The 56,947-nt window shown below is 63.5% G+C and carries 53 protein-coding genes (1 of these 53 cut by a window edge); 24 read left to right on the forward strand and 29 right to left on the reverse strand.

The genetic code is table 11. The features are described 5' to 3' along the window. On the forward strand, positions 1-797 hold a 797-nt coding region (locus VF769_RS14200), incomplete at its 5' end, for a DUF2125 domain-containing protein (RefSeq protein WP_331009079.1). Here the strand turns inward: VF769_RS14200 and VF769_RS14205 are convergent. Both VF769_RS14205 and VF769_RS14210 read right to left on the reverse strand, forming a co-directional pair. Further along, a complete protein-coding gene (locus tag VF769_RS14205) occupies positions 794-1,711 on the reverse strand; it encodes a prephenate/arogenate dehydrogenase family protein (RefSeq protein WP_331009080.1) in 918 nt (305 codons plus the stop codon). The genes VF769_RS14200 and VF769_RS14205 overlap by 4 nt on opposite strands. A gap of 2 nt (positions 1,712-1,713) precedes the next feature. Beyond that, positions 1,714-2,526 (reverse strand): chorismate mutase, encoded by an 813-nt coding sequence (locus VF769_RS14210; protein ID WP_331009081.1) that lies wholly within the window; start codon positions 2,524-2,526, stop codon positions 1,714-1,716. 173 nt (positions 2,527-2,699) lie between these two features. Here VF769_RS14210 and metX point away from each other — a divergent pair, with 173 nt between their 5' ends. From metX to VF769_RS14225, 3 genes are read left to right on the forward strand one after another with little or no spacing between them, the layout of a single operon-like run. Continuing rightward, complete coding sequence (gene metX, locus VF769_RS14215) at positions 2,700-3,815, forward strand: homoserine O-acetyltransferase MetX (RefSeq protein WP_331009082.1); 1,116 nt, start codon at positions 2,700-2,702, stop codon at positions 3,813-3,815. Then, the gene (locus tag VF769_RS14220) at positions 3,815-4,450 is read left to right on the forward strand and encodes a methionine biosynthesis protein MetW (protein WP_331009083.1); all 636 of its coding nucleotides are present in this window, start codon (positions 3,815-3,817) and stop codon (positions 4,448-4,450) included. Before metX ends, VF769_RS14220 begins: the two co-directional genes overlap by 1 nt. Before the next feature lie 7 nt (positions 4,451-4,457). Beyond that, complete coding sequence (locus VF769_RS14225) at positions 4,458-5,552, forward strand: DUF2235 domain-containing protein (RefSeq protein WP_331009084.1); 1,095 nt, start codon at positions 4,458-4,460, stop codon at positions 5,550-5,552. On the opposite strand, the gene VF769_RS14230 is transcribed toward VF769_RS14225, so the two are convergent. The 3 genes from VF769_RS14230 to VF769_RS14240 all read right to left on the reverse strand — a co-directional run bounded on the left by VF769_RS14230 (position 5,549) and on the right by VF769_RS14240 (position 8,071). Beyond that, the gene (locus VF769_RS14230) at positions 5,549-6,814 is read right to left on the reverse strand and encodes a DUF1624 domain-containing protein (protein ID WP_331009085.1); all 1,266 of its coding nucleotides are present in this window, start codon (positions 6,812-6,814) and stop codon (positions 5,549-5,551) included. The genes VF769_RS14225 and VF769_RS14230 overlap by 4 nt on opposite strands. Before the next feature lie 76 nt (positions 6,815-6,890). Beyond that, positions 6,891-7,508 (reverse strand): ChrR family anti-sigma-E factor, encoded by a 618-nt coding sequence (locus tag VF769_RS14235; RefSeq protein ID WP_331009086.1) that lies wholly within the window; start codon positions 7,506-7,508, stop codon positions 6,891-6,893. Next, positions 7,505-8,071 (reverse strand): sigma-70 family RNA polymerase sigma factor, encoded by a 567-nt coding sequence (locus VF769_RS14240; RefSeq protein ID WP_331009087.1) that lies wholly within the window; start codon positions 8,069-8,071, stop codon positions 7,505-7,507. Before VF769_RS14240 ends, VF769_RS14235 begins: the two co-directional genes overlap by 4 nt. Positions 8,072-8,247: 176 nt before the next feature. On the opposite strand from VF769_RS14240, the gene VF769_RS14245 reads away from it, so the two are divergent. After that, positions 8,248-9,600, forward strand: coding sequence for an NAD(P)/FAD-dependent oxidoreductase (locus VF769_RS14245; protein ID WP_331009088.1), 1,353 nt, complete (start codon positions 8,248-8,250; stop codon positions 9,598-9,600). Beyond that, positions 9,597-10,352: a DUF1365 domain-containing protein gene (locus tag VF769_RS14250; RefSeq protein WP_331009089.1), complete on the forward strand. Its 756-nt coding sequence runs from the start codon at positions 9,597-9,599 to the stop codon at positions 10,350-10,352. Before VF769_RS14245 ends, VF769_RS14250 begins: the two co-directional genes overlap by 4 nt. A 42-nt stretch (positions 10,353-10,394) precedes the next feature. Here VF769_RS14250 and VF769_RS14255 read toward each other — a convergent pair whose 3' ends face one another. The 3 genes from VF769_RS14255 to VF769_RS14265 all read right to left on the reverse strand — a co-directional run bounded on the left by VF769_RS14255 (position 10,395) and on the right by VF769_RS14265 (position 13,462). Next, positions 10,395-12,239 carry a DUF885 domain-containing protein gene (locus VF769_RS14255; RefSeq protein WP_331009090.1) on the reverse strand — a complete coding sequence of 615 codons (1,845 nt, stop codon included), beginning with the start codon at positions 12,237-12,239 and terminating at the stop codon, positions 10,395-10,397. A 120-nt stretch (positions 12,240-12,359) separates the two neighbouring features. Beyond that, on the reverse strand, positions 12,360-12,704 hold the full coding sequence (locus VF769_RS14260; RefSeq protein ID WP_331009091.1) for a P-II family nitrogen regulator: 345 nt from the start codon (positions 12,702-12,704) through the stop codon (positions 12,360-12,362). A gap of 17 nt (positions 12,705-12,721) precedes the next feature. Further along, positions 12,722-13,462, reverse strand: coding sequence for a methyltransferase domain-containing protein (locus VF769_RS14265; RefSeq protein ID WP_331009092.1), 741 nt, complete (start codon positions 13,460-13,462; stop codon positions 12,722-12,724). 109 nt (positions 13,463-13,571) lie between these two features. Here VF769_RS14265 and gloB point away from each other — a divergent pair, with 109 nt between their 5' ends. Beyond that, positions 13,572-14,336 carry a hydroxyacylglutathione hydrolase gene (gene gloB, locus VF769_RS14270; protein WP_331009093.1) on the forward strand — a complete coding sequence of 255 codons (765 nt, stop codon included), beginning with the start codon at positions 13,572-13,574 and terminating at the stop codon, positions 14,334-14,336. Between the two features lie 6 nt (positions 14,337-14,342). On the opposite strand, the gene VF769_RS14275 is transcribed toward gloB, so the two are convergent. From VF769_RS14275 to VF769_RS14290, 4 genes are all read right to left on the reverse strand, one after another. Then, positions 14,343-15,062 carry a DUF4908 domain-containing protein gene (locus VF769_RS14275; RefSeq protein WP_331009094.1) on the reverse strand — a complete coding sequence of 240 codons (720 nt, stop codon included), beginning with the start codon at positions 15,060-15,062 and terminating at the stop codon, positions 14,343-14,345. A gap of 145 nt (positions 15,063-15,207) precedes the next feature. Further along, the gene (locus VF769_RS14280) at positions 15,208-15,513 is read right to left on the reverse strand and encodes a hypothetical protein (protein ID WP_331009095.1); all 306 of its coding nucleotides are present in this window, start codon (positions 15,511-15,513) and stop codon (positions 15,208-15,210) included. Between the two features lie 159 nt (positions 15,514-15,672). Next, a complete protein-coding gene (locus VF769_RS14285) occupies positions 15,673-18,501 on the reverse strand; it encodes a pitrilysin family protein (protein WP_331009096.1) in 2,829 nt (942 codons plus the stop codon). 99 nt (positions 18,502-18,600) lie between these two features. After that, positions 18,601-19,440: a class I SAM-dependent methyltransferase gene (locus tag VF769_RS14290; protein WP_331009097.1), complete on the reverse strand. Its 840-nt coding sequence runs from the start codon at positions 19,438-19,440 to the stop codon at positions 18,601-18,603. A 214-nt stretch (positions 19,441-19,654) separates the two neighbouring features. Between VF769_RS14290 and VF769_RS14295 the strand changes: the two genes are divergently transcribed. Further along, positions 19,655-20,191, forward strand: a complete 537-nt coding sequence (locus VF769_RS14295; RefSeq protein WP_331009098.1) for a hypothetical protein — start codon at positions 19,655-19,657, stop codon at positions 20,189-20,191. An 89-nt stretch (positions 20,192-20,280) separates the two neighbouring features. On the opposite strand, the gene metH is transcribed toward VF769_RS14295, so the two are convergent. The 5 genes from metH to VF769_RS14320 are packed head-to-tail and all read right to left on the reverse strand — an operon-like array spanning position 20,281 to position 26,549. Continuing rightward, the gene (metH, locus tag VF769_RS14300) at positions 20,281-22,932 is read right to left on the reverse strand and encodes a methionine synthase (RefSeq protein WP_331009099.1); all 2,652 of its coding nucleotides are present in this window, start codon (positions 22,930-22,932) and stop codon (positions 20,281-20,283) included. Continuing rightward, positions 22,929-23,609, reverse strand: coding sequence for a class I SAM-dependent methyltransferase (locus VF769_RS14305; protein ID WP_331009100.1), 681 nt, complete (start codon positions 23,607-23,609; stop codon positions 22,929-22,931). The genes metH and VF769_RS14305 overlap by 4 nt, the downstream gene beginning before the upstream one ends. Continuing rightward, a complete protein-coding gene (locus tag VF769_RS14310; RefSeq protein WP_331009101.1) occupies positions 23,609-24,670 on the reverse strand; it encodes a homocysteine S-methyltransferase family protein in 1,062 nt (353 codons plus the stop codon). The genes VF769_RS14305 and VF769_RS14310 overlap by 1 nt, the downstream gene beginning before the upstream one ends. Further along, the gene (gene metF / locus VF769_RS14315) at positions 24,667-25,575 is read right to left on the reverse strand and encodes a methylenetetrahydrofolate reductase [NAD(P)H] (RefSeq protein WP_331009102.1); all 909 of its coding nucleotides are present in this window, start codon (positions 25,573-25,575) and stop codon (positions 24,667-24,669) included. The genes VF769_RS14310 and metF overlap by 4 nt, the downstream gene beginning before the upstream one ends. Beyond that, complete coding sequence (locus VF769_RS14320; RefSeq protein ID WP_331009103.1) at positions 25,572-26,549, reverse strand: metalloregulator ArsR/SmtB family transcription factor; 978 nt, start codon at positions 26,547-26,549, stop codon at positions 25,572-25,574. Before VF769_RS14320 ends, metF begins: the two co-directional genes overlap by 4 nt. A gap of 259 nt (positions 26,550-26,808) precedes the next feature. Between VF769_RS14320 and VF769_RS14325 the strand changes: the two genes are divergently transcribed. Together VF769_RS14325 and VF769_RS14330 are read left to right on the forward strand one after the other, a co-directional pair. After that, positions 26,809-27,744, forward strand: a complete 936-nt coding sequence (locus VF769_RS14325; protein ID WP_331009104.1) for a VacJ family lipoprotein — start codon at positions 26,809-26,811, stop codon at positions 27,742-27,744. Then, positions 27,741-28,412, forward strand: a complete 672-nt coding sequence (locus VF769_RS14330) for an ABC transporter substrate-binding protein (RefSeq protein WP_331009105.1) — start codon at positions 27,741-27,743, stop codon at positions 28,410-28,412. The genes VF769_RS14325 and VF769_RS14330 overlap by 4 nt, the downstream gene beginning before the upstream one ends. Here the strand turns inward: VF769_RS14330 and VF769_RS14335 are convergent, their stop codons facing one another. Then, on the reverse strand, positions 28,413-29,477 hold the full coding sequence (locus VF769_RS14335; RefSeq protein ID WP_331009106.1) for a quinone-dependent dihydroorotate dehydrogenase: 1,065 nt from the start codon (positions 29,475-29,477) through the stop codon (positions 28,413-28,415). It lies immediately after the preceding gene. Positions 29,478-29,644: 167 nt separating this feature from the next. On the opposite strand from VF769_RS14335, the gene VF769_RS14340 reads away from it, so the two are divergent. Then, entirely contained in the window at positions 29,645-30,268 is a 624-nt protein-coding gene (locus VF769_RS14340; protein WP_331009107.1) for a helix-turn-helix transcriptional regulator, read from the forward strand. A 62-nt stretch (positions 30,269-30,330) separates the two neighbouring features. After that, positions 30,331-30,870, forward strand: a complete 540-nt coding sequence (locus VF769_RS14345; RefSeq protein ID WP_331009108.1) for a hypothetical protein — start codon at positions 30,331-30,333, stop codon at positions 30,868-30,870. On the opposite strand, the gene VF769_RS14350 is transcribed toward VF769_RS14345, so the two are convergent. After that, positions 30,867-31,376, reverse strand: a complete 510-nt coding sequence (locus VF769_RS14350) for a SixA phosphatase family protein (RefSeq protein WP_331009109.1) — start codon at positions 31,374-31,376, stop codon at positions 30,867-30,869. The two genes, VF769_RS14345 and VF769_RS14350, sit on opposite strands and share 4 nt — an antisense overlap. An 89-nt stretch (positions 31,377-31,465) precedes the next feature. Here VF769_RS14350 and VF769_RS14355 point away from each other — a divergent pair, with 89 nt between their 5' ends. The 3 genes from VF769_RS14355 (at position 31,466) to VF769_RS14365 (ending at position 34,215) form a co-directional block, all read left to right on the forward strand. Continuing rightward, the gene (locus VF769_RS14355; protein ID WP_331009110.1) at positions 31,466-31,720 is read left to right on the forward strand and encodes a hypothetical protein; all 255 of its coding nucleotides are present in this window, start codon (positions 31,466-31,468) and stop codon (positions 31,718-31,720) included. A gap of 63 nt (positions 31,721-31,783) precedes the next feature. Then, entirely contained in the window at positions 31,784-33,373 is a 1,590-nt protein-coding gene (locus tag VF769_RS14360; RefSeq protein ID WP_331009111.1) for a lysine--tRNA ligase, read from the forward strand. A 449-nt stretch (positions 33,374-33,822) separates the two neighbouring features. Continuing rightward, the gene (locus tag VF769_RS14365) at positions 33,823-34,215 is read left to right on the forward strand and encodes a GreA/GreB family elongation factor (protein ID WP_331009112.1); all 393 of its coding nucleotides are present in this window, start codon (positions 33,823-33,825) and stop codon (positions 34,213-34,215) included. Here VF769_RS14365 and VF769_RS14370 read toward each other — a convergent pair. After that, a complete protein-coding gene (locus VF769_RS14370) occupies positions 34,212-35,639 on the reverse strand; it encodes an aspartate aminotransferase family protein (RefSeq protein WP_331009113.1) in 1,428 nt (475 codons plus the stop codon). The two genes, VF769_RS14365 and VF769_RS14370, sit on opposite strands and share 4 nt — an antisense overlap. Before the next feature lie 145 nt (positions 35,640-35,784). Between VF769_RS14370 and VF769_RS14375 the strand changes: the two genes are divergently transcribed. Next, positions 35,785-37,023, forward strand: a complete 1,239-nt coding sequence (locus tag VF769_RS14375; RefSeq protein WP_331009114.1) for a cation:proton antiporter — start codon at positions 35,785-35,787, stop codon at positions 37,021-37,023. A gap of 75 nt (positions 37,024-37,098) precedes the next feature. Beyond that, entirely contained in the window at positions 37,099-38,079 is a 981-nt protein-coding gene (locus tag VF769_RS14380; RefSeq protein ID WP_331009115.1) for a glycosyltransferase, read from the forward strand. Positions 38,080-38,247: 168 nt separating this feature from the next. Here VF769_RS14380 and VF769_RS14385 read toward each other — a convergent pair whose 3' ends face one another. The 3 genes from VF769_RS14385 to VF769_RS14395 form a co-directional block, all read right to left on the reverse strand. Continuing rightward, positions 38,248-38,685 carry a helix-turn-helix domain-containing protein gene (locus tag VF769_RS14385; protein ID WP_331009116.1) on the reverse strand — a complete coding sequence of 146 codons (438 nt, stop codon included), beginning with the start codon at positions 38,683-38,685 and terminating at the stop codon, positions 38,248-38,250. A 234-nt stretch (positions 38,686-38,919) separates the two neighbouring features. Then, positions 38,920-40,689 carry a DUF3363 domain-containing protein gene (locus VF769_RS14390; RefSeq protein ID WP_331009117.1) on the reverse strand — a complete coding sequence of 590 codons (1,770 nt, stop codon included), beginning with the start codon at positions 40,687-40,689 and terminating at the stop codon, positions 38,920-38,922. A gap of 242 nt (positions 40,690-40,931) precedes the next feature. Next, on the reverse strand, positions 40,932-41,417 hold the full coding sequence (locus tag VF769_RS14395) for a S26 family signal peptidase (protein ID WP_331009132.1): 486 nt from the start codon (positions 41,415-41,417) through the stop codon (positions 40,932-40,934). 758 nt (positions 41,418-42,175) lie between these two features. Here VF769_RS14395 and VF769_RS14400 point away from each other — a divergent pair. Further along, complete coding sequence (locus VF769_RS14400) at positions 42,176-43,993, forward strand: ATP-dependent nuclease (protein WP_331009118.1); 1,818 nt, start codon at positions 42,176-42,178, stop codon at positions 43,991-43,993. After that, positions 43,990-45,255: an ATP-dependent helicase gene (locus tag VF769_RS14405; protein WP_331009119.1), complete on the forward strand. Its 1,266-nt coding sequence runs from the start codon at positions 43,990-43,992 to the stop codon at positions 45,253-45,255. The genes VF769_RS14400 and VF769_RS14405 overlap by 4 nt, the downstream gene beginning before the upstream one ends. Positions 45,256-45,374: 119 nt before the next feature. Here the strand turns inward: VF769_RS14405 and VF769_RS14410 are convergent, their stop codons facing one another. The 5 genes from VF769_RS14410 to VF769_RS14430 form a co-directional block, all read right to left on the reverse strand. After that, positions 45,375-45,737, reverse strand: coding sequence for a DUF6876 family protein (locus VF769_RS14410; RefSeq protein ID WP_331009120.1), 363 nt, complete (start codon positions 45,735-45,737; stop codon positions 45,375-45,377). A gap of 78 nt (positions 45,738-45,815) precedes the next feature. Beyond that, entirely contained in the window at positions 45,816-46,148 is a 333-nt protein-coding gene (locus VF769_RS14415) for a single-stranded DNA-binding protein (RefSeq protein ID WP_331009121.1), read from the reverse strand. 279 nt (positions 46,149-46,427) lie between these two features. After that, on the reverse strand, positions 46,428-47,315 hold the full coding sequence (locus tag VF769_RS14420) for a DUF7146 domain-containing protein (RefSeq protein WP_331009122.1): 888 nt from the start codon (positions 47,313-47,315) through the stop codon (positions 46,428-46,430). Then, complete coding sequence (locus VF769_RS14425; RefSeq protein WP_331009123.1) at positions 47,302-48,222, reverse strand: ArdC family protein; 921 nt, start codon at positions 48,220-48,222, stop codon at positions 47,302-47,304. The genes VF769_RS14420 and VF769_RS14425 overlap by 14 nt, the downstream gene beginning before the upstream one ends. A gap of 68 nt (positions 48,223-48,290) precedes the next feature. Then, positions 48,291-50,267 carry a ParB/RepB/Spo0J family partition protein gene (locus tag VF769_RS14430; protein ID WP_331009124.1) on the reverse strand — a complete coding sequence of 659 codons (1,977 nt, stop codon included), beginning with the start codon at positions 50,265-50,267 and terminating at the stop codon, positions 48,291-48,293. 250 nt (positions 50,268-50,517) lie between these two features. On the opposite strand from VF769_RS14430, the gene VF769_RS14435 reads away from it, so the two are divergent. Beyond that, positions 50,518-51,621 carry a DNA glycosylase AlkZ-like family protein gene (locus tag VF769_RS14435; protein ID WP_331009125.1) on the forward strand — a complete coding sequence of 368 codons (1,104 nt, stop codon included), beginning with the start codon at positions 50,518-50,520 and terminating at the stop codon, positions 51,619-51,621. Between the two features lie 12 nt (positions 51,622-51,633). On the opposite strand, the gene VF769_RS14440 is transcribed toward VF769_RS14435, so the two are convergent. Next, positions 51,634-52,110 carry a HEPN family nuclease gene (locus VF769_RS14440; protein ID WP_331009126.1) on the reverse strand — a complete coding sequence of 159 codons (477 nt, stop codon included), beginning with the start codon at positions 52,108-52,110 and terminating at the stop codon, positions 51,634-51,636. Positions 52,111-52,240: 130 nt separating this feature from the next. Between VF769_RS14440 and VF769_RS14445 the strand changes: the two genes are divergently transcribed. The 4 genes from VF769_RS14445 to VF769_RS14460 form a co-directional block, all read left to right on the forward strand. After that, positions 52,241-53,137, forward strand: a complete 897-nt coding sequence (locus tag VF769_RS14445; protein ID WP_331009127.1) for a 3'-5' exonuclease — start codon at positions 52,241-52,243, stop codon at positions 53,135-53,137. A 103-nt stretch (positions 53,138-53,240) separates the two neighbouring features. Then, entirely contained in the window at positions 53,241-55,136 is a 1,896-nt protein-coding gene (locus VF769_RS14450) for a hypothetical protein (protein ID WP_331009128.1), read from the forward strand. Then, complete coding sequence (locus tag VF769_RS14455; protein ID WP_331009129.1) at positions 55,133-56,683, forward strand: hypothetical protein; 1,551 nt, start codon at positions 55,133-55,135, stop codon at positions 56,681-56,683. The genes VF769_RS14450 and VF769_RS14455 overlap by 4 nt, the downstream gene beginning before the upstream one ends. After that, positions 56,680-56,947: the beginning of an FtsK/SpoIIIE domain-containing protein gene (locus VF769_RS14460; protein WP_331009130.1), read on the forward strand. Its footprint extends 5,045 nt past the window's final position; the window shows 268 of its 5,313 coding nt (coding positions 1-268); its start codon is at positions 56,680-56,682; its stop codon lies off the right edge, out of view. Before VF769_RS14455 ends, VF769_RS14460 begins: the two co-directional genes overlap by 4 nt.

A 56,947-nucleotide genomic window follows, 5' to 3' on the forward strand; every position in this document is an offset into this window, starting at 1 on the left:
ACGATGTTTCCTATGCGCCGGCGCGCGGCGGCTGGCGCGCCACGACCGCGCGCGTCGATTTGCACGTCAATCTGATGAACACCGAGCACGTGACGCTGAAGGCCGAGGCGCCGATCGCCATCGCGCGCGCAGACGGTTCAGTCACCAACGTGTCCGCCGACACCATGATCGGAAGCTTGCGCACCGCCAATGGCGCGCTGGCGCAAGCTGGTATCGAAGCCGACAACCTCGCACTCGATGATCCGAGCGAAGACGGCGTGCTACGCGCGCGCAAGCTCGTGATCAACATACGTCCCGATCCACGCGCCGCCGGCGAATATCAACTCTCGTTCGATGCAACCGAACTGATGTTGCCCCGCCCCGTGCGCAGTTTCGAGACGTTCGGGCAGGAGGTGGTGGCGTTGCGCGCGGCCATCGTGATCGAACAAGGCGCGGCGCTCTTGGAATCCGCGCCGGGCGATCCGACCGGCCCATGGCGCGAAGCTGGCGGGCGTCTGCGCTTCGAAGCGCTCGCGCTCAATTGGGGGCCGCTGCAGGCGACCGGCACGGGCGTGGGCGGTCTCGACGCCGAGCGTCGCCTCACCGGCGCTCTCGAACTCCCGATCGAAGAGCCCGCGCCCATCCTGAGCGCCATCGCCCAAGGCGAGAACGTCAGCGACGACGCACGGCGCGCACTTGCCCTGCTCGCCACTGGATTCGCCTTCAGCGGCGATGGCATCGATCTCGATGTCGAAGCGCAAAATGGCGTGCTGCGCTTGGAAGGCCTCGGCGTCCGCGAATTGCCGCCAGTCTATTAGTTCTCGCGGCCCCAGTTCGGCGCGGCCGTATCTTGGCCGGCTTCAATGACCTCGCGGCGCATCCGGCGGGCGCGGTCAAAAAGCTCATAGAGCGTCTTGCCGTCACCCCAACGGATCGCGCGCTGCAACGCGGCCAAGTCTTCCGAGAAGCGGCCCAAAACCTCAAGCACGGCTTCGCGATTGTTCAAAAACACGTCGCGCCACATCGTCGGATCGGATGCGGCGATGCGCGTAAAATCGCGGAAGCCCGACGCGGAATATTTCACCACTTCGCTTTCGGTCACGCTCTCCAGATCCTCGGCCATCGCGACGATGTTGAAGGCGATCAAGTGCGGCAAATGGCTGACGACTGCGAGCACCACATCGTGCCGCTCCGCATCCATGCGTTCGACATTGGCGCCAAGCGCCCGCCAGAAGGCTTCGAGCTTGTCGACAGCTTGCGCGTATTCCGGCCGCGGGTCGTCCAACGGCGTGAGAATATGCCAACGGCCTTTGAACAACGTGGCAAAGCCCGCGTCCGGACCGGAATGCTCGGTGCCTGCGATCGGGTGGCCGGGCACATGAAACGCGTGCGCCGGCACGCGCGCGCTGGTCGCGTTGATCACCGCGCCCTTCACTGAGCCCACGTCCGTGACGATCGCGCCCGGCTTCAAACCTGGCGCGGCCGCTTCAAGCGCATAGCCCATGGCGCCGACCGGCGTGGCCAGCACAACCAGATCGGCATTCGCGACAGCGCTCTGCGCATCGTCGAACACCTCGCCAATGTTCAATTCGCGCAATCGCGCCCGCGCGGCTTCGCTCGCGTCATAGAGTGCAACCGAGCCAGCCGCGCCAAATTCCGCCGCGCCGCGTGCAATGGATGCGCCGATGAGGCCGACGCCGATGATGGCGATGCGATCGAAAATCTGGGTCATGTTCAGACGCGCGCGTAGGAGCCAAGAACCCGGACGCTGTCGAGACCCGCGCGCGACAGCACAGCCGCGCGCGGGTCATCCAGCGCGACGAAGCCGTCAACGCGGACAAGCACGCGCGGCTCGGCGCGCGCGATTTCCTTGCCCATCAGACCGGCCTCATTCAGCGCGCGCTGCAGGCGATGATGCGGGTCGAACGCCAGCAAGAGCGAGATATCGCCGCCGGCCGCCTCGCTCGGGCTCGCGGCAAACAGCGCGGCCTCTGGCTCTTCCGTCGAACCCAGCAAGGGCAAGCCGGCAATCAGGTGCAGGCCATGAAAACGACGCTCCGTCAGCGCGGGCCACCAGGCCCCGACTCCCGGCGCGGACGGCCATGACGTCACCGCAACGACCGTCTCGGGATTTTCAGCGGCCTTCTGCAGCGCCAGCTGCGGCTCGCCGAGATCCTTAATGCGCGTACGCGCGCCGAAATGACGGCGCGCGACATCGAACAAGCGCGCCGGGTCGCCGCGTCCGCCGCCCACCACAACGTCGATGATGCGCTGGCGTCGAAGTCCCGCCGTCATCAGCGCGCGCCATTGCTCCAGCACGAATTCACGATCGAGCGGCGCCGGCGCATTGGCCATTAACCGTCGCAACATCGAGACCTCGCGCCCCGGCCGCAGCGGCAAACCAGTCTGGTTGGCTTTCAGCGCGGTGAGCTTGTCCGCCTGCTGCAATCGTTGCGCAAACAGGACGAGCAATTGATCGTCGATCTTATCGATCTCGTTCCGGATCGGTTCGAGCGGATCGCCAGGAGGGGGCGGAGCATCATTCATACCGTCGCGACCATAGCGACCTTTCCGCCGGCTCGCCAATCTCCGCGCCAGATGCGCGTCATTAACAGGGAGCTGCTCTCCCGGGGGATGCTTAACCGGCGACGCAGTTTATACATTCGCGGATGATTCATGCAGGCGGAGCGGCAGCGGCGAAGCTTCAGGCGGCGGGGGGCGTGCGCACCCTGGCGTTTGAGGCGAGCGCGGCGCTGCAACTTTCCAGCGGGGAAACACTCGCCCCGCTTTCGATCGCGTTTGAAACCTATGGCGCGCTCAACGCGGAGCGCACAAACGCAGTGCTGGTATGCCATTCGCTGACCAGCGATCAGTTTGTCGCCGGCCCGAACCCGATTACAGGCCGTCCGGCCTGGTGGCCGCGCATTGTCGGCCCCGGCCGTCCCATCGACACCAATCGCTTCTTCGTGATTTGCACCAATGTCCTGGGCGGCTCGATGGGCACGACAGGTCCCGGCTCGCCCGCCGCCGATGGCCAACCGTACGGTCTGCGTTTCCCGCCGATCAGCATCGCCGACACCGTGCGCGCGCAAAGCATGCTGGTTGAAGCGCTAGGCATTCAAAGCCTCTTTCTCGTTATCGGCCCCGGCATGGGCGGCATGCAGGCGCTCAATTGGGCGAGCGCCTATCCGCGCCGCGTGTTCGCCTGCGCGACGGTAGCCGCCGCGGCGCGACAATCGGCGCAGAACATCGCCTTCGCCGAGCTCGGCCGCCAAGCCATCATGGCCGATCCGGATTGGCGCAATGGCGGCTATCTGCAGCACGGCGTGCGCCCCGGCAAAGGCGCCAATGTCGCGCGCACGGCGACGTTGATCGCCGGCCTGCCTGAGGCCGACGTGCGCGCCAAGTTCGACAGCGCGCGTGCGAAGGAACGCTTCTCCTTCGCGCTTGAGAGCGCCGAAGCGCCGCGCGTGCAAAACGGCGGCTATGTCGATCGCTTCGACGCCAATTCGTTCCTCTATCTCTCCCGCGCCATGGACGGCTTCGATTTGGCCGGTGACTTCGGCGGCCGCCTCGCCAACGCGTTCCAGGGCGGCGCGACGCGTCATGCGGTGTTCGCGTTCACCAGTGATTGGCGCTATCCCTTGGAAGAAAGCCGCGCCGTGGCGCGCGCGTTGATCGCCGGCGGGGCGGAAACCTCGTACGTTGAAATCCAAACCGACGCCGGTCACGACGCCTATCTCGGCGAAGAGCCGGCGTTCGAGTCGGCGCTGACGGGCTTCATCGATTCTGCCGCCACCGCGCGCGGTCTGGCGCTGCATGGAGGCGCAGGCTGATGGCCCAGCTCGAACTTGTTCATCCCGCGCCGATCGATTTCGACGCGCCGTTGAGTGCGCGCGGCGACCACAACGTGATCGCGCATATGATCTCCGAAGGCGCGCGCGTGCTCGATATCGGCAGCGGCGACGGTGCGCTGATCAGCCTGCTCACGCGCGAATGCGGCGCACGCGCGCGCGGTCTGGAAATCGATCCGGCGAAAGTGCATGCCTGCGTGAAACGCGGACTCTCTGTCGTGCAGGGCGACGCGGACCACGATCTCACGGCCTTTCCGAGCGCGAGTTTTGAGTATGTCGTCTTCTCGCGCACGCTACAGCGGCTGCGCGATCCGGAGGCGGCGCTGCGCGAAGCGGCGCGCATCGGCGAGCGCGTGATCGTGACCATCGCCAATAGCGGCCATTGGAGCGGACGTTTCGAGCTCATGTTTGGCGGACGCATCGCCAAGGCGCGGCGCGGGCGCGAAATACTGCACCCCCTGAGCGTGCGTGATTTCGTGGCGCTCGCGCGCGGCCTGCGCATGAGCGTCGAGCGTGCGTTGCCGCTCGCGCGTAACAAGCCAGGCGCGCCGTTCGCAAAGGTGCTGTGGCGCGCCAATTGGTTCGCCGAAGAAGCTGTCTTCCTGCTGACGCCCTGAGGCCCGCATGAAGCGTCTCGTCATTTGCTGCGACGGCACTTGGCAACGCCTCTACGGCGACGCGCTTACCAATGTGGCGCTGACGGCGCGCGCGGTGTCGTCGCGCGACACCCAGGGCCATCCGCAGATCGTGTTCTATTCGGCGGGCGTTGGCGCATCACTGGATAACCTCAGCCTCTGGCAGGGCATGACCGGCGCCGATCTCGACGACAATCTGCTTGAGGCGTGGACCTTCCTGAATCTCAATTATGAGCCGGGCGACCAGCTTTATCTCTTCGGCTTCTCGCGCGGCGCGTACACGGTGCGCAGTCTTGCCGGCCTCTTGCGCAAGATCGGCATTCTCCGTCGCGCGCATGTCGACAAGGCGCGCGAGGCTCTGGAAATCTATCGCCATCGCGCCATCAGCGCCGACAGCCCCGAAACAGATCGCTTCCGCCGCGCGCACGCCATCGCGTGGCCGCGCCTCGCCGCGCCCTTCACCGCGCCGCCCGTCGATCTCCGCATCCGCTATCTCGGTGTCTGGGATACCGTGGGCGCGCTCGGCATTCCGCGCGTGCTGCCCATCTCGCTCGGCCTGAACAAGCAATACGAGTTTCACGACACAGCGCTTTCGCGCTCCGTCGAATACGCACGCCACGCGGTCGCGATCGATGAACGCCGCGCAGCGTTTGCGCCGACGCTCTGGAGCAATGTCGAAAGCTTCAACACGCCGGGCGCGCCGGCGCGCGTGGCGCAAGCCTGGTTTCCCGGCGATCACGGCGGCGTAGGCGGCGGCGGCAATCGGGGGCTGTCGAATTGTTCGCTGCTCTGGGTGCTCGAGGGCGCTGAGCAAGCAGGCCTCACCATCGCGCGCGAACCAGGCTCGGTGATTTCAAGCGCACTCGCCGAGATCGATCCGATCAACGCCGATTTGAACGCGCGCAAGGGCTTTTCGCTGCTCGGCGCAATGGGCTCGCGCTGGCGCAAAGGCCTCAATCGTTTCGAAGACTTGCACGAAACCGCGCTGTTGCGTTGGGTCGGCAATGCGCAGTACCGGCCAGCGCCGCTCGCGCCCTACGCCGACCGGATCGCCGCATCGCTACGTCAACAAATGGCGGCCTAGAGATACGACAACCACCAATCGCGCCGCCGCGCCTTCAGGCCCTTCCAGTATCGGCAGAGCGGATAGAGCAGCGCAAGCACAACGACCCATGCGAGATAGACCCACGGTAAGGCAAAGCCGAGCCCCTCGAGCTTCTCCGGCGCAATGAACACGTTGATCATGTAGTCGAACAATCCGCTCACATCGTTGCCGACCGCCGCGTTCGCCGCGATCGCGAGAACGTGGATCAGATAGATGTGCAAGACGTAGAAGAAGAACGGCGCCGCGCCGAATGTGTTGAGAACGGATCGAACCGGCTCAGGCAGGCGTGACAACAATGGCCAGAGCGCAAACACGACGCCCAACGTCACCAGCGTGAATTGCAGCGACGGCGGATATTTCTGCACGTCCAGAAACACCATGAGCGCATCGCCCCAACTCGTCTGCTCGCGCCAATCGCGCCATGCGCCCTCTGGCCCCGTTGGGAAGGCCGGATCGCCGTAGATCATGCTGAACCGCAGCAGCAGGAACGCAGCCAGGAGCCCCAGGCCGATCAGGAACACGGCCAGATCGCGCTTCGCTGGCGTCTGGGTGAAGACATTGCCGAGCCCATAACCAAGCGCCGCCACGCCAATCCAGGGCAAGACGGGATACGCAAACAAGCCGACAGGCTGTTCGCCGACGAACAATGGCCCGCCATCATGAAGGAAGGTCCAGACGGTTCGCGCGAGCCCGGTCAGATCCTGCGCATTGATGGGATCGAGCAGATTGTGTCCGAGCGTGATCGCGACGCCAATCGCCAACACCGCAACACGCGGCAGCCAGACCAGGACGGTAAGCGCGATCATGCACCAGCCGATTGCCCAGATCACTTGCATGAACAGCACGTACGGAAGGCCGAACGACCAGCCAAAGCTCAACACGGTGAGTTCAAGGAAGATGAGCCACAGGCCGCGGGTGAACAGGAAACGCGAGAGATTGGGCGTCGTCTTGCCGTTGACGAATTGCAGATAAGCCGAGACGCCAGAGAGGAACACAAAGGTCGGCGCGCAGAGATGGGTGACCCAGCGCGTCGCATAAAGCGCGGGCGTGGTCGTCGTCGGATCGAGCAAATTCCCGCCGATTCCGACCATGCCTGGTCCACCCAGGAAATAATCCCGCACGTGGTCAAGCGCCATCAACACGATGACGAGACCGCGCAATATGTCGATCTGCGCGATACGCGTGCGCGCGTCGAAAGCGGCTTTTTGCGGCGCCGCGGCCGATAAGGGGCTTGTGCTCATAGCCTTAGTCCGCCCGCCTTTGGCGTGACGGACTATGCCTCAGGTCACGCCAAGGCGCGACCGAAAGGCGACGAAATCAGACGTCGGCGAAGGCGAACGCCAAGCGGCCCAGCAGACCTTGCGGCTGCAACCGGCCCTCGGTCGCGAACAGACAGATGCAGGCCTCGTCGCCCTGCACCACGGGCTGATGGTTCACGTCATGATCCGCGGCGGCGAAATCGCCAGCGCGGAAGAGGCCCAGCTCGTCGCGGTAGGCGCCTTTGAGCACCGTGCAGAATTCCGCGCCAGAATGCTCGTGGCGTGCGGTCGGCATGCCGGGCGCCACCGAGAGCACATAAACACGGTTTGTCCGCGCATGCGGCGTATCCACCGCAGCCACCCATACGCCCGGCGCCACCCATTTGCGCGGCTTCAGCGTCAGGCGCTCCACGAACGGACGCCGATCCGGGGTGAAGGAGATCGGCGCGGCGCTGTCGAGCCGCGACATGACACGCGACAGCGCCCCGTCGTCCAAGGCCGCCGCTTCGACCTCGCGCAACGCCTCGCCGGAAACGGCCTCATAGCTTGCGACATGCCGGCGGCATTGTGCGCAGCCCTCAATGTGGGCGGCGACCACAAGACCGAATCCGGGCTCGAGTACGCCAGAGGCGTAGGCCGCCAAAATATCCGCGGAAGGATGATGTTGTCCGCTCACTTCACTTGCTCCCAATGCGCACGCAGCTTTATGAGCGCCAGCCGCAAGCGCGATTTCACCGTGCCGAGCGGCAAAGACAGATGCTCGGCGATTTCCGAGTGCGGGCGGTCTTCAAAGAAGGACAGCCGCACAACTTGTTTCTGCTCTTCAGACAGAAGCGACATCGCCTCGGCGATCTGCGTCTCCGTCTGGACGCGCGTGGCGGCGTCATCCGGGCGCTCGTCGTCGCTTGCTTCGTCGATAATTAGCGTTTCCCGGTACGCCAGTTCGACACGTTCGCGCCGCAACCGGTCGATCCAGGCGTTGCGTGCGATCACGTAAATCCACGTCGACGCCTTGGCTTTAGCTGGATCGAAGGACGCCGCCCGACGCCAAACCGACACCATGACGTCCTGCGCCAAGTCCTCCGCGGCGGCGCCCCGCGCGCCTAGCCGGATCAAATAGCCTTTCACCTTCGACGCATACCGGCCGAACAATTCAGCGAAGGCCGCGCGATCGCCGCCGGCCACCCGCGTGAGCAAGAATTCGTCCGAGGTGTCCGCGCCCCCTTCCACGTCAGCCACACTCCGCCGACGCGACCTGGGGGCCGGGCCAGATGAGGCCGTTGAGAAGTCCAGCGCGCGCATGGAGGCTGTTACGGGCAGGCCCCGGCTGCGGATCAGTGTGAACCACGGGGATCGCCGGTCCGTATCCGCCTCCAGACCAGCCGGAAGCTCTCGCGCTGGAGCGGAAACGATTTATGGCCTTTACCTCCAGTCTCGCCGAACCCCGGCAAACTATCGCCGTCATTGGCTCGGGCATAGCCGGAATGTCCGCGGCTTGGTTGCTCAGCCAAAAGCATGACGTCACCGTTTACGAGAAGAACGGGCGGCTGGGCGGGCACTCCAATACGGTGATGGTCGAGACAAGCCTGGGGCAAACCCCTGTCGACACCGGCTTCATCGTCTTCAATGATTTGACCTATCCAAACCTTATCGCTCTGTTCGAGCACCTGAACGTCCAGACCAAGGCATCGGACATGTCTTTCGGCGTGTCCCTGAATGGCGGACGCACGGAATATTCCTCCAACGACACCGCAGCCTTCCTCGGCGGCGGGCGCAATCTGATCAGCCCGCGCTTCTGGTCGATGACGCTGGATTTGCTCCGCTTCTATCGCGACGCGCCAGGCGAGTTGCGCGAGACTCGCCAAGACATGATCTCGCTCGGCGAGTATCTGACGCAGCGCGGCTATGGCGACGCTTTTCGAAACGACCATCTGTTGCCGCAGGCGGCGGCGATTTGGTCGGCGTCGATGGCGGAAATCCATCACTACCCGGCCTGCGCCTTCGTCCGTTTCTTCGAAAACCACGGCCTGCTCAAACTGAAGGGTCGTCCAAAATGGCGCACCGTCGAAGGCGGCAGCCGCGCTTATGTCGAGAAGCTGACAGCGGCGTACGCCGATCGGGTGCGCCTGAACGCCGGTGCGGCGTCCGTGAAGCGCGATGCCGCCGGCGCCTGGGTGCGCGACGTCCATGGCGACGTTCAGCGTTACGACGCGGTGGTCATCGCCACGCACGGCGATGAGGCGCTGGCCATGCTCGACGATCCGAGCGCGGAAGAGCGCGCACTGCTGGGCGCGTTCCGCTACACGAAGAATCGGGCCGTGCTGCACACCGACCGGGCGCTCATGCCGCGCCGCCAAGCGCTGTGGTCGAGCTGGAATTACGTGGGCGAGAACCCCGAGGGCGGCTGCGTCGTTTCCTATTGGATGAACAAGTTGCAGCGCATCGAATGCCAGGAGCAAATCTTCCTGACCCTCAATCCGCAAACCATGCCGCGTGCGGAGACAGTGCTCTACGACACCGAGTACGAGCACCCGCTCTTCAACGCCGCCGCGATCCGGGCGCAGGAGCAAATCTGGTCTTTGCAGGGCGTGCGCAACACTTGGTTCTGCGGCGCCCATTTCGGCGCCGGCTTCCACGAAGACGGACTGCAGTCCGGCCTTGCGGTCGCTGAGCAATTGGGCGGCGTGCGCCGGCCGTGGAATGTCGCCGATGAGTCCGGGCGCATCCATCTGGGTCCGCCGCCGACCCGACACGCGATTGCGGCATGAACTCAGCGCTCTATATCGGCCAAGTCGCGCACAATCGCCCCGGCAAGCATCGGCTTCGCTACAGCGTGTTCATGCTCGCGGTCGATTTAGACGAATTGGGCGCGCTCGATCTTCGCCTGCTCAAGCACAATCGCGGCGCGCTGCTCTCATTGCGGGATCGCGACCACGGCGGGCGCGTTGAGGCGCCGCTGAAACCGCAGATCGAAGCCAAGCTCCGCGACGCCGGTATCGCCTGGGACGGCGGCCGCATCGCCATGCTGACGATGCCGCGCCTGTTCAATTACGTCTTCAATCCCCTGACGGTGTATTTCTGCTACCGTCCCGACGGGGTGCTTGCCGCGCTCGTGCACGAAGTCTCCAACACATTCGGCGAGCAGCATTTCTACGTGCTGCCCCCGGCGCGCCAGGAAAACGGCATCGTCACGCAGGCCTGCGCCAAGGACTTCTTCGTTTCGCCATTCCTCGAAATGGACCTGCGCTACGAATTTCACATCCTGCCGCCGGCGGAGGACGTGACCGTCGCTATGGTTGTGAAGCGCGGCGCGCAGATCGCGCTGACCGCTTCGTTCGCCGGCAAAAGGCGCGATCTCACGGACGCCGCGCTCCTCCGCGCCTGGCTCGGCAATCCGTTGATGACGTTCAAAGTCATCGCCGGCATCCATTGGGAAGCGCTAAAGATGATGCTGAAAGGCGTGCGTTTCCTCGGCCGACGCGGCGCGCACGGCGGCGCGCAAACAAAAGCGGCGGCGTGATCGCACACGCCGCCGCCAGATGGACTACGAGGGATAAACTTATCAGGCGTTCTGCGCCGCGACCCATTGGTTCACCAGGGATTCCGACACCGAGAGCGGCGCCGAACCATTGGTGAGCAAAACGTCGTGGAAGCCCTTGATGTCAAAGCGGTCGCCCAGCGTCGAACGCGCGCCGTCGCGCATGCGGTTGATGGCCTGGCGGCCGACCATGTACGAGCACGCCTGGCCCGGCCACACGCAATAGCGCTCGACTTCCGTGGTGACATTGGAGCGTTGGTCGCCGGTCGCGGCCACCATCGAGTCAATCGCCTGCTCGCGCGTCCAGCCCTTCGAGTGGATGCCAGTATCCACGACGAGACGCGAAGCACGGAACGTCATCGATTGGAGATAACCAATGCGGCCGAACGGATCGTTCGCATACATGCCCATCTCGTCGGCGAGCTGTTCGGCGTAGAGGCCCCAGCCTTCCGAATAGCCGCTGAAGCCCAGCAGCGCACGGCGGATGAACGGCATCTCGCCCGCTTCTTGTTGGATCGAGAGCTGCCAGTGATGGCCCGGCGTGCCTTCGTGATAGGTGAGCGTCGGCAGCGTGAATTTCGGCCACTCGGTCGCGGGATCGCGCAGATTGATGTAGTAAGCGCCTGGACGCGACCCATCGAGTGCGGCCACCTGGTAATAGCCGCCCGGTGCGCCAGCTTCCGTGTATTCCGGCACGCGCTTGATTTCGAGCGCGGCGCGCGCTTGCACGCCGCACACTTCCGGCATGCGCGCGGTGATGGCCGCCATCTGCGCATTGAGCAGCGCCAGCAATTGCTCGCGGCCCGCATCCGTCGACGGGAAGATTTGATCCGGACGTTGGCCGAGCGCCACAATCCGCTCGTTCACCGAGCCGCGATTCATGCCTTGTTCGCGGAAGATCGCGTCCATTTCGCTGGTGAATTGCGCGATCAGATCGAGCCCCATCTGATGGATCTCGTCCGGCCCCATGTTCGTGGTCGTGTAGGAACGCAGCGCGATCGGATACATCTCCGCACCTTGCGGCCGGCTGGCGATGCCTGCGTCGGCAGTGGCCCGCGGCAACACCGCGTTCAGCGCATCGATCTGACGACCGTACGCCGGCAGCACTTCGTCGCGCAGGATTTGCTCGGCGCGCTGCACCAGCGCCGTCTTGTCGGCGTCCGTAATCTCGGCCACGCCGGCCAAACGCGCCTGCAGCGAAGTGACCAGCACGTTCTGCGCCGTCGGTATCGCGGCGAAGCCCCGCAACTGAGCGATGGCGCCGCCCCGACCGTCCGCGCCGGCGATGCAGAAATTCGGCGGGATTAGGCCCGCCGCGGCATCGGCGTTGAGACGGACGATCTCTTGGTCGAGCATGCGCGCATAACCGGAGAGGCGCGTCAGGTACGCATCGGCCTGGTCACGGTTGGTGACTGGATGCTGGCTCGCCAAGAAATCTGGGAGACTCGTGTAGGCGCCTGTGAGCTGCGACAGGACATAGGGCGCGCCCGCGCCAGCGCCGTGCTCGAAAGCCGCGCTGTCGACTTGGTCTTGCAGCGCGGTGGTGACGACATCGAACGTGACCTGATCCTTAGCTTCCAGGCTATCCCGGTTCAGCGCACGCAGATCGGTGAGGGCAGTCTGCGCCAGCCCACGAACACGAATCTGGCCTTCCTTCGACGCATCGCTGAGGCGATCGATATAGCGGCCGCCGGCCTGCTCTTCCGGCACCGCGAGGCTCGTCGCGTACTCTGGGAATTCGTGCAGGAATTGCGTCGAGATGCGATCGAGAATGGTGTTGAGGTCGCCATTGTTGGTTTGGCGAGCGCACGCCGAAAGGGCGACCGCCGCCGCCGTCGCGCCAAGAAGTCCGCGCCGCGTCATCTGCATGTTGAATTTCCCCGTGCTCAGCTAGGTTTTCCTGCCTGCCGCATCCTAGCGTCCCCGATCGCCCTTGCATCGGGGGCATGCGACGAACGGCCGTTTGCAGACGCTCGGAGGCGGTATCCACTAACCTTCGATGGCGGCTTGATCCGTCTCGCCCGTGCGAATGCGAATAACGGTGTCGAGATCCGTGATCCAAATCTTGCCGTCGCCGATCTTGCCGGTTTTGGCGGCTGCAGCGATGGCCTCGACCGCTTTTTCGGCGATTTCCGAAGAGGCCGCGACCTCGATCTTCACCTTGGGCAGTAGCTTCACCTCGTACTCGGCGCCGCGATAGACCTCGGTCTTGCCCTTTTGACGGCCAAAGCCGCGGACTTCGGAGACGGTGAGGCCGGCGACGCCGACGTCTTTCAGCGCTTCAAGAACCGGGTCGAGCCGGCTCGGTTTGATAATGGCGGTGACGAGTTTCATGTCGGGAAATTAAAGCGTTATGCGTCGCGCTTCGGCAAGGGCCCCGGGGCCGTTTGCCGCGATCGCTCCGGCGCTTTGGCTAAAAGGACACGCCCTTCGCAGCGGGCGGTGCTCGCATAGAGCCGCTTGACCGCCTCCATCAGCACGAGGCCGCCCTGCGCCCGCCACATAATCTCGCCAACCCGCTCAAACGCTTCGGCCGCGCGCACGAAAGGGCCCCACCCAGAAGGCGGCGCGTAGAGCGCACGCGCCGAGACGACCGGCTCGAACATGGAATCCGTCAGGAGCGCCGCCAATTGGGTGCGCGAATATGGCCGCCCATGCCCGAACGGCGTCGCATCAGACTGCGCCCACAGACTCCAACGATTGGCCGCAATGACCACGAGCCGACCTTCTGGGGCCATGACCCGCCAAATTTCGCGCAAAAGCGCATTCGGGGCCGGCGTCTCCTCAATCGCATGTACGATCAGCACACGGTCGAAGATGGCGTCCATGAACGGTAGGCGCGTGTCGTCGGCCAACGCACTGAGGCCCGGCCCCCAAGGCTCGGCTCCTTGCGCTGCCGGCATCATCGCCACGGTGCGACGCGCGCCAGCCCGATAGCGCTCCAGATAGGGCGAGCCATAGCCGACGGCCAACACGTCCAGCCCATCCGTGTGCGGCCACAACGCCGCCAGCCGTCGCGACGCAGCACGTCGCGCCGCATCACCGAGCGGCGAGGCGTAGAAGCGCTGAAGGGCAAGAACATCGACGCGCATTTTCGGGATTAGGGGCTCGGGATTGGGGTGACGGCGATTAGGATCAAAACACTCAAGACATTATGTTGGGTATTCCCTAATCCCCAATCCCTAATCCCCAGTCCCCACAATGCTTCAAATCCATCAATTCCCGTGCCTCTCCGACAATTACGGATTTCTGGTGCACGACCCGGCGAGCGGTGCGACCGCGGCGATCGATACGCCGGACGCCGCCGAATATCTGCGCCAGGCCGAGGCCAAGGGCTGGCGCATCACCGACATCTGGAACACGCACTGGCACCCCGACCACGCCGGCGGCAATGCAGCGATCAAGGCCAAGACGGGCGCACTGGTCTCCGGCCCCGCCGAGGTTGAGCGCATTGGGCAAGCGCCGGACCGCATTCTCGGCGAGGGCGACACCGTGAAACTCGGCGCGCACAAGGCGCGTATCCTCGATGTTGGGGGCCACACGCTCGGCCATATCGCTTACGTGTTTGACGGCTCGAACATCGCCTTCGTCGGCGACGCGCTGTTCGCGCTTGGCTGCGGCCGTCTGTTTGAAGGCACGCCGCAGCAAATGTGGACGAGCCTGCAGAAGCTCGCCGCGCTCCCCGACGACACCACGCTTTATTGCGCACACGAGTACACGCAATCCAACGCCCGCTTCGCCATCACCATCGATCCGATGAATCGGGCCCTGCAGGCCCGCATCGCCGAGATCGACAAGCTCCGAGCGGAAGGCAAACCGACTGTGCCGATGAGCCTGCGCGTGGAGAAAGAAACCAACCCCTTCCTCCGCGCGCCCGCGCTGAAAGGCGCGGTGATGCTGCCCAACGCCGAAGATTGGGAAGCCTTCGCCGACATCCGCAAACGCAAGGACAATTTCAAAGGATAGGCGAGCTTACTGCTCCGGCCCCTGCACCGCGCCGGTCACGACATTGCGGATCGTGTTGGACGAAGGTCGACCCGCATAGCCGTATTGCGGCGCGACCTGGATAAACAATTGATCGCCGCGCATCGCTACCGCTGGCGAAGGCCCCAGCGTAATCACGACGCGACGCACGTTCGTCATTGGCGCCGCCGCCAGTCCCTCCGCCGCGCGCTCGGCCGCATCGACCACAACGCCGGCGGCGGGCGCCGACATTTGCGCGGGCACCGCGAACGTCACTTGCTGGCCGACGCTGCGCCGCGCCCGCGCCTGTAATAGGCGGAAGCGTTCCTGCATCTCCGCGAACGCGATCGCTTCGGGCGTCAATGGCGCTACGTCCGCTTCTTCGGAAGCCGGCGCGCCCGTGCGCATCGTGCGTGTGTAAACCGTGATGCCGCCGTGCGGCGTGACGCGCAGCATCACGTCGCCATCGTCGGTGCGATAAATTTCGCCGCCGCCCGCGGCCATGGCCGGGCGCAGCACATGCACTTCAGGATCGCCTTCGAAGCGCACCAGAGCGGCGCGACCGCCAGAGCGATCAAGAACAAAGCGCACGGCGCCATCCGGCGTTGCGTAGCGCGTTGCGCCTGACGACGCCTGGTAGAGCCCCTGCACGGGCGGCGCCGCCGGAGCGGGATTTTGTTGCTGGCGTTGCTGAGCCATCGCGATGCCCGGCGCGGCAAGCGTAAGCATGGCGGCTAACGCCGCTGCCCCGCGTCCGGACAGACTCGCTGTGTTGGATTGGCTCATGGAGGATGAGGAGAGCGCTCGGACCTGGGCGCTTTTTTGGCGGTGTTGCAGACGCCTGGCGCCAGTGTTGCGGCAAAGCCGCACCGAATTAACCAGCTTTCGGCCCATCGCCCTTTTGCGGCGCCGCGTCCGCCTCATCCTTCGGCGCGCGATCCGGATCGACCTTTGGCTCTTGCTTCGCGGGCTGAGCTGCGCGTTCGATCTGCGGCTTCGCGAGCGGGGCAACCGCGTTATCCACAGACGCGGCGCGCTGCGCGCCAGCCAATCGGGGCTGAGCTGACGCAGCGGCAGTCTGCACTACGGGCCGCAAAGGCCCTGCGCGCGGCGTATCCGACGGCAATTCAGGCGGAATACGCACAACGACGCTCTGGCCGGAACGTTGTTCAGCTTCCATCGACAAATCGCCAGCGATCCCGGCCGCAAAGGACAGGGTCGTCAGCACCAGGGCGACGGCAAGAACGCGGAGAGAAGTCGTAAGCGTCAAGGTCGGCAAGCGTTAACCGAGTCGCCTTCCAGCGTCACGCCGGTTCGCGTGACGCTGGAATTTTCTCCCCTAGCGCAACGTCTCGCTGTCGAGATTGAGCTGATCCACCGGGATACGCTCCGCGTTGCGGCGCACGCGGCGCAAGCCGTCATAGAAGTGCTGCGCGTCGCCAACCACGACCACATCCGCGCGGTTCGGATCGAAATAGCGCGCGGCCGCTGCGCGGGCCTGCTCAGCTGTCACATTCGTAATGTCAGACACATAGGACCCAAGGCTTTCCGGCGGCAGGCCATAAAGCGCCAGCGCCGAAATCTGGCCGGCGACCCCCGACGTCGTCTCAACGCTGCGGCCGAAAGAGCCAATCAACACAGCCTTGCGCGCCGTGAGTTCGGCCTCCGGCGTAGGCGTATCGCCGATGCGGTCGATCTCCGCACGCATGAGCTCATACACCTGCACCGCCGCGTCATTGCGCGTTTGCGCCGACGCCACGATCGGGCCTGGCGCGAGGCGCGCCGAAAGGCTCGAACTGGCGCCGTACGATAAGCCGCGGCGAATGCGGATTTCCGTGTTGAGACGCGCGGAATAGCCCCCGCCCAGCACGTTGTTGGCCACCAGCAGCGGGAAATAGTCCGCATCCGTGCGCGCCACGCCGCGCAAGCCCATTGCCACAGCGGCTTGGCCCGTGTCCGGCAGATCGACAACGATGGTGCGCGCCGGCGCCGCATGCGCGCTCGCATCCGGACGCGCCGGAAGCGCCGCACTCGGACGCGGCCAATCGCCGAAATAGCGCTCCGCCAAAGCAAAGCCGTCTTCCGCCGACACATCGCCGGAGATGACGAGCACTGCGTTGTCCGGACGCCAATACGTGGCGTGGTAGCTTGCGGCGTCATCGCGCGTGATGGCGGCCAAGCTCGTCGGCGACGTCACCGCGCCATAGGGCGCGTTGCCATAAATCGCGCGCGACATGGCCATGCCGGCGATCGAGCCAGGTTCGCTCAGCGCAACCTGCAAGCCATCGAGGAATTGCTGGCGCGAACGCTCCAGCTCTTCGCCCGCGAACGTCGGATTGCGGATGACGTCGGCATAGATCGCAAACGCATCGCCCGCACGGTCGGCGCGGGTTTGCAGCGAAACCGCGGACGAATCCGGCCCCGCCGTCGCGCCGATTTGCGCCCCCAGCGATTCCACCGCGCGCGCGATTTCGGTCGCGCTGCGCGTCGTTGTGCCCTTGTTCAGCAGATCCGCGGTGACGCTGGCGAGGCCGGCGCGATTGGACGGATCGGCGCTGGCGCCCGAGGCGATACGGAAATCGGCGCTCACCAGCGGCAGCGAACGATTGGGCGCCACGATCACACGCAGACCATTGGCCAGCGTGCGTTGCGCGGTTTGCGGAATGCGTGCGTTCACCGGCGTGCCAGCGGCCGGCGGCTGTTCGCGCTCGCCTTCGGCGGCCAAGGTGAAGGTCGGGATTTCCGATTGCGGGATCGTCAGCGAGCGCGCCTGGATCGTCGGCGCGGTGGTGATCGTGTCGCCTGTCGCGCCTTCTTGCGCCGGCAAGTAACGCACCACCACCCTGCGCTGTTCGTTCAGGATCGAACGCGCCACGCGCTGCACGTCGGCAGCGGTCGTCGCCTGGATCGCGGCGAGCAGACGATCCGCATAGGCGGCATCGCCATAACGGATCACGCTGTCGGCCAATTCAAATGCGCGGCCATAAGCCGTTTCGCGCCCTTGGATCGTCGACGTGACGATTTCGTTCTTGGCCTCGTCCAATTCGGCTTGGGTCACCGGCGCATCGCGCAAGCGCGCGATTTCGGCGGCCAGTGCGGCTTGGCCCGCTTCAGCGGTTTGCCCCTCCGACAGGATCGCAAAGATGCTGTAGGCGCCCGGATCCTGCGTCGCTTCGAGGTTGGTGAACACCTGCGCCGCGATCTGCTGCTGATAGACGAGGGACTGATAGAGCCGCGAGCTGTCGCCGTTCGAAAGGATCGCATCCAGCACATAAAGCGCCGGCAAATCCGGACTCGTGGATTCCGGCTGCGGGTATGAGATCATCACCGCTGGCAGCGGCACGTTCGGCTGATAGACCGTGTATTCACGCGGCTGCGTGCGCACCGGCTCCGTCGGATAATCGCGCGGGATCGGACGGTTCGGACGCGCGATGTCGCCGAAATATTCGTCGACCCACGCATCGAGCTGCGCCTGATCGAAATTGCCGGCGACGACGAGAACCGCGTTGTCGGGACGATAATAGGTGGCGTGGAAGGCGCGCACGTCTTCGACGGTGGCGGCGTCCAAATCCTCGATCGAGCCAATGCCCGGACGTCCATACGGGTGCACGCTATAATTGGCTTGGTTCAGGTACATATAGAAAAGGGGGCCGTACGGCGACGCCAGCACACGCTGGCGCAGCTCTTCCTTCACCACGTCGCGCTCGGAATCGAAGCTTTCTTCGTTGACGACGAGTGAGCCCATGCGATCGGCTTCGGCCCACAGCACGCGCTGCAAATGATTGGCCGGCACGACTTCGTAATAGTTCGTGAAATCGTCATAGGTCGACGCGTTGTTGAAGCCGCCGACGTCTTCGGTCAGGCGATCGAAGAATTGCTCCGGCATGTTGCGCGTCGATTTGAACATGATGTGCTCAAACAAGTGCGCGAAGCCCGAGCGGCCTTCCGGGTCATCCACCGAGCCCACATCATACCACACCTGCACCGATACGTTGGCCGTGTTCGCATCCGGCATCGCATAGACGCGCAGGCCGTTCGGCAATGTGCGCATCGTGTACTGCAGCGGCGCAACCTCAAGTGCGCCGGCAGCCGGCTGTTGCGGCGCCGACGAGGTGGCGCACGCGACAAGCGCGAACGCCGCCGCGATCAGGGTGATAAAACGCTTCATGGATTTCCCCAGAGAATATCGGGGCGCTTCTAGCAGCGGGCCGCGACGATAGGCCAGAAAATTGCGACGGGTGCGGCGTCGCGGCGGACGAACGGCGCGTCAGGCGGTCGCGGAAACGAACCAGCACGCCGCAGACAGCGCCACCCCGGTTCCATTATGCAGCGGCGCGAGCCGCTCGATCAGACGCCGACGCACCTCGGCCACGTCGAGACTTCTTTCCGCGATCGCCCGCGCGCATGGGCCGATGCGGATCAGAAACTCGGCGCTCTCTTCCAGGCTCACGCCGCCGGCAATCACGTTATCGCCATCCCAACGATCAATGGCGATGTTGCTCCACCCGGCCTCCTTTAGGATGCGTTCGATCTTCCCGGGATCGGAAAACGCGAACGGCCCCGGCGCATCAATGTTCGGCGGGGCCCATGGCGTCTCGAACATCGGACTGATCGCTTCGAGCGGAACCATCGCCCAGCCGTTCTCCGCAATTGGGCGCCAGCACACAAAAACCATCCGCCCGCCAGCGCGCATGTGCTTGCGAATGTTCGCGAACGCCGCGCTCGGCTGATCGAAGAACATCACGCCGAAGCGCGAGAACGCCAGGTCGAAGTGCGGATCGAGCTGCATCGCACCCGCGTCGGCTTCGATGAAGCTTACAGGCAAATCGGTTTCCGCCGCACGCGCACGCGCGACCTGCAGCAATTGCGGGGAGATGTCGACGCCCGTCACCGCGCCGCCCGGCTGCACCGTTTTCGCCATGCGCAAGCTCGTGGCGCCAGAGCCGCAGCCGATATCGAGCACGCGCTCGCCAGGCTTGAGGCTTGCAAGTTTCAGCGCATCGTCGGTCATCGGCCGCATCATCGCATCGATGCGATCCGCATGCGTCGCCCATTGCTCCGCCGCTGGCCCGCTCCAATATTCCTTTTGCATCGGCAAACCGGACATCATGACCCTCGTTGCTTGAACCCGCTCCTGTGCGCCGATCATACGCGTGATCGCGTGACCGCCGCCACCTTCGGACCGCCGGCTCCCAGCCAGCATGGTGGAAAGGTCAAGAAGCTCAAAGGCTCTGCACTTTAGCAGCATGCCGGCTGGAAGCAGGTGGTCCAGATCGACGATTCTATTCAACCGGTTTCACACCGCCCGCATAATCCGGCGCATGAAAAAACCGTCCCCCATCCTCAGCCCGCAGAGAAACGCCAGGCTCGTCGCCTGGGCCCGTCTCATGCTGGCTTGGGTGGGGGCGCTGATGTTTTCGACGACGCTGGGCAAGATCAGCGAACGCCATTTGCTGGCGCGGATGTATTACACCAATCTCGACCGCGTCGCCGCGACCATCGCCAACATCGTCTTGCTGCACGCCTTCGCCAAGCTCGGTTATCCAAGCAGCGGCGGCACGCCGTTCACACTGCGTGACCACACCGGCGTGGGCTTTGCGCGGCGCACCCAAGTGCGCAACATCCTGCGCGCCGGCCAAGGCGTCTGGCTGCGTCGCCGCCTCAATCATCGCAATCTGCTGACGCGCCTTGGCCTCATCGTCCAAGCGCTCAACGACATCGACGCACTGGCCGCGCGCGCCGCCCGCCGCTTGCGCCACGGCCTCACGCGTCTCTTCGCGATCCGCGCCGTGCGCCCGCCGCACGATGCCGCGCGCACGCTGGCCACGCCGGAAATCCTCGCCGCCGATAGCTCCTAATCGGACCGCCGGCTTCCAGCCAGCATTTTCAATCCAAACCCACACCGCGCCGAGCCAAGCTCCGCGCGGCCCAAAGTGCTGCGCGAACGTTACGCGCTCGCCTTCAACAGCGGATCGTACGCCAAGATCGGCGAGAGCCAACGCTCGGCCATCGCCAAGTCCCAGCCTTTGCGCCGCGCATAATCCTCGACCTGATCGCGATCGATTTTGCCGACGCCGAAATATTCGGCCTGCGGATGCGCGAAATAGAGACCGCTGACAGACGATGGCGGCGTCATCGCCATGCTCTCGGTGAGATCGATGCCGGCGCGCTGCTTCACCTCGAGCAGGTCGAAAATCGTGCGCTTCTCGGTGTGATCGGGTTGCGCCGGATAACCGGGCGCGGGGCGGATGCCTTTGTACTTTTCCGCGATCAGATCGTCGGTACTCAGCGCCTCATCCGCCGCATAGCCCCAAAGCTCGCGCCGCACTTTGGCGTGCATCGCCTCGGCGAACGCCTCAGCCAAACGATCGCACAAGGCCTGCGCCAGGATCGCGGAATAATCGTCATTGGCGCGCTTGAAACGGATGGCGACCTCTTCCTCGCCAATCCCGGCCGTCACCGCGAACGCGCCGACATAATCTGCGCCCTTCGCCGCCACGAAGTCCGAGAGCGCGCAATTTGGCTTGCCCTCACCCTTGTCCATTTGCTGACGCAGCGTGTGAAAACGCGCGAGTTCGGCGCTGCGGGTTTCATCTTGCCAGAGCACGATGTCATCGCCCTGCGCGTTCGCTGGCCAGAAGCCGATCACGCCCGAGGCCGTCACCCATTTTTCGGAAACCAATTGATCGAGCATCGCCCGCGCATCGCGATAAAGATTGCGCGCCGCTTCGCCGACGATGTCGTCTTCCAGGATCGCCGGGTAACGGCCAATCAGATCCCAAGACGCAAAGAACGGCGTCCAATCAATATAGGGCACGAGCTCTTCAAGCGGGAAATTCTGGAACTCACGTACGCCGAGGAAGCTGGGCTTCACCGGCGCGAATGCAAGCTTCGCGGCCCGCTCGCGCGCTTTCGCAATCGGCAGGCGCGGACGCTTGTCCTGGCCGGCGAAATAGCTCTCACGCGTCGCGTCATATTCGGCCCGCGTTTCCGCCACCAGCGTGTCGCGCTCCTTGCCCAGCAGTTTCTGCACCACCGGCACGGCGCGCGAGGCGTCGGTCACATAGATCGTCGGCCCCGAATAGACCGGCGCGATCTTCACGGCGGTATGCGTGCGCGAGGTCGTGGCACCGCCGATCAGCAGCGGCAGATTCATGCCGAGACGCTGCATCTCGCTCGCGACAAACACCATCTCATCCAGCGACGGCGTGATCAGGCCGGACAAACCAATCGCGTCGGCGCCGATTTCCTTGGCGCGCTCCAGAATGCGATCGCACGGCACCATAACGCCGAGATCGTCGATCTCGTAGCCGTTACATTGCAGCACAACGCCGACGATGTTCTTGCCGATATCGTGCACGTCGCCCTTCACGGTCGCCATCACGATCTTGCCGTTGGACTTGCCGGCCATGCCGGTGCGCTCTTTCTCCTCCTCCATGTACGGAAGGAGATACGCTACCGCCTGCTTCATCACGCGCGCGGATTTCACCACTTGCGGCAAGAACATTTTGCCCGCGCCGAACAGATCGCCCACGACGGACATGCCATCCATCAACGGCCCTTCGATCACATGCAGCGGCCGCTCCGCTTGCTGACGCGCCTCTTCCGTGTCCTCAACGATGAATTCGGTGATGCCGTGCACCAGCGCATGCGCTAGCCGATCCTTCACCGGCTTCTCGCGCCAGGAAAGATCGCGCTCGGTTTCCTTGCGTTTGCCGCCAAGCTTCGCCTGCTCCGCAACCTCGAGCAGACGTTCAGTCGAATCGGCGCGACGATTGAGCAGCACGTCTTCCACCCGCTCGCGCAATTCGGGTTCGACATTATCGTACAGCGTCAGCGAACCGGCATTGACGATGCCCATGTCCATGCCGGCGCGGATAGCGTGATAGAGAAACACCGCGTGCATCGCCTCGCGCACCGGCTCATTGCCGCGGAACGAGAACGACACGTTCGACACGCCGCCGGAAACATGCGCGCCCTTCAGCTCGCTGCGGATATAAGCCGTCGCCTCGAAGAAATCCTTGGCGTAGTCGGCATGCTCTTCGATGCCGGTCGCGACCGCGAAAATGTTTGGATCGAAGATGATGTCTTCGGGCGGGAAGCCGTGGTCGGTGAGCAGCTTGTAGGCGCGGGTACAAATCTCGATCTTGCGCTTGGCGGTGTCGGCTTGGCCCTGCTCGTCGAACGCCATGACCACGGCGGCGGCGCCGAAGCGGCGCACGCGCTTGGCGTAATAGAGGAACGCCGCCTCGCCTTCCTTCAGCGAAATCGAATTCACGATCGACTTGCCCTGCGCGCATTTCAGCCCCGCCTCGATCACCTCCCATTTGGAGCTATCGATCATCAGCGGAATTTTCGCGATGTCCGGCTCGGACGCGATCAGATTGAGAAACCGCTTCATCGCCGCCGGCCCGTCGATCATCGCCGCGTCGACGTTCACATCGAGCACATTGGCGCCCGACTCGACTTGCTGGCGCGCGACATCGAGCGCGGCCGGATAATTGTCCGCCTCGATCAGCTTGCGAAACTTCGCGGAGCCCGTGACGTTGGTGCGTTCGCCGACGATGACGAAATTGGCGAAGGGATTGGCGGAGGTCATGCGCGGGCGATCCAGCCGTAAATGTGCAAAGCTTGGAAGAAGGTCTCGGCGCCGGAGAAGCTGGCCTCGTCGAACAGCTGCTTCTGGCGCTCAAGCGAAATGTAGTGAAGGCTGGCTTGCGCGCTGACGGCGCGGTCAAGCATCGCCTGCGCAACGCCATTGAGACGCGCATACATCATGTAGGACTTCATGTAACGATCGAAGCCGCCCGGCGCGTCAGAGACAAAGCCTTCCACCACCAGCAAGGGCGCGCCTGGCCGCATGCGCCGGCGCAATTGGCGGAAATAATCGAGCTTGCCGCCATCATCGGGAACGAAAGGCGCGACGAGGCATGAGGTCGCCGCATCGAACGGACCTTCGGGCGCGTCCGTGACATAGCCCGGCACCAGCGAAGTGCGCGCCGCATAGCCCGCCGCGCGCAACTTGCCTTCGGCCAGTGCGAGCATGTCGGGCGACGGATCGACGCCAGTTAGCTTCCAGCTCTCGCGCGCCGCGCCGATCGCCATCAGCTCAGCGCCGCCGCCCGCCCCCATCACCAGAATGGAGGCGTCGTCCTTCAACTCGCTGGCAAGTACTTGCGCGATCAGATTCTGGAAAAAGACATAGCCGGGCACGAGCCGGCGCGGCCCATCGTCGTAGCTCTTGGCCGCTTCGGCATTGAACATAATCGCACTCATCACGCCGCCGCCGTGAAAGGCTCAAGGCCCGCCAACTTCAAACGGCCATCGTGCGCCGCAGGCTTGCGCGGTGTGACGCCTTCAACAGCGTGGCGCATGTGTTCGATATGCTCCGGCGTCGTGCCACAGCAGCCGCCGGCGATATTGAGCAAACCGGCGCGCGCCCATTCGGCATAATGCGCTTCCATCGAATGCGGCGTCTCGTCATAGGCGCCCATCGCGTTCGGCAAGCCGGCGTTCGGATAGGCGCTCACCGCACACTCCGCCACGCGCGACAAATCCGCCAGGAACGCACGCATATCTTGCGGACCGAGCGCGCAATTCAAACCGATCGCCCAAAGGTCGGCGTGCCGCACCGAATTGTAGAACGCCTCGACGGTCTGCCCTGAGAGCGTGCGACCCGAGCGATCCGTGATCGTGCCGCTGACCCACAGCGGCAATTCCACGCCTGTCTTGTCGAACGCTTCCCATGCGGCCCACAGTGCGGACTTGGCGTTGAGCGTATCGGTGATCGTCTCGATCAGCAGGATATCGGCGCCGCCTTCGATCAGGCCGAGGATCTGCTCTTCGTAACCCTTCGCCATCGTATCGAAATCGCTGTCGCGGCGTCCCGGATCGCCCACTTCGGGCGACATCGAGAGCAGCTTCGTCGTCGGCCCAATCGCGCCAGCCACAGCGCGGGGCCGGCCATCCTTCGCTTCGTATGCATCGCACGCATCGCGCGCGAGCTTCGCGGCTTCGACATTGATCTCATAGACCACGTCTTCCAGCGCGTACTCCGCCTGGCTGATCCGCGTTGCCGAGAACGTGTTGGTGCTGATGATGTCAACGCCGGCGTTGAGATAGGCGCTGTGCACCTTCGTGATCGTCTCGGGCTGCGTCAGCACGAGCAGATCGTTGTTGCCCTTCAGCGACATCGGATGCTCGATGAAGCGCGTGCCATGAAAGTCATTGGTCGTCAGACCAAAGCCCTGCAAATACGCGCCCATAGAGCCGTCGAGCGTGAGGATGCGCTTGGCCATTTCGGCGTTCAGCGCCGCAATACGTTGATCGCGGTTCATGCCGCTTGCTCCTGCACGCGCACGCCCAAAATCCGGCAGATCGCCAGCGTGAGGTCAGCGCGGTTCAGCGTGTAGAAATGGAAATCCTCGACGCCTTCGGCCGCCAGCTGCGCGCAGAGTTGCGCCGTGGTGGCGGCGGTCACCAGGCGGCGCGTATCCGGATCGTCGTCCAAGCCATCAAACAAACGGATGAGCCAAGCCGGCAGTGACGCGCCACAGCCCTCGGCCATCTTGCGCAAGCCCTTCACGTTCGTGACCGGCATGATGCCCGGCAGGATCGGCGCGGTGACGCCCGCGCTCGCCAAACGATCGCGGAAGCGCAGGAACACGTCCGCGTCGAAGAAGAATTGCGAAATGCCGCGCGTAGCGCCGGCTTCGAGCTTGCGCTTGAAATTCTCGATGTCGTGCGCCCAGGTGAGTGACGCCGGATGCTTCTCTGGGTGCACCGCGACCGATATCTCGAAATCGCCAATCCGCTTGGCCCCTTCGACCAAGTCGACAGCGCTCGCATAGCCCTCTGGATGCGGCGTATACGCTGTGCCGACGCCGCCGGGCGGATCGCCGCGCAGCGCCACGATATGGCGCACGCCCGCGCTCCAATAATCGCGCAGGACGCTGTCGATTTCGTCGCGGCTAGCGCCGACGCAGGTCAGATGCGCGGCAGGCTTCAGCGCGGTTTCTTCCACGATGCGCGCCACCGTGCGGTGCGTGCGATCACGCGTCGAGCCGCCGGCGCCATAGGTCACCGAGACGAAGCTCGGGTTGAGCGGCTCCAATTTGCGGATCGAGTCCCAGAGTTGCGCTTCAAGCGCTTCCGTCTTGGGCGGGAAGAATTCGAACGACACGCGCGGCCGCCCGAGCCGTTCCGCCGCTTCGGCGATGAGATTGTGCGCGTGCGCGCTCATGTCTTGTCCCCTGCCCAAATCTTCACAGTCAGCGCTTCCCGCTTGTCCGGCGCGAGAGTCGTTGCTTTCACCGGCGATATGCCAGCAGCGTCACACCATTCCTTGATCTCGGCATCGGCGAAACCGAGCCGGCGATGCGCGTGCTCCTCGCGCAAGAATTCCAATTGATGCGGCGCGAAATCGACAATCACCAGACGCCCGCCGCGCTTCAGCACGCGCGCGGCCTCGCCAATCGCGCGGCCGGGATCAGCCAAGAAGTGCAGCACTTGATGGATCGTCACGAGATCGGCCACGCCCGCCTCGATCGGCGGCGCGTAGGCGTCGCCAAACCGCACCGCCGCTTTCGATTTGAGATCGCCCAATGACGCGCGCGCGATCGCCAGCATCTGCCGCGACCTGTCGAAGCCCTCCGCACGGCGCACGCGATCGGCGAACAATTGGATCATACGGCCTTGGCCGACGCCGACATCGACCATCAGCTCAAAGGGGCCCTCGCCCGCGGCGGCGAGCACGGCGCTGTCAATGTCTGCTTCGGGCAAGTGCAAGGCGCGTACACGATCCCAATCCGCTGCGTTGCGCTCAAAGTATTCCGCGGCCGCCGCATCACGCGCGGCGCGAATCGCGTTCAAGCGCTCGAGGTCACGCGCCAATACCGGATCGCTTGGATCGAGCATCGCCAGCGTCGCGTCAGCGAGGTGGCGCTCCGTGGTGTGCGCGCGCGGCAAGCGATAGAAGACCCACGCGCCCTCTGGCGCCCGTTCCACGAGCCCCGCTTCCGTCAACAGCTTCAGGTGCCGACTGACGCGCGGCTGACTTTGGCCCAGCGCCTGCGCCAATTCGCCCACCGCCAATTCCCCCTCTGTCAGCAACGCCAGCGCGCGCAATCGCGTCTGCTCGCCCGCCGCGCGCAGCGCCGTGACGACGCGTTCGGCGTCGCGCCGCTCAGGCACAGGCAGAGTTGGAGATATAAACATGTCTTTATATGACATCGACGCGGACGCGTTGTGAAGCCCCATTCGCACACGCACCCACGACTCCGCCCGCAAATTCAAACTCGACTGTGGCGCGAAAGCATCGGTCTTCTTTTTCTAATTAAATTCCGATTGTTAACGACGGTATCGCGACCGCGAAATGAACGATCATTCTCAAGCTGCGTTCATATGCGGTAAAGCCAAAGTTGATTAACCCAAAGCCGTCATTATGTGCGCGTGGACCTAGAAGAGGCGTCTGCGAATGCGGGGGAATATCGCTCTTATTACGTTGGCCGCCGCCCTGGCGGGGCCTGCCCTGGCGCACGCCCAGGAGGCGCCGGAAGTTATCGAGGCGCCCGCGACCGCTCAGGTCGAGCCGGCTCAGGCGGAGCCTGTCGCCGCGCCCTCGGCAGGCGATCCCTGGCAAGGCTTCAACCGATCGATGTTCGCCGTGCACGAAGGCGTGGATCAAGCCGTGCTGGAGCCGGTCGCGCGCGGTTATCGCGCCGTGACGCCCAGCCCTCTCCGGAGCGGCGTGAGAAATTTTCTGCGCAATTTGCGCGGTCCGGTGATTTTCGCGAACGATGTTCTGCAAGGCGAAGCCGAGCGCGGCGCCACCACCGCCGCGCGCTTCGTTCTCAATACAACGATCGGCATCGCCGGCGTGTTCGACCCCGCCGCATCGATGGGGCTAGAATACCACGATGAAGACTTCGGCCAGACTCTGGCCGTATGGGGCGTGGGCGCCGGCCCGTATCTTTTTGTCCCGCTGATGGGACCGAGTAACGTACGCGACACGACAGGCCGCATTATCGATTCCGTGCTTGATCCGCTCTCCTATCTTGAGGGCGATGACGCTGGCGCCTTCCGCGCGACACGCGGCGTGCTCACGGGCGTTTCGGTGCGCGAGCAATTGCTCGAAACGGTCGACGATGTGCGACGCGATTCACTCGATCCGTATTCGACATTCCGCTCCTCCTACGAATTGTTGCGTGAGAGCGCGATCCAAAACGGGCGGACGGACGTCCAGGATTTGCCGGATTTTGATGAGAATTTAGAAAGCGACGATCCGGGCCAACCGGACAGTGGGGAATATTCGCAACACTCAGCGTCAATCGAGACGCCGGTCACGGCGAACCTCTTGGACGCCAGCGAAACAAAACCCACATCGCACGCCACTACAGGAGAGAAGAAGTGACGACCCGCCCCATCACCCGCGCCACATTCTTTGCTGGAATGATGGGACTTGGCCTGCTCGTCGCGGCGCCGGACGCATATGCTGCGCGCAACGCGGACGCAGAAAACTTCGTTCAGTCGAACGCGACAGCTGCGCTTCGCACGCTAACCGACACGCGCGTGGGTACGCCGCAGCGCCGCGCGCAATTCGATCAGCTGATGGCGCGCTTTGCCGATATGCCGCGCATTTCGAGCTTCGTGCTTGGACGCTACGGCGCGCAATTGCGCAGCGACGCGGCGCTACGCGCTGAGTGGACGCGCACGTTCCAGGATTATTCGATCGCGGTTTATGAAGACCGCCTCGGCCGCTTCAACGGCGCCGCCATCCGCGTGACCGACTCCACCGAGCGCGTCGCCGGTCGCGACGTGATCGTCAACACCGAACTCACGCCGCGTGGCGGCGGGCGTGCGCAATTGGTGCAATGGCGCCTGCTGCGCACCGGAGACGTTTGGAAAGTCGTCGACGTGTCGCTCCTGATTGAGGGCAACCAGATCTGGTTGGCGCAACAGCAGCAGCGCGATTTCCTGGCCCAGCTCGATCGCAACAATGGCGACATCCGCGCTCTGATGACGGAATTGCGCAGCCTCACCGCCTCCCTGCGGCAGCGCGTCGTGGCCCGCAATTCCTGATCAGCGCAAATCCGCGCCGACCATTTCCGCAATTGAATCGACACCCTCGGCGGCCAAGAGGCCGTCGAGTTCGTCTGTGATGCGCGCAACAAGGCTCGGGCCGACATAAACCATCGAGGAATAGAGCTGCACGGCGCTGGCGCCGGCGCGAATCTTCGCCAACGCGGTGACGCCGCTTTCAACACCACCGACGCCGATCAGAGGCAGGCCTCCGTTCAGCGCCTGCGCGAACTGGCGCAACACCTGCGTCGAAATATGGAACAACGCTTGACCTGAAAGGCCGCCTGTTTCCTCGCGATTGTCCGAAGTGAGATGATCGGGCCGCTGCAGCGTGGTGTTCGAGACGATCAGCGCGTCGAGCTCGTATGTCAGCGCCAATTCAGCGATGTCGCGCACTGCGGTTTCATCGAGATCGGGCGCTACCTTCAAGAACAGCGGCCGCTTGCCATGCGCGGCTTCCAGTGGCGCGCGCGCTTCGCGTAGGCGGCCGAGCAAATCTTCCAGCGCTCCGCGTTCTTGCAGGCCGCGCAAGCCAGGCGTGTTCGGCGAGGAAATGTTCGCCGTCACATAGGACGCGCATTTCCAGACGCGCCCCATGCCCGCGACGTAATCCGCCGGTCGATCGGCGCTCTCCTTGTTGGCGCCGACATTGGCGCCGACAATCCCCGACTTGTTTGCGCGCGCGGCCAAGCGATCAGCGTAGTATTCCAGCCCCTTATTGTTGAAGCCCAGTCGATTGATCACCGAACGATCTTCGCTCAATCGGAAAATGCGCGGGCGCGGATTGCCTTCTTGCGCGCGCGGCGTGACGGTGCCGCATTCGACAAAGCCGAAACCGCACGCGAGCAACGCATCAGGCGCTTCGCAATTCTTATCGAAGCCCGCGGCCATGCCGATGGGGTTTGGCAGATCGAGGCCAGCGAGCCTTGTCTTCAGGCGGGGAAATTTGTCGGCGCGCACGCGCGGGCCAAACCCCGCGCGCAAACCGCACAGCGCCGCCTCGTGTGCGGTCTCAGGCTCAAGCCAGCGCATCGCGCCGGTGGCGAGGTCGTGTAAAATGCTCAAGACGTTTGCGCTTCGCCGATTCTGATGGCGCTGTCGCCTAGCACGCGGGCGCGGCCACAGCCCACACAAACCGCCAAAGGCGAGCGGCACAACCCATAGTAGGCGTTTCGGATATTTTTCCTATTTATGGGTTGAAAGTCCTTCCGCGTGCGCTATTCTCACGCCCCATGAACCACGCCCAAATCTGGCGCGCGATTGATGCGGTGGCGGCCCGGCGGGGCATGTCGGCTTCGGGCCTCGCGCGCGCGGCGGGCCTAGACCCCACCACGTTCAACAAATCCAAGCGCCAGGCGCCGGACGGCAAACCGCGCTGGCCCTCGACCGAAAGCGTCGCGCGCGCACTCGCCGCCGCCGAGACGAGCTGGGATGAGTTCGCGGCGCTGCTCGCGGGCAAACCTGGCAGCGCGGGTCGGGCCATTCCTATCGTCGGCATGGCGCGCGCGGGCGCTGACGGATTCTTCGATGAGAATGGATTTCCTGTCGGCGCCGAGGAAACCGTGCGCTTTCCTGATTTGGGCGAAGACCGCGTCTACGCGCTCGAGATCGCCGGCGATTCCATGGAGCCCACCTATCGCGCAGGCGACGTCGTCATCGTGCAGCCGGGGGCTGCGGTGCGGCGCGGCGATCGCGTTGTCGTGCGCACACGCGCGGGCGAAGTGATGGCGAAAGTGCTGGGCCGTCGCAACGATCAGACGATCGAACTCACCTCGCTCAATCCCGCGCATAAGCCGCGCGAATTGCCTGTCTCCGACATCGATTGGATCGCGCGTATCCTTTGGGCGAGCCAGTAACAGCGATTATCCTTGGGACCTGGGGACGTATTCCTGTAGCTTTCGCGCAGGGAGAAACGTTCGTGCGCTTTAATACAACAATCATCGCATGCCTTTGTCTTGCGCTCGCGGCTTGCAACGACAGCGGCGCCTCCGCCGATGCTGACGATCAACCGAGCGCAACGTCGGCCAGCACGGCAATCACCGACGCTGACAAAGCCGCGATCTTTGCCTTGCTTGGCATGACGCCCAATGCGCGCGGCGATGTGATGAACGAGTGCGGCGAGCTGTCGACGCCGCAATTTTTGAGCGCCGATCTTGGCGGCGCGGCGGGCACGGCCATTCTCTTCGCCATGGGCGGCGGGCCGACCACAGCGTCATGCTATGGCGACGGCTCGCTTCTCTATCTTTATGTGCGCGACGGTGCGCGCTTGCGCGAAGTCTATGCCGATCGCGGCGGCGCGCTGGTGATCCTGCCGACACGTACGAACGGCGTGCGCGATCTCGCCGATGGCGGGCCTGGCTTCTCCTTCCCGCTCTGGCAATGGAACGGGACGACGTACGCGTATGCCGATCGCAGCGTCGGCGATGGAGAATTGGGCGAAGCGACCTTCTTGCCTTAATCGTCATCCCGATCGCGCGGGGGTTTCCAGGCGGCGATCAGGGTGGGGCCAGCGGCGCGGAGGAGATCGCCTTTGATTTCGAAGGCGGCGAAGGCGGCCGTCGGAAAATGCCCGCTGAATTCGCGCGCGAGTTTTGAGCCGTCATGCGCTTGATGCACCAGCTTCGACACAAGCTCGCCAATGCCCGGATTGTGCCCGACGATGACGACGCTCTCCGCATCGCTGGCGCTGAACGCATCCCAGATGCCTTCGAGATGCGCGTGATAGAGCGCATCCTCGAAGCGCTTCTCCAGCGCGAAATTCTGCAAGCCGTGTTCGGCGGTTTCGCGCGTGCGCTTGGCGGTGGAGATGAGCGCGACCTGCGGCTTTAGCCCTGCATCTTCCATTGCGGCGCCGGCGGCGGCGGCTTCGCGCCTGCCCCGCCCGGTCAGGCCGCGCGTCTCGTCGCTGTCGGCTTCGTGGGCGCGGACGGCCTTGGCGTGCCGCATCAGGATCAGGGTTCGCATGGGGCGGACTTTGCCGTGCTTCGAAAAAATCGCAACGCCCTGCATCCGCCCCGCCGCCCCGTGGCTGCTCAGGGCCAAAGGAGAGCATCATGAAAGTACGTTGGGTCATCCTGGGCATCGCCGTCGCCGCTGTCATTCTGACGTGGGGCGCGCTGGGGTTCGCTTATTTCAACCGCCCGAGCCTGCCGATCTGGGCTGGCATCGTCACCGCCGCGGCGCTGAGCCTTGAGGCGTTGTTCTGGGTCGCCGCGGGCGTTTTTGGCTGGGGCTTCCTGGCCAAGCGCCGCGCGGCGCTCGCCCGCTTCCGCGACCGCCTGTTCGGGCGCAAATCGCAGCCGGAATAAGCCGCCGGATTTGGCATCGCGCGCTTGGGCGGTTTAAGCAGAACGCCCATTTTGGATTCGCCGATGTCAGATCTTCAGACCCTCGCTACCGCCGCCAAGGCTTGGCCTTTCGAACAGGCGCGCCTGATCGTGGAGCGGTTGAAGAAAACGCCGAAAGACACGGTGATCTTCGAGACGGGCTACGGCCCGTCGGGTCTTCCGCATATCGGCACGTTCGGCGAAGTCGCGCGCACCACCATGGTGCGCCACGCCTTCCGCTGCATCACCGGCGACAAGATCAAGACGCGGCTCATTGCCTTCTCGGACGACATGGACGGCTTCCGCAAAGTGCCGACCAATCTGCCGAACCAGGACATGCTGGCCAAGCATCTGCATCTGCCGCTCACCAAAGTGCCCGACCCGTTTGGGTGCTGCGAGAGCTTCGCGCACCACAATAATGCGCAGCTGCGCTCGTTCCTCGACAGCTTCGGCTTCGAGTACGAATTCATGTCGTCGACGGAGGCCTACAGGTCCGGCGCCTTCGACAAGACGCTGCTCACCATGCTTGATCGTTACGATCAGGTGATGGCGATCATGTTGCCGACGCTCGGCGAAGAGCGCCGCACCACCTATTCGCCCTTCCTGCCGATCAGCCCGAAGACTGGCCGCGTGCTGCAAGTGCCGACGCTGGCGCGCAATTTCGAACGCGGCACGATCACATTCGAAGACGAGGACGGCACAAAGACGGAAGTGCCGGTCACCGGCGGCAACGTCAAAATCCAATGGAAGCCGGACTGGGCGCTGCGTTGGACGGCGCTCGGCGTCGATTACGAGATGGCCGGCAAGGATTTGATCGATTCTGTGCAGCAGAGCTCGAAGATTTGTCGCGCACTTGGCGGCGCCCCGCCCGAAGGCTTCAATTACGAACTCTTCCTCGACGACCAGGGCCAGAAGATTTCCAAGTCCAAGGGCAACGGCCTCACCATCGACGAATGGCTGAGGTACGCGGCGCCGGAGAGCCTCTCGCTTTACATGTTCCAGAAGCCGAAGACGGCGAAGAAGCTCTATTTCGATGTCATCCCGAAGGCGGTGGACGAGTATCTCTCCTTCATCGACGCTTATCAAAAGCAGAACGAAGCCGAGCGTCTTGAGAACGCCGTTTGGCACATTCATGCCGGCAATCCGCCGGCGAATGTGTCGCCGATCTCGTTTGCACTGCTGATGAATCTCGTCTCGGCCGCCAATGCGGAGAATTCGGATCAGCTCTGGGCCTTCATCCGCAAATATGCGCCGGACGCCTCGCCGCAGACGCATCCGTTCCTGGACAAGCTGACGGGCTACGCGCTGCGCTATTTCAACGATTTCGTGAAGCCCACGAAAGTGTTCCGCGCCGCCACCGACAAGGAGCGCGCCGCGTTCGAGGCTTTGATCGCGCGCCTGGATGCGCTGCCGGCGGACACGACCGACGGCGAGACGATCCAGAACGAAGTCTATGCCGTCGGCAAAGAGCACGGCTTCGAGCCGCTGCGCGATTGGTTCAAGGCGCTCTACGAGGTGCTGTTCGGCGTCGAAAGCGGCCCACGCTTTGGCCAGTTCGCGGCGATCTTCGGCGTGCGCGAGACCAGCGCGCTGCTGCGCAAGGGCTTGGCGGGCGACTTACTGAAAGCGGCGTAAGCGCTTTCGCGCTTGCGAAGCGTGACGCCTTGGTGACGCAGCTTCGGCGCGATTGAAAGCGAAGTGTCATCATCGCGTTCGCGCAGCTGGCGCGTGTGTTCGCCGCTTGCACGAAACGTCACACAAAGCACACCGGACACCGCCGTTCTTGAAACTGGCGTCTTCGAATCGTCATCGCGTGACGCTCGCTGTCGCAACACGGACGCCCGCGTGTGACGCTGCTTTCGACCGCGCCCAAAGGTTGACTTTTCACGCAGAGCGACGATCTCATGGCACATGCGTACGAGCGCGCCCCTTCTGTCGATCTTTGTCCGTGCGGACCGCACGGCCGGCTGCGCTTAGCCCCTAGCTCGCCCGTATACGCGAGTTAGGGGCGCCTACACACCATCGCCACCCTGCAAGCATTTGCCGCAGCGCGCCCTGGCGCGCGCGTACGCACGAGACCGTTTATGAACAAGACCCCGCAACGCCCCTCCATCTTGGTCACCCCTGACGATCACGAGGAACTCATCGAACTCGCCTTGAAGGGCCTTGGCCGGTCGCCGGGCGCAGCCTTATTGCTGCAGGAAATGCAGCGCGCTGAGGTGAGCGAGGCCTTGCCTCGCCACGTGCTCGCCATGAATGACGGCGTGACGTTCGAATATGACGGTCGCGATTATCGCGACTTCCAACTCGTCTATCCGAATTGCGCGAACTTCGCCGACGGCCGCATCTCTGTGCTCACGCCGGTTGGCGCGGCGCTCATCGGTCTCTCCGAGGGCGACACGATGTGGTGGCCCGATGACATGGGCGCTACGCATCGGCTGACCGTCACCAAAGTGTCGCCGCGGCGCGCGGCCTAAGCGTCGCGCTCCGCCCGCCAAGCGCTGAGAATGGCGTCGGCGCTCGCGCCGACGTCAGCCTCTGTCGTGTTCATGCTGCAGACAGAGATGCGGATGATCTGGCGCCCGCGCCAATGGGCGCCGCCAACGAAGACGACGCCCTCGCGCTGTATGCGCGCGATCGTGCGCGCCGTGAGCGCGTCGGCCTTGGCCACATCCATTTCTGGTCCGAGGCAGACGGCGACTTGATTGAGTACGACATCATTGAGCACAGCTACGTCAGGCGCGGCGCTGAGCCGTTCGGCAATGCCGCGCGCGATCGCGCAATGTCGGCTCACCATTTCGGCAATGCCTTCGCGCCCCATCGCCTTGATCGTGGCCCAGGTCGCAAAGCCGCGCGCGCGGCGTGAAAGCTCCGGCGTATAATCGGCTGGGTGGCGATCCTCGCCAGCAGGCAAATAGCTCGCCGCGATTAGCATGGCGCGCCGATGCGCTTCCGCATTCCGTACGATGGCGTAGGCGCTGTCGTAGGGCGTCTGCAACCATTTGTGTCCGTCGACACCCCAAGAATCGGCAAGCTCCAAACCGCGCGCCAAATGCGCCCGATCCGGACATGCCCGCGCCCAAAGTCCGAACGCGCCGTCCACGTGCAACCACGCGCCCTTTGCGTGCGCAGCCTCGGCGATTTCCGGAAAAGCGTCGAACGATCCCGCGTTGATGTGCCCCGCCTGGGCGATGGCGATAACCGGGCCCTCCAGCTTCTCAATCGTCCGCTTGAATGCATCAGGGCGCATGCGCCCCTGGTCATCCGACGGCACGCTCAGGACCCGTTTCGCGCCGAGCCCGAGATAGCGGAGCCCCGAGAAAATAGTGGAATGGGCTTCTTCGCCGAGCACGACATGGACCGGCGGCGCGCCAAACAACCCGTCAGCCTCCACATCCCAGCCGACACGCCGCAGCACCTCGCCGCGCGCGGCGGCCAGACAGGTGAAATTCGCGAGCGTCGCGCCGCTCACGAAACCGACCGAGGACTCTCGCGGCAGGTCGAGCAAATCGAGCAACCAGCAGGTCACCGCCTCTTCGCACGCGGACGCCGCTGGCGTCGCATGGGCATTGCCCACATTCTGCCCCCAGGCGCTGACCAGCCAATCCGCGGCGACCCCCGTCTCGTGGCTCGCGCCCATCACCCAGCCATAAAAGCGCGGGCCAATAATGTTGGCGAGTCCCGGCTCGGCAAGCGCCGCGAGTTCAGCGATCACCGCGCGCGCGTGGGCGCCGCGCTCTGGAGTCGGCTGATTGAAAGCCGCGCGAAGCTCCTGGTAATCGCGCGCGGGGCAATGCGGCCGGGTCGACGCGGCGGTGCGATACGCGAGCGCATGTGCACTGACATCGGCCAACAGCGCCCGCAAGTCCTCTGAGCCCAAAGCGGCCTCCCTTACTTTCATGCGTTCTAGGCTCGAGGGGCGACAAAAACCATGACCTGCGTCGCATCGGCGTTTGACTTGGTCGCTTCAATCGGGTCGATTGGGTGCATCGCATTCAATTTGCCGATCGGCGACCGCCGCGCGCGCGACGGCCGATGGGCCCCATTTGAAAGATCCGATGGAAAGTCACGGCCTCATCGTCAACCTTGTCGCCGGCATCACACTGGCCTTCTTCTTTGGCGCCGCGGCGCAGCGCCTGCGTATTTCGCCACTCGTCGGATATTTGATTGCCGGCGTCGCTGTCGGGCCGTTCACGCCAGGATTTGTGGGTGACGCCGACTTGGCGATGCAGTTTTCCGAAATCGGCGTGATTTTGCTAATGTTTGGCGTCGGGCTCAAGTTCTCGCTGGCGGACCTCTGGGCCGTGCGCGGCGTGGCGCTCCCCGGCGCACTCGTGCAAATGACAGCCGCCACGCTGCTGGGTTACGGCGTTGGCGCTCTGATGGGCCTGGGCGCCGCTGAATCCATCATGCTGGGCTTCTCCCTCTCGGTCGCCAGCACGGTCGTGCTGCTGCGCGCCCTGGAAGACCGGCACATGGTGAAGACGGAGAACGGCCGCATCTGCGTTGGCTGGCTCGTCATCGAAGACATCGCCATCGTCCTCGCCATCGTGCTCTTGCCGACGCTTGCCGGCTTCGCCAACGGGGATAGCGGCGGCCTCCCACTCACGGCGGTGCTCTCCACGCTGGCGGTCACCATCGGCAAGATCGGCGTCTTCGTAGCGTTGATGTTGTTCGTCGGCGCACGCTTCTTCCCCTGGTTGATCGTGCAGATCGCGCACTTGAAATCGCGTGAGCTCATGTCACTCGGCGCCCTGACGCTCGCGCTGGGAATCGCCTGGGTCGCCTATGAATTGTTCGACGCATCCTTTGCGCTCGGCGCCTTCCTGGCCGGCGTCGTGCTCAACGGCAGCAAGTTCACGCACAAGATCGCCGAAGATTCGCTGCCCCTACGCGACACGTTTGCGGTGCTCTTCTTCGTCTCTGTCGGCATGCTGTTCGACCCGATGACGCTCGTGCGCGAGCCTATCGGCGTGCTCGCCGTTGTCTTCATTATCATGATCGGCAAGAGCGCCGCGGCGCTGGCGATCACCTCGCTCTACAAGCTTCCGCTCCGCACCGGCCTGATGATCGCCGCGGCTCTGGCGCAGATCGGCGAATTCTCGTTCGTGCTCGCCGGCATGGGTGTGCGGCTCGAATTGTTGTCGGAGGACACCTACAACCTGATCCTTGCTGCAGCGCTCATTTCGATCGCCCTCAACCCACTCCTGTTCGCGCTTGCCGACCACATCTCCGACAAGCGCGACAGAGGCCCTGCGGAGGTCCCGCCCCAGGCCGCCGTCTAAATCAGACGATTTCGCCTTGTGATTGACCACACCACAACCTAAAGATGGGCGGGTAATCGGGTTGGGTGAGCATCCATGGGCATGGATGGCGAACTGGTGCGCCTCGATGACGTGCGACGCACGGCGACGCACGTAGGTGCGACCGCGCTCGATCGCGCCATTCATGACTTCGATCGCACCCATCCCCAACGTTCCGCGCGGCGCGTCTTCTACATCACGCAGCTCATCGCCCTGGCGGCGCTCCTGGGCGGATTGATCGTGGCGCTCAAATTCGCGCCGGGCACCACGCTGAAATGGCTGTGGGGTGGCGCGTTCGCCCTGTTCTCAGCGGCTATTCTTCTCCGGCTCGTCGCAGCGGCGCACCTCAAAGCGCCGCTTTGGCGCCTCGCCGACCCGCACGTTTTTCCAGTCTATACGATCCTGTGCCCGCTTTATCGCGAGGCCAACGTCATTCCCGATCTTCTCACCGCGCTTGAGCACATCGATTACCCGCGCGAGGCTTTGGACATAAAATTCATTGTCGAAGGCGACGATCACGACACGATCGCCGCGACACTCGCCGCCGCCGAGGCGCATCACCTCGATGTGGTGATCGTGCCGCCGTCGGCGCCGCGGACCAAACCAAAGGCCCTGAATGCAGCGCTCGCCTACGCACGCGGCGAATATGCCGTGATCTACGACGCCGAAGATCGGCCGCACCCCCAACAATTGCGCGCCGCGCTTGCCGCATTCGAGGACGGCCCGCAAAATCTCGCCTGCGTGCAAGCGCCGCTCGATATCGACAACGCCGCTGAAAGCTGGATCGCGCGCCAGTTTGCCGCCGAATATGCGATCCTCTTCCGCGAAGTCCTGCCGCTGCTCGCGCGTTTGAAGCTGCCTTTTCCGCTGGGCGGAACGAGCAACCATTTTCGAGTGGACGCGCTCCGGCGGAGCGGCGCATGGGACCCCAACAACGTCAGCGAAGATCGCTCGAATTTCGCGAGTAAACTCAATCGCTTTCGAACGAGCGAGTTTCACATCCCATTCGTGTCCCAATCGTGCGCGAGCGCTGCGTAGGGCTCGCAGAATGTGGGACATGTATAACGTTAGAGAAAAATATCGCGCTTTTGCCGCGTAAAATCAGCATTTTACGCGCTTAGCGTTTTGCGCATCCCGTTCGGCTCTCATTTCTGTGGGTAACTGTAAAAAGTGAGCGATAGGGCGCCATAGGGAAGCGCGTACGGATCAGTTGTGCGCGTCGAGAAGCCGGCCTTCGGCCGAATTGCGCACCGTGCGTTCGCAGGTGAACTGGTCTAGCGCGCGCATTGTGTAGCGCACAGAGCGCCCCAGTTTCACGAACACCGGACCTTTGCCAAGCCGCCGCCACGCTTCCAATGTTTTGACGCTGACGCACAGCAATTCGGCAGCCTCCTCCGCCGTCAATCGCCGATCTTCGCGCGAGACCTCTGGCAGAGCCTGTCTCGCTAATTTCTTGCCAACCTTCGGTCGTGGCTTCAGCACCACCATTGGCGGCTTTAACTGGTCGCGGGGCCGCGGCTCATCTGCGATCGGACGAGCGCGTGGCGGCGCGTCTTCAAACAGAAACGCGAGTTGATCAGCGGATGCGGGACGGACCGGTTTGCGAGCGAACTTCATGACCATCAATTGCGTTTGATGCGCCATCGTGCGCCCGACCATTACGTTTGCGAAGCGGATTAGTCGCTGAGTTGATAAGGTCGAGCAGATGCGGGCGCGTCATCAAACTCCACGACGGTAACGATATCCAATACGGAAACCCGAAGGCCGTTGCATGAGCGGCGATTGCGTTGCCCCACGTGTCCGCGGCTGCGTTGTACGGTGTTGCCCAGCGTTGCCCCCACCGGTTCCATATTTTCGTGTCCCACGAGAATGTTGAGCTCAGCGATCCAATCCCAGCGACGGCGTTGCTTTCACTTTGCCGTTGATGATTGAGAGCGAATACGCCTTCCCCTGTTTCAATGAGAGTGAGCCTGTGACGCGCATCAACGCCACGCCATCGTTGCGCTCAAGCATCGCGAACCTGCCCTGCTGAAGCTGAACGAAGCCGCGCACACGCCACTCGCGCTCCAACCCATCCCCAACATTGATCGCTCTCTTGCCAGTCGCCTTCATGAGCGCGTCCTCGGCGCGCGAGAGCTCCGAGGTGCGCAGTCGTTCCAGCGCGCCGTGATTGAATTCGAAGCGCCCGGTCAGGTCACGCCCACCGTTGCCCTCGCGCTGATGCCAACCGATCCGCTCTGTGATGGCGTTGCGGACCTCTCGCGTATTCGGCAGGCGTGGCGGCTCGCCCGCGAGTTGACGCACGATCTCACGATCGAGCTCTGTTTCCGCGGGCGCCTCGATTTGTGTCAGGAGCGGCGTCTCGGAAAGCCGGTCTATCTTTACGCGCGTCCCTCTGCCCTCGTGGCCTCTCGGTTCGACTGCAACAAGCGCTCCTGGCTGCAGGCCCGCTGCATCCCGCTCGCGCACATTGGCGAGCACTGGCCGCTTCATGCCGTCGAGCACGATCACATAGCCTTTGCCGGTCTCGCCGCGCCTGCCGGCTTCGAGCACAGGGCCCGTCAAGCGCCCCATTGAAGGCTCATAGAGTTTGAGGCGGCCTTGGCTTGGCTCAAGCTCGCGTCCCAAACGACGGCGCAGATCGATGCCCTTTCCGATCTCCTCAAGTCGTGATGTCCAGTCCAGATCGAGACGGAAGCGGTTGCGCTTTTCCTCCCGGCCGAGGCCCATGCGCACCAATTCGCGAACGCGGTTTCGAAGCGCCGCTCTGAGCGTGGGCTCAAGCGTGCGCCCGATCGACTGAATGCGATGCACTTTGCCGGGCTTCAGTTCGGCCGCCAGCAGCTGATCGAGCCGCGTAGATCGCTCGGCGCGCGTCTCGCGATCAAGCGCCAACCGTTCGTCATCGCGCCCGCGATCGCCCAGCATCTGCGTGGCCACTTCCCGCGCCGCGTGCCGGAGCCCCCACGTCGCGTACTCCCGTGGGATAATGAGATCCGGTCCATCGCGCCTGCGGCCGCGCAGGATCACATGGACATGCGGGTTGTCGGTGTTGTGGTGATCGACCGCCACCCACTCCAAGGGCATGCCGAGATCGCGCTCCATCTGCGCCATCGTCGCACGCGTGAAGTCCTTCATATCCTCGATGCGGGCGCCGCTCTCTGGCGCGAGCATGAGGCGCATGTGGCGTTTGTCCTCAGCCGCCCACTCCGCCAAACGCGGCGCTGCCTCGGCACGATCCTGCTCGTGGTCATAGAACTGGCCCCGCTCTCCTTCCGGACCGGCCCCATCGCGTTCGAGATACTTGCCGTGTGCGATCAGCTTGGCTGCGCCACTGCCGCCGTGGCCCTGATAGAACACAGTCACTACGACGCGCTGGCGCTTGTCTTGCGCGAATGCCGCGTTTGCGCCGCCTGCGCGAAGGCTTCCACCGGGTCGGCGGCCTGACAGCAGCTTGGATAATTGTCCGCCAAGCGCGCCGCTGCGTGCGCGGCCGCTAAGTGATCGCGTCTTCTGGACTTTGCCGGTGAGCGCATCTTCCTCGCGAAACACAGCCATGTCGCGCACCGCTGCGAGCGCGTGCGTCACATCGTTTGGACGCACCAGCGCCGACGTCTTCAAGCGCTCAGATAGTGATGCCTTGGCCATTGCCGCGTCACGGGCCGTTGAATGTGCAGCGATACCGCTATTTCCACCGCGCGATGATCACGCATGCCGCGTGAAAACACCAGGATTCACAAGCCTCAGAAGAAAACCTGCGGCGCTCTTAATCTTGCTCTCCACCGCACCCGTTCCATCTGCGCGCGTCCTCCCTTCTCTCGCATTCACGCACTAGCGAGCACGTAAGTGTTGCCGCCTGTTGCCCCGCGATTCCTCGTGTTGGAAAAAAGCTAGAGCGGACGCCAGACGCCTTCGATCAGGTCGGTGCTGATTGGGCCCCAATAGCGACCGTCAAACGAGTCCACGCTATCTCCTAAGAGGAGAATTTCCGAAGCGCTGAGTCTGCGGCATCCAACCCATGCTTGCGGGGCGCCAACGTTGTTTTGAACCACTGCGGCGTCCGCCCCGTCGATGCGGAGTATGCGACCGTCACTGCACACCTCCTGCCCTGCGACCGCAGCCAAACGTTTGATAAAACGATCGCCCTCATCATCGTAATGGTGCGCGGCCGCCTGAACCGGCGCAGCATCCCGCGCGCGTACAGTCACAAACGCGCCGTGTGTTGGCGCGCCGGACTCGCGAACGTAAAATCCGACCGGCACCGACGGACTATGGTTGAAGAGCACGACATCCTGCTTTTCGCCGCTCACAAAGAGGAGCGCGGTAAGCGCCATTGCAGCGGCGCCGAGACACAGCTTTGAAGAAGCCGCACGCATCTCCGTCAGCAGAACTGATGCACGATGCGGCCTCACCTCAATTCATCCGGGGCGGGTGGGCGGGTCTCGCGATAGGGATGGAAGCCCGAAGGGCCGAGACCACCTGGGCTCGGTGCGAAGCACGACAGCCCGGCCTGTCGGCGAAGCCGACGGGATCGCCCGTACAATCGACAAACGAAAATGCGGCGTCTTGCGGCAAAAACACCGCGCACGCGTTTGGGCGGGCGGGTGGGCCAAATGCGGACGTGCTTCCGCAACCAATACTCGCAGGCAGGAAGAAATCGCTCTGAACCCACAGCGTGATTTCCGGCGTCAGAAAATCCGTGAAGCGCAAACGCGTGCCCGTGAAGTATCCTAATGAGCGACCTTCCAGCCATTTCGGCCGGAACGGACATCAGCCGCGCCGAGGCATGCGGGTCGAGAAAACGATCTTCGAGAAGGACGCCTTGGGCGGACATGGGATTCTCCCGGCGCAGCAGATTGCACCTCTCGCCTGCGCGCGGCGACCCTCGTGGGCACTGCGCAACTTCGACGCCATTGACGTCGACGATCCTCGGCGGCCTCGATCGCGTCCGCCGCCTGCCACCGAGTCATGATAAAATAGTCGGCCGGGCTGAGTCGCACCGCTTCCGGAGCCGAAATGAAGATGCTTCGGGTCGCCGACGCCCGACTTCTATGGCGCCGGCGGTCTTCCCGAAAGATTTCCGGTCAGCCGGCGCAATCCGGCTCCGAGGCTAGAGCGTTGAAGAGGCCGCGCGATGCGTGTCGTCGATCTACAAGTCGAGAATTTTCGCGGCATTAGGCGCGGTCGAGTGCGCTTCAGCGAGCACAGCGTGTTCGTTGGCTCCAACAATTGCGGAAAGACGACCATCATCGAAGCGCTTGCGTTTCTCTTCGGGCGCGATCGGATGGTGCGCAGTCTGACCGAGCATGATTTCTTCGGCAGCGATCCCCAACCCGCCGATCGTATTCGCCTTATCGCCACGATCAGCGGCTTCACCGGCGATGACCCAAGCGAACATCCCGATTGGTTTCGCGATGATCGCGCCGTTCCGGTTTGGTGGAACGCGGCCGCCGGCGAGGTATCGCCTACTCGCAACGACGCAGCCTGGCCGCTTGCTTGCCGAATCGGCTTCTGCGCGCGTTTCGACAGGCCGGCGCTTGAAGTTGAGACGGTGCGCTATTTTCACGATGACGACGCCATCGGCGATGTGTTCGTCGATGAGGCCGTCGTGCTTGTACCGGCGCGCCTCATTCGCGATCTTGGCTTCTTCCTCGTGCCGGCGAGCCGAACCTGGGATCGGGTGATCTCGTTCGGCTCGGAACTCTTTCGCCGCGTGATTGCCTCCGCGGGCGGGCAGCCAGCGGAATCCGTTCTCGCCGAGCGCGATCGATTGAGGGCGCCCGAGCAGCCTCTGGAACAAGACGCGCGGCTCGCGCCGATCGTCACGCAGATCAACGTCGAGCTTTCCAGCTTCTTTCGCCCTGCGCCCAGCCTACATCTGCGCGTGACATCAACCGACAGCGACGGGCTGCTTGAGGCGGTGGTGCCGCACTACAAGCGTGCGGACGCCGCGCACGGCCTGCCGGCGCGGCGGCACGGCAGCGGACTGGTTTCGCTGCAGCACTTACTGTTGCTGCTCCAGTTCGGACGTCAGCGCGCGCAATCGGGCGAGACCTTCTGGATGGCGCTCGAGGAGCCCGAGCTTCATGTGCCGCCTCCGCTGCAGCGGCGCCTCGTGCATCGCATCCAGGCGCTTTCCGCGCAGACCTTCGTGTCGACGCATTCCCCGACCGTCGCCGCGATCTCCAATCCTCAATCCGTCCTCGTGCTCCGCAACGAGGCCGGCGAACTCTCATCCACGCCGCTTCTTGCCTCTTCGCTCCCGGCCGCGACGTCCAACGCGGTCCGCAAACTCTTCCAGCTCCATCGCGTCGATACCATCGCCGCCATCATGCATGACGCCGTGCTCGTACCCGAGGGCCGGATAGATCAAGAACTACTGGGCCTCCTCGTTCGCGCCGTGGAGCAAAACCAAAGCTGGACCGGGGCGGAGGAAAGCCGCTTTGGCGCACATATCGGGCTCATTCCCACCCATGACGCCGCCGTGGAGGCCACGGTTGAAGCTCTCACGCCCCTTCATCCGCGGATCACCGCGCTCGTCGATGGAGACGCCACTGGGCTCGGCTATGCACAATCACTAGCCACCTCTGCCGCCACCTCCGTCATCATCCTTCGGTGGCCGGACGACTGGATGATGGAAGATGTGCTGGGATGGATTCTAGAGGCTAACGCCTCCAGTGCGCTCCACGAACTGAACTCAAGCCTCTCTCCCGGAGCGACATCGGTGGGCGACCTCGTCGCGCGTCTGAAATCCAGCGACCGCGCCGGGCACGGGATCAAACAGGACCAGATCGCTTATGAGGCGGTTGTCGGCGTCATCGGCAGCATCGATGCTTGCCGCAACCGAGCCAGCGATGTTCTGAACGCCATCTGCGACGCCGCGCTGGGAGTCGAGACGCCTCGCTTCGCCGGCACCGCCGGATCGCCGCGCATCCTCACCTTCCGACCATGACCGTTGTCGCTGTCGAAGGCGTTGCCGGCAGTGGCAAGACTGTTCGGCTGATGGAGACGCTGGCGCAGAAGCTCTCCGAGGCGCCGTTGCGCGATGGCCAACGCGTTCTGGCGCTCACCTTCATGCACGGCGCACGGCGCAGGCTGCACGAGAAGTTGTATGCCATGCGCGCGCTGCGCGGGCGCATCGAATGCGCCACAATCGACAGTTTCGCGCAACGTCTAGTCCGCCGCTGGCGAGGAACGGCGACCGCGATAGGCACACCGCCGCTGGAAAACGACCAGTATGATGAACAATGCGCGGCCGCCGCCGACTTGCTCGCGCGCCAGGAAGTCGCCGCGTGGATCGCGACAAGCTTCCCAATCGTCCTGATCGATGAGGCGCAAGACTTGAAGCCGGAACGCTTGCGAATGGTTGAGGCGTTGGCGAGCGGCGGTCTCATGCTCATCGCCGCCGACGAGTTTCAGTGTTTGGACCCAGGCCTCCGGCCCAATCCATGCGTCGCGTGGATGAGAACCGCATGCGCGCCTACCGTCTTGACCAAAGTACACAGGACCGATGTTGCTGAATTGCTCAGCGCGGCCGCGGCCATCAGGACCGGCATCAAACCGCAAGTAGGATCGTCGTTCAAAATCTTGAAAGCCACCGGCGCCTATATGCCCGCGGCGTTTCTCGCAAACGCTATCCAGTGGCGCCAAGGCGGCAACGTTGCGGTAATCACGCCGTCGCTGAGCGGCGGATTTGCGCGCGATGTCGTCGAAAGGGTGACCCAGAACCAATGCGGCAAGCACAAGAGCGGACCGTTTCCTATCAGGTGGGAGCGATCGGATGGCGACGAGGCCGCCGGCTTGGCGAAAGCGCTCCTGCTGAGCGATGGAGCGACGTCCGAGCAAACGATCGCCGCCCTCGAGCTACTGCTTCCCTCCGGCGCAATCAAGGACACCATCGCCTGGGTGCGGCTTCAAGCACATGCCGCCGGCGTCACTGTGTTTCACCGTGCAGAGATTGACGCGCGCATCGCGCGCCACGTGTCCATGCGACGTCAGCGATCGGGAACGCGCAGCTCACTCTTCACCGCGTTGACGGTGCAGCAGGCAAAGAACAGGGAGTTCGAGGGCGTCGTCATTCTCTGGCCGTACCAAGTCGGCGGCGATGACGAGCACAAGCGGCGCTTGCTTTACAACGCCGTAACACGTGCTCAACGCTGGTGTACGGTGATCCTGCAGGGCGGAAGCCTGTTGAAAGCAGCTCCTTTTGCCTAAAAGTCGGTCCGATTTTGACCCGTCCCATTGGTTCGGGGGCGTCCCGTCTGCTCCAAAGCTGCCGCTGGTCGCGAAGCGAGCGAAGGCAGCTGACGCTCCGACTACGCCACAACAGAGCTTCAATATTCGCTCGGCAGAAAGATCACATCGTTCTGAAGCCAGAGCGTGATTTCAGGCAGCGGGAAGTCCGTGAGAGCGATGGCCTGGCTGGCGACCATTCCGTGGTCGCCGTCCTCGCAGGTGAGTAGAGCGGTGCGGTCGTGCGCTACACGAAGCGTCCAAACCTGGAATGGTTCGCTTCGCACGCGGGCGTCGTGCTGGTGTGAAACGATCGCATCGAGCAACCAATAGGCGCCGCCGGCTTCGGCCACGTATTGAGCGCCGTCCGTGTAGGTGATCGAAGGATAGAGCGGATGGCGATACCAGCATTCACTGCCAGTGAATTGCGCCAGATCGCTGGCGCGAAGCGTCTTTGAAGACATGTGCGTGTCTCCTCAACAAGATTGAAGGGTGAGAATGAGCGACGCCGCTTCCGCGATCGGGAAGCGGCGCCTCGCGTTTCAGGCGGCGGCGGCCATGCCGAGTGACTTGACCGCGCCTTCGCCGGGATCGACGGCGACGAACACCTTGCCGGTCCAGCGGCCGGTGCCCTTGTCCTTCCAGCGGTCGTGGCGGAGCTTGCCGGTGATTTCGGCGTTGACGCCTTTCTTCATCGCCTTGGCGGCGGTGGCGGCCTTGCCGTCATTGATCTCGACGGTGAAGCGGTCGGTGCGATGCTCGTCTTTGACTTCAAGCCAGAGCGAGACGATCTCGATCGTGCCGCCTTTCTGTTCGAACGAGCGGAGTTTGGGATCATCGACGAGCGTGCCGGTGATGGTGACGCGGTTGATCATGGAAGTGTCCTCGAAAGCGTTCCCGGCTGATCCCGGGGCCGCGGGCCTCGCCCGCGACGGCGCTCGAAGCGCCCGGCCATGAGGCGGCGCGGGCAAGGTGAAAATGGTGGGGCCCGCGTCGCGTGCGCACGCACGCGACCGAAGCCGCGATAGCGGGCGGGGAAACGATTTTCTCCTTGCCGGCGGCGACGGCCGGGCGAGACAGGGCGACGGCGTGGGCGAGGCTCGTGGCTGCGCGTCGGCAATGCGATCGAAGAAACGATGCAACAACCGCAGCCCTTAGGCTCTCACTCTCGCGCAGGCCCAAGCATTCCAGTCGTTGAAGGGCGATGGCGCGGGCTCAATCTCGACTGCAATGGTGGGCGCCATCCGCGTGCGCAGCGTCTCGGCCGCGCGCAATCCGGCATCGTCATTGTCAGCTGCGATAATGAGCCGGCGTAGAGGCGCGGTGATGATCATGCGGCTGAGATTGTCCGCGCTGAGCGCGGCCCAAGCTGGAACGTCGAAAACTTCGGATGCCGACAGCATCGTCTCGACGCCCTCGCCGACCACGAGCTCATCTTGGACTTCACCGAGCCGGATGACGCCGCCCATCAATTTGCCAATGACGCGGCGCGGTGTCGGAATTGCTGCTTTCGCCGTCCCATGCGCCGTGAGCAACGTCGCCTGCACGCCTTGCAGTGCGCCCTCGGCGCTCGTGATGCCGGCAATGAAAGCTGGACGCCTGATGCGATCATCGAGACTGGTCATGTGCGGATGAAAGCGTAAAGCCGGACTGTCCCACAAACCATCCGGGACCGCCCTCCGCCGCAAGTAGGCCGCAGCGATCGTATGGCCAAGCGAACGACTCTCGTCCCAAATGCGTCGCGCCCGTGCGACGCGCTCCTCGCTCGCGGGCTGAGCGGCAATTTTCGGCCGTGACCAGCGCGCGCCCGCCTCGCCGCCGGGCGCCTCATCGAGCAGACCAAGTTCGGTCAAAGCCCGGCGCACCTCTCGCCAATCATCCTTCGGGCTGAAGCAATGAATGAGAATGCGGCCCTCCTCCGTCAGGCGAAGCGAGACGGAGCGGTCCTTGTGACTGTGATTGGGTCCAGGGATGAGTGCGCGCGCACCGCCATCGAGCAGGATGCCGCCGCAGGCGGCGACGATGCGCTCAAGGCGCGACATCGGCGGCCTCCTCAGCAAACGGCGAAGGGCTTTTCGACAAGAGCCAGTCCACGGCCACTTGCGCCTGCGCTGCAGCCGTCAAAAACGCGCGCTTGTCATCGGCCAGTAGCTTCATCCAATGACCAATATAGGAAGCATGGTCGTGGATATGATGTGGCGGCAGCCGCAAATGCGCGCCAAGCAAGCTCGCGCCGATCTCGGCCACCAGCTCTTCGGCCGCCATGGCATGGTCGGGGAATTTCTTTCCCATGTCGCGGCCGACACGATGCGGCGCCATGGTCGCATGCACGCTCTCATGATCAAGGGTGGCGGCGTAATCCTCGGCCGTGTCGAAGGCGCCGACCGGCGGCATGCCAACCACGTCCTTGCTTGGAATGTAGCAGGCGATGTCGCGCGTCGCGATGCGCGCGATCTCCAGCTTCTCGAACCACGCCTCATGCGCCGCGAGCGGCGCGAGCGAAGACGCGACCGGTTCTGGATGAAAGCGCGCCGGCAAATTGTCGATCTGGTCGGCGGAAAAGACGACATACCATTTCAGAAAGCGAAACGCGTCTTCGACCTCGCCGCCTGTCTCATCGGTGCGTTTGCGGGTACCCTGACCATAGTAGACGACGACCTCGCCGCGTTCTCCCTTGCGCACCTGGGCGCCCAGCTTCACAGCCTGATTGAAGGTCAGCCAATAAGGCGAGGCGTAACCGCGTTCGACGGCTGCGCACCAAAGCAGGATGACATTGACGCCTCGATAGGTCTCGCCGGTGACGCGCCGGGGCAATACTGGTCCGATGCGCGCACCGTCCCACGGCTTGCGCCAGGGCATGACGCCCGCCTCCAATTCGGAGAGAATCTTCGACGTGATTTCGGCGGCGACATCGCGGCGCGCGCCAGCTCGCGCGTGTTGGCTAGTCATGATGGAAACTCCAGAAACAAATGCGCCGCCGGAGAGACCGGCGGCGCTGAGTTGAATGAGAAGACGCGTTAGGCTGCGTGCGCGTCTGCCAGGGCGCGCTTGCCCTCGGCGGTGACGGCGAACGCGCCTTCGCGCGGCGGCGTGATCAACAGATCCGGCAACCAGCCCGCGCCCCTCAAGGTCTGAGCCGCCGTGCGCGCGAGCTCAGCCTTCTTCATCTTCTGAAACGCCGCGATCATGCCGCTGCGCTCCTGCTCGCCGAGCGATGCGATCGCCGGCGCGGTTTCCAGAGCCCCGATCGCCAGCGCTTTGGGCGCCGCCGCCCAGAAATCTTCGTCCGCTTCCCAGTGGCGGCTCATGTCGAGATCGAGTGCCGCTGCAAGCGCATCGCCAATGCGCTGCAGTCTTTTGTCCTCGAAGGACACGCCGCCATGGGTAAGATCGATGGTCTCGGCCAGAAACACGGCGAGCATCTCCATCAACTTTTCGACCGGTTGATCGATGCAGGCCGCGAAGAAGGCGAGTTCGTCTTCTTCGGCCTTGTCGGCATAGGCGATGCGCGCGTTCTCCATTGCATCATCGTCGTCGAAGCCGATCGGGCGCGCTTCAATGCCGACGCCCGGCACGCGCGAGCGATCGGCGCTCTGGCGCATCAGCGTGAAGACGAGCACGCCCAGCGCCACGGTGGGATTAGCGGCGAGACTGGCGCGAACGCCGCGCGTCCGTGCTTCGGTCAGACGCTCGGTCAGCGCCTTGGTGAGGCGCGGTCCTTCGTCGATAACTTCTTCCGCAGCCGAGGCGCCTGACGCCCCCTCCTCCGGCGCCGCCTTCACCTCGATTTTGCGCAACTTGGCGATGGCCTTGACATCGGCGCGCTTGATGAGACCCTTGGTGATGACCGCACGCCCGTCGCGGTCGATCGCGACCGCAGCCCCGGCATGGGCCATCTGCTTTGGATCGAAGACGCGCGTCGCTTCGCGCAAGGCGTCGAGCTTGGCTTCGGTCTCATCGCGCTCGGCCCAAAGCGGATTGTCTTCCTCGGCGTCTTCAAGCTTAGCGTCGAGCTCTTCGAGCCGCGCTTCCAGCTGCGCGATCTCTTTCTTTTCCGCGGACTTCAACTTGCGTTGCGTCGGATGGAGCCGCTCGCCGGCACAGCCTTCGATCTGGCCGTGGCCGCGCAAGGTCTCGACCCATCCCCAACCTTCGGCCGAAAGCGTCGACCGCATCTCATCGAGCCGCTCGGACGCGAGCCGCTGCAACAATTCGCCATCGTCGAAGAAGACGATGTCCGGTTCGAACAAGTCGTGAACCAATCGGCCACCGGCGCCTTCGTAAGCTTCGGCGCCGACGAAGCGCGCGAGCCGGTCATGCGCCGGGATGCGCCCCACGGTCAGCGCGTTCCGGATGCTGGCCGCATGGGTGATGGGCTTGGCGAACTGACGGAAGACGCGTTCTTGCGCCGCGTGATCGTCATTGATCGAAAACGCGCGCGCGACGTCGAGATTGACATCGCCTTTCCGGTAAGCCGCACGGATCTTTGGCGAGAGCCGCGCCAGCGCTAGCCGCTGCTCGACTAAGCGAACCGTGCAGCCGAAGCGGCGTGCAACGTCGTCGGCGCTCATGCCGCCATCGACCAAGCCGGCAAAGGCTTCCACCTCGTCCATCACCGACATCGCCGAACGGGTGACGTTTTCATCGAGACTGATCTCGCGCGCGTCGTTTCCGGTATCGATGACGCAACGGACGGGCTCGGTCTCGGCGATCTGCTTGCGCTTGACGCGCAGAAGCTGCGCTTGCCGGCGGCCCTCGCCAATGGTGACGAAATAAAAGCCGGTCGCCGCGCCGGTTTCCGCGATCTCCGGCGCAACCACCAGATTCTGCAGGATGCCCTTGGCGTGAATGGAGGCCGCGAGCGCCTCGATCTCGGCTTTGGCGTGCGGCGTCTTGCGCACATTGTCGGGTGACTTCTTCAATTTGTTGAGTGGAATGAGCACGACGCCAGTTTGAACGGCGCGCTCGTCGTGTGTTGTGATTGCTTGTGTCATGGAAAGCCTCATTGGCTTTCCCGGCTGCGTGATTGCTCGCCGGGGCCGCGTGCGCGACCCCTTCCTTCGCGCCCGCGTTCAGGCCGGCGCTGTCGAGGGCTTCAGAGCGCAGCGTCCCTCGACAGGGGCGGACGCGCGGGCGATGCGGTTCTCGCGCACGCGTCCGGCGGACGTGCTGAATCTTTTGTGAGTGTTGCTGGGGTTGCCTCCGCTTCTGGCCCCTGCATTGCGTCGCTGCTAATGACGTGGCGTGAACAAACGCCCACTCACCCACGCCGCGCTCCGCAGATACGCCGTGGCGCGCACATTGTTCGCGCCCACCACTCTAGCCAAAGCGATCGATAGGCTCGGCTTTGTGCAGGCCGATCCAATCCGCGCGCCTGCGCGCGCCCAGGACCTGACTTTGCGGCCGCGGGTCCGCAGTTATCGCGCCGGAGACCTTGAACGCGCTTACCCAAATCTCGCGATCGAAGAGGACTTCTTCGTCAATTACGGATTCCTGCCTCGTAGCACGCACGCGCTCATGCATCCTCGAACGCCGCGAAAACGCTGGTCCAAGTCACGCCAAGAGAGGGCCAACGCCGTGCTCGAGTTCGTTCGCGCGCAAGGCGTGGCGCACCCCCGTGACGTGGATGCGCATTTCCAGCACGGAAAAGTCCGCAATTGGTTTGGTGGGTCCACGAACGCCAGCACGCAGCTGCTCGACGAAATGCACTATCGCGGTCTCGTTCGGATTGCCGCGCGTGCACAAGGCACACGTCTCTACGCTCCGCGCGAGGCGACGCCCGCCCCCGTCGATCCGCAAGTCGCAATGGACGCACTCGTCGACCTCATCGTGCGCAAGTACGCCCCTCTGCCCGAACGCTCCTTGGCGGACCTTATACGCCTCCTCCGTAGCGGCGTTCCGCAGTGGGCTCTCGAATATCGAGCAGCGCTGCAACGCGCACGCGCGCGCCTGCCCTCCGCAGAGCTCGACGGCGTTCGCTGGTTTTGGCCTGCGGGCGAGAATCCTTTGGCGACAAAGTGGACATCGAACGGAGAAGCCGGCGACCAAGTGCGCTTGCTGGCTCCGTTCGATCCCGTGGTCTGGGACCGCAGGAGGTTCGAACTCTTGTGGAATTGGAGCTATCGCTTCGAGGCCTACACACCCGTCGCCAAACGCGTGCGTGGATACTACGCGTTGCCGCTCCTATGGCGCGACGTTGTCATTGGCTGGGGCAATCTATCAATCATCGACAACCGGTTGCAGACCCAACTGGGTTACGTGACCGGAAGCGCGCCACGTGGGACGGCGTTCAGACGCGCCCTCGATGAAGAGCTTCAACGCATTGAGCGCTTTCTTGATCTAGCGTGAGAAGCAACCGCGCTAGGTCGCCAGTTCTTCCCGGAGCAGATCAGCCAGACGACGCGTGAACTCCAGCAGATGATCCGCACGAATCTCGACCTCCCAGTCGATTTCCTTGGTTTCATCGGGGCGGTCGCCGAACGTGACAAACACCTCGTCCAACTTGCGCGACTCCGACGAGTAGCTCACGAGGTAATGACTCGTGCCGTTGCGCAGTCGGCGCAGGAAATGACGAAGGTGCTTGGTCTCTTCCCCACCCTTATGGAATGTCCACTCGGGCCACCCCTCGGCGCTCATCCGCTCCATGGTATATTTGCGGAAGTCGACCAGCTTGTTGTCCTTGTAGAATTGGTACGGATAGACGACGAGACCCAGCAGCGCCGTCGTGAGTTCAGTCACGGTGTGCACATCGGCGCCGTCGGCGCGCTCCTCCAACATGAAATCGAGATTCTTGCGCACACGGGCGCTAAACCCCGCCATCGAATTGCGGATGTCCATCGCACTCCCTCTGCAATGAGTGCTCCACCTTAGCCTATCGGAGACCTGGTTACATCGGTCCGATCGCAAATTTCGGTTCTCGACAACAAGAGAGGTTGCGCAGGTCAGATCGCTGCGCTTGTGATTAGCCATGGATCTCACCGACGCCGCGCGCCTGATTGAGGCCAATCCCGACTTCCGCTTGCTGCGGCGCGTGCCGCCCACTCGCGATTGGCCGCTCAGAAGCGCAAGCACTGAAACCCGGCGCGGCGTGTTCGTCGACACCGAGACGACGGGCCTCGACCAGGACAATGACGAAGTCATCGAACTGGCGCTGCTGCCGTTCGAATACGAACGCGACACCGGCGTGGTTGTCCGCGTCGATGAGGATGCGGGGCTATCCGCTTTCCGCCAGCCCTCTTTTCCGATCCCGGTAGAAAGCGCCAAGATCCACGGCATCAATGATGAGATAGTCAAGGGCCAGATCATCGATCCCGATCGCATCAAAGCAATCATAGAGCCCGCGCACATCGTCATCGCCCATAACGCAGCCTTCGACCGGCCGATGGTGGAGAAGCACTGGCCCATCTTTGAAGATAAGCATTGGGCGTGTTCGGTCGCGGAGATTGATTGGAAGGCCGAGGGCCTCGGTTCGGCAAAGCTGGACTATCTCCTATGGGCGCGCGGCTGGTTTCATGAGGGACACCGCGCATTGTCGGATGCCGAAGCTGCGCTCTTCTTGCTCACCCTTCCCCTGCCGACGTCAGGCAAACTTGGTCTTTCCGCCCTGCTCGAATGCGCCCGCCGCCAGCTCTGGATCGTCAGAGCGGAAGACACGGCCTTCGAACAGCGCGCATCACTCAAGGGACGCGGCTATCGCTGGGATGATGGCGAGGGCAAGCGCGTGAAGGCGTGGTGGCTCATGACCAACAATCCCCAAGCCGAACTTGATTGGCTGAGCGCCGATATCTACGGCGATGATCGCCACGTGACAGTGCTCAAGGCGCCGGCAACACGGCGCTACTCGTCCCGGCTATGGGTTGGGTGACACTTATCGCGCCATCCGGCCCCCGCAGCGCGCACGCCCCCACGAACGCTGATACGTGATCGCCCCGCGGCGCAGCGCAGGTGGCGGTCGGATCGATTTTGCGATGAACTCTTTCGATCCGCGGGTGGAGCTGGCTAAACTGCAACCCGCGAGCGAATCGGGGCGTGGGATGGCGGTAGCAGTGGGAAACGCTTGGGTTCGATTTCTGCGCAATTACGGGCCGATCCCGAACAATGACAACATGTACGACGAACACATTCGTCGAAAGATCAAACGCCATAAAATCAAGCCCATAGAGCTCCCCGCGCCGTTTTTGAAGGAGCTCCTAGAGAACTTCGCGCGAGCCCTGCCAGACAGTTATTTCCTTACCGGAACGGCCGGCGACGGCAAAACCTATCATTGTCGCGAGGTATTCGCGGCTTTGGGAGGCTCGGAAGAGGACTGGAATGGCGGCGCCCACGTCCAAAGGCTGAAGCTGCGGGATCTTGAGATCGTCTTCGTCAAGGACTTAAGCGAACTCAGCGCCGACGATAGCGAGGCCTTGCTCGCTGAACTCGTGAGGGAGGTCGCCGACCCGGCCGCTAAGCGCGCCTATTTGGTGGCGGCAAATCACGGTCAATTACTCGAAAAGCTCAAGACCGCGGACCCAGAGAGTGACCGTGCCCGGTTCGCGCGGGCCGTGGAAGACCTCATGGTCACGCGCAAGACAAGCGAAACAGGGTTTCGCTTGCAATTGCGAGATCTCAGTCGATCGCCGGTCACCGATCTCATCGGTCAGGTCATTACCGCCATCACGGACCATGAGGGCTGGGCGGGCTGCAGCGGGTGCGAACACGCGCAGAGCAACCAATGCCCGATCATGGAGAATCGTCGCCGCTTGATCGGGGCAGGTGATGGCGGCCTCTTCCGCGATCGATTGACCGCGCTCGTGGAAATCAGCGAGCACAACGGCCATCACTTTCCGATGCGCCAGCTCTTGGTGCTCGTCACCAACATCTTGCTTGGCCATCCCAAGGCGCGCGACGGCTTGATGGCGTGCTCGGACGTGATTGCCCTCCTCGAAAAGGGTGAGATGGATCAAGCCAGCATTTATCGCAACGCCTTCGGTGAAAACTTAAAAGCCGGTCGTGCCGAGCGCACTGAGCCGTTCGATAAGCTGTCGCTCTTTGGCATCGGTTCAGAAACAAACAATGTCGTCGATAACGTCCTTGTATACGGCGCGCTCGATCCGGCGCTCACAGAACCATACCATACGCTGATGGGAGCCGATCCGATCTACGGCGCAACGAAAGCCTATGCCAACGCGCAGGCCGATTATCTCGAAGGGCGCGATCCCAAAGCCGAGGATCGCTTCTTAGCGCTGTTGCGCGCTCAGCGTCAGCGGCTCTTCTTCACCATGCCCGCCAAACTTGTGGCGGACCACTCGGTGTGGGACCTGACTGTCTTCAAGTTCGCGGGCGAATATTTGGATATTGTCCGTGCCGTCAAAAAACAAGCGACCATGCCACGGGAAAGCTTGGCGTCCATGGTGCGTGGGCTCAACCGCGTCTTTTCTGGCATGCTCGTACAGAACAGCGACGAGCTCATCCTCGCCTCTTCGGGAAGCCATTCTCAAACCCGCACGAGCCCGCTCGTGGATGCGATGATTTCGGTGCGTCGCAACGTCGGTCAAGAAGTGGCGCTTGTAGAGAGCGATCCGGGCCCGTTCGACATTCGCGTTAGTTTCACGCGGGACAACGATCCCGCACCTGTCGCATTAAAAATCACGCCGACGCGCTTTGAATTCCTACGCCGCGTGTCAGAAGGCGCGTTGCCGTCAAGCTTTTCCCTTGAGTGCCACGAAGACTTTCTGGCTTTCAAGGCGCGCCTACTAAGCGCCGTCATTCGCCTGCGCGAACTCGACGGAGAAGGCGACGACTCCGGCGAACTGACGCTCAACTTCCTCGACTTAAGCAGCGATGGGCGCGCCTCGCCCCGGCGCGTGAGCATCCGATCATGAGCGAAACACCAATCCTCCAGCGCCCGCCCGGTCGCGAAGACCGCGGCCCTGAAATCTGGGTTGACGAACAAATCTGGGGGCATCGCATCTATGACGAGCAAACGCCGTGGCTCACCGTGCTCGAATTCCTGTGCGTGCTAGAAGCGGAGCACCAGAAAGGCCGCGCCCTGCGCGAGGACAAGCGCAACACCCTCTCCTACAATCCGCGCGCCCAACTCAATTTGCGAAACCTCGTCTTCAACAATCCCCATATTGCCACGACCAAAGCCGCGGGGCTCAACAACGAAGCGGCTTGGGCGCGTTGGATTGAAGACATGCGCGCGCATGCGGGCGGTCTTGCTGAGCCCGATTTTTCCTACCTGCGGGCACAATTCTCTAGCTTTGAGGATTTTGCCGCCGTGATCGAGTTTCTCCGTGGCTCCGCCATTGAAGGCGCGAGCAACAAACGCTGGAGCTCAAAATTTGTCTTCCCGTTTGGACCGAACTCGATCTTTGAAGACCTCTCGGTCACACCGAGCGGCGGGGTCAGCAGCGATCGGCGATTCTTTGCGCGTACGGGCGAGCTTCTCTATCTCATGCTTACGCGATCAAGCTCGGGACCGGAGTTGCGCGAAGAACTGACGCGGCGCTTTCTTGATGCGAACTTGCCGCATGATCGATTGGTGGCGGCGCTCCAAAACGCGACCGATCGGACACAAAACGCACGCGAAGGCGCCTACCTCCCGCTTGAGACCTATCCCCGGTTTGATCGCCTCGGCGAGGACTGGCTTGCCATCCTCCGCCGACCAATACCAATCTATGACGCGATGCCCCACCTCGTGTTGGTCACGGGCCTGAACCTATCGCTCTATCAGCTTGAACGCGCCGTCGAAATCCTGGGCGCCCCCCGTCCGACTTTGGTGTGCGAGATCGTCGGTCCACGGCGGTCCGTAGTGCGCGACCTTTCGGCGGACTCCTTTCTGCGTAACGTTTCGATGCCTGAGCAGGCGATTGAGCGCTTCATTCGTCGCTTCACCGAGTCCGAGGCGTGGGCGGCCGCGGTCGGATCGGAAGAACCGCTTCAGCTCGCTGGCGAGGCCCTCGCTAAAGTCTTCGATTGGCCGGACGATGAGGAACTCGCCGATGGCGGCTACGCACAGCCGGAGGAACTCGTTTCCGGCCTCGTCGCGCGAGCCACTACGCGCCATCGCCAACATGTCGCCAAGGTGCACGGGGTATGGACCCGCGCGATTGGGCTATCGTCGCGCCGCTCAAGCCGACGCATTCGGTATGCCCCCACGGATCGGCTGTTGAAGTCGTTGGTTGTCGCCTGCGTCGATGAACGCATGGAGCTTCGGCTATTCTTGGAGAAACTCTTCGAGCGTTACGGCATCGTCATTGGTGAAGCGCAAGGCCGGCCTTGGGTCGATTCTGGCGCCGCAGATCAAGTCAGTTTTGCCGACAATCAGAAGCGTCTTGAAGAACGACTTTCGAGCTTAGGTCTCCTGCGCCGGCTGTCCGACTCCTGCGCGTATGTCGAAAATCCCTTCGCTCGGGCGCCGTCATGAATGCTCTTGAACTTATTGGTCGCGCCGGCGCGGCGTATCTCAAGGCGCGCCTAGAGGCGACCTCGCCCGAAGACGGATTGGCGCGGTTCATGCTGCAAAGCCTGACCGGAGCGCAGATTGCAGCAATCGTCCGCGCTGTCCTCGATCTGCCGAACGCTAAGGACATAAAGATCGCGATTCCGCGCGAACTCGTCGCCGGCGAAGGCCTACCCGAACACGTCCTCACGGACGAGCGTACGGTCGCCCTTCGCAACGCAGAGTGCT

This window comes from Vitreimonas sp., from assembly GCF_036392335.1.
In the GTDB taxonomy this organism is placed as follows: Bacteria; Pseudomonadota; Alphaproteobacteria; order Caulobacterales; family Aquidulcibacteraceae; genus Vitreimonas.

Bases quoted from the DNA above. Each gene is read 5' to 3' on its own strand.
- VF769_RS14370 (WP_331009113.1), bottom strand. From the start codon at position 35,639: ATGAAAGTAAGGGAGGCCGCTTTGGGCTCAGAGGACTTGCGGGCGCTG.
- VF769_RS14410 (WP_331009120.1), bottom strand. From the start codon at position 45,737: ATGTCTTCAAAGACGCTTCGCGCCAGCGATCTGGCGCAATTCACTGGC.
- VF769_RS14275 (WP_331009094.1), bottom strand. From the start codon at position 15,062: ATGCTTACGCTTGCCGCGCCGGGCATCGCGATGGCTCAGCAACGCCAG.
- VF769_RS14310 (WP_331009101.1), bottom strand. From the start codon at position 24,670: ATGAACCGCGATCAACGTATTGCGGCGCTGAACGCCGAAATGGCCAAG.
- VF769_RS14245 (WP_331009088.1), top strand. From the start codon at position 8,248: ATGGCCTTTACCTCCAGTCTCGCCGAACCCCGGCAAACTATCGCCGTC.
- VF769_RS14255 (WP_331009090.1), bottom strand. From the start codon at position 12,239: ATGCAGATGACGCGGCGCGGACTTCTTGGCGCGACGGCGGCGGCGGTC.
- VF769_RS14320 (WP_331009103.1), bottom strand. From the start codon at position 26,549: ATGTTTATATCTCCAACTCTGCCTGTGCCTGAGCGGCGCGACGCCGAA.
- VF769_RS14260 (WP_331009091.1), bottom strand. From the start codon at position 12,704: ATGAAACTCGTCACCGCCATTATCAAACCGAGCCGGCTCGACCCGGTT.
- VF769_RS14395 (WP_331009132.1), bottom strand. From the start codon at position 41,417: ATGCGTGCGGCTTCTTCAAAGCTGTGTCTCGGCGCCGCTGCAATGGCG.
- VF769_RS14400 (WP_331009118.1), top strand. From the start codon at position 42,176: ATGCGTGTCGTCGATCTACAAGTCGAGAATTTTCGCGGCATTAGGCGC.
- VF769_RS14225 (WP_331009084.1), top strand. From the start codon at position 4,458: ATGAAGCGTCTCGTCATTTGCTGCGACGGCACTTGGCAACGCCTCTAC.
- VF769_RS14405 (WP_331009119.1), top strand. From the start codon at position 43,990: ATGACCGTTGTCGCTGTCGAAGGCGTTGCCGGCAGTGGCAAGACTGTT.
- VF769_RS14295 (WP_331009098.1), top strand. From the start codon at position 19,655: ATGAAAAAACCGTCCCCCATCCTCAGCCCGCAGAGAAACGCCAGGCTC.
- metF (WP_331009102.1), bottom strand. From the start codon at position 25,575: ATGAGCGCGCACGCGCACAATCTCATCGCCGAAGCGGCGGAACGGCTC.
- VF769_RS14415 (WP_331009121.1), bottom strand. From the start codon at position 46,148: ATGATCAACCGCGTCACCATCACCGGCACGCTCGTCGATGATCCCAAA.
- VF769_RS14340 (WP_331009107.1), top strand. From the start codon at position 29,645: ATGAACCACGCCCAAATCTGGCGCGCGATTGATGCGGTGGCGGCCCGG.
- VF769_RS14450 (WP_331009128.1), top strand. From the start codon at position 53,241: ATGAACTCTTTCGATCCGCGGGTGGAGCTGGCTAAACTGCAACCCGCG.
- gloB (WP_331009093.1), top strand. From the start codon at position 13,572: ATGCTTCAAATCCATCAATTCCCGTGCCTCTCCGACAATTACGGATTT.
- VF769_RS14350 (WP_331009109.1), bottom strand. From the start codon at position 31,376: ATGCGAACCCTGATCCTGATGCGGCACGCCAAGGCCGTCCGCGCCCAC.
- metH (WP_331009099.1), bottom strand. From the start codon at position 22,932: ATGACCTCCGCCAATCCCTTCGCCAATTTCGTCATCGTCGGCGAACGC.
- VF769_RS14365 (WP_331009112.1), top strand. From the start codon at position 33,823: ATGAACAAGACCCCGCAACGCCCCTCCATCTTGGTCACCCCTGACGAT.
- VF769_RS14360 (WP_331009111.1), top strand. From the start codon at position 31,784: ATGTCAGATCTTCAGACCCTCGCTACCGCCGCCAAGGCTTGGCCTTTC.
- VF769_RS14420 (WP_331009122.1), bottom strand. From the start codon at position 47,315: ATGTCGCGCCTTGAGCGCATCGTCGCCGCCTGCGGCGGCATCCTGCTC.
- VF769_RS14210 (WP_331009081.1), bottom strand. From the start codon at position 2,526: ATGAATGATGCTCCGCCCCCTCCTGGCGATCCGCTCGAACCGATCCGG.
- VF769_RS14440 (WP_331009126.1), bottom strand. From the start codon at position 52,110: ATGGACATCCGCAATTCGATGGCGGGGTTTAGCGCCCGTGTGCGCAAG.
- VF769_RS14305 (WP_331009100.1), bottom strand. From the start codon at position 23,609: ATGAGTGCGATTATGTTCAATGCCGAAGCGGCCAAGAGCTACGACGAT.
- VF769_RS14390 (WP_331009117.1), bottom strand. From the start codon at position 40,689: ATGGCCAAGGCATCACTATCTGAGCGCTTGAAGACGTCGGCGCTGGTG.
- VF769_RS14380 (WP_331009115.1), top strand. From the start codon at position 37,099: ATGGGCATGGATGGCGAACTGGTGCGCCTCGATGACGTGCGACGCACG.
- VF769_RS14250 (WP_331009089.1), top strand. From the start codon at position 9,597: ATGAACTCAGCGCTCTATATCGGCCAAGTCGCGCACAATCGCCCCGGC.
- VF769_RS14290 (WP_331009097.1), bottom strand. From the start codon at position 19,440: ATGTCCGGTTTGCCGATGCAAAAGGAATATTGGAGCGGGCCAGCGGCG.
- VF769_RS14220 (WP_331009083.1), top strand. From the start codon at position 3,815: ATGGCCCAGCTCGAACTTGTTCATCCCGCGCCGATCGATTTCGACGCG.
- VF769_RS14385 (WP_331009116.1), bottom strand. From the start codon at position 38,685: ATGGCGCATCAAACGCAATTGATGGTCATGAAGTTCGCTCGCAAACCG.
- VF769_RS14230 (WP_331009085.1), bottom strand. From the start codon at position 6,814: ATGAGCACAAGCCCCTTATCGGCCGCGGCGCCGCAAAAAGCCGCTTTC.
- VF769_RS14430 (WP_331009124.1), bottom strand. From the start codon at position 50,267: ATGACACAAGCAATCACAACACACGACGAGCGCGCCGTTCAAACTGGC.
- VF769_RS14425 (WP_331009123.1), bottom strand. From the start codon at position 48,222: ATGACTAGCCAACACGCGCGAGCTGGCGCGCGCCGCGATGTCGCCGCC.
- VF769_RS14355 (WP_331009110.1), top strand. From the start codon at position 31,466: ATGAAAGTACGTTGGGTCATCCTGGGCATCGCCGTCGCCGCTGTCATT.
- VF769_RS14455 (WP_331009129.1), top strand. From the start codon at position 55,133: ATGAGCGAAACACCAATCCTCCAGCGCCCGCCCGGTCGCGAAGACCGC.
- VF769_RS14445 (WP_331009127.1), top strand. From the start codon at position 52,241: ATGGATCTCACCGACGCCGCGCGCCTGATTGAGGCCAATCCCGACTTC.
- VF769_RS14265 (WP_331009092.1), bottom strand. From the start codon at position 13,462: ATGCGCGTCGATGTTCTTGCCCTTCAGCGCTTCTACGCCTCGCCGCTC.
- VF769_RS14325 (WP_331009104.1), top strand. From the start codon at position 26,809: ATGCGGGGGAATATCGCTCTTATTACGTTGGCCGCCGCCCTGGCGGGG.
- VF769_RS14205 (WP_331009080.1), bottom strand. From the start codon at position 1,711: ATGACCCAGATTTTCGATCGCATCGCCATCATCGGCGTCGGCCTCATC.
- VF769_RS14280 (WP_331009095.1), bottom strand. From the start codon at position 15,513: ATGGAAGCTGAACAACGTTCCGGCCAGAGCGTCGTTGTGCGTATTCCG.
- VF769_RS14285 (WP_331009096.1), bottom strand. From the start codon at position 18,501: ATGAAGCGTTTTATCACCCTGATCGCGGCGGCGTTCGCGCTTGTCGCG.